Origin of the sequence: Archangium violaceum, from assembly GCF_016887565.1 — a bacterium.
GTDB classification, from domain to species: Bacteria; Myxococcota; Myxococcia; order Myxococcales; family Myxococcaceae; genus Archangium; species Archangium violaceum_B.
The window spans coordinates 9646292-9703962 of the sequence record NZ_CP069396.1; the positions used below are offsets into that span (position 1 = coordinate 9646292).

At 69.4% G+C, this 57671-nt stretch carries 44 protein-coding genes, 5 tRNA genes and 1 other RNA gene (2 of these 50 running past the window's edge); 31 read left to right on the forward strand and 19 right to left on the reverse strand.

From position 1 onward, the window contains the following. Together JRI60_RS38435 and JRI60_RS38440 are read left to right on the forward strand one after the other, a co-directional pair. On the forward strand, positions 1-82 hold the end of the coding sequence (locus JRI60_RS38435) for a DUF3089 domain-containing protein (RefSeq protein ID WP_204221003.1). The gene continues 1073 nt to the left of window position 1, outside the view; the window shows 82 of its 1155 coding nt (coding positions 1074-1155); the start codon falls outside the window, past its left edge; the stop codon is at positions 80-82. 19 nt (positions 83-101) lie between these two features. After that, on the forward strand, positions 102-1349 hold the full coding sequence (locus JRI60_RS38440; protein ID WP_204221004.1) for a cytochrome P450: 1248 nt from the start codon (positions 102-104) through the stop codon (positions 1347-1349). 4 nt (positions 1350-1353) lie between these two features. On the opposite strand, the gene JRI60_RS38445 is transcribed toward JRI60_RS38440, so the two are convergent. Further along, the gene (locus JRI60_RS38445) at positions 1354-1749 is read right to left on the reverse strand and encodes a type II toxin-antitoxin system PemK/MazF family toxin (RefSeq protein ID WP_430384340.1); all 396 of its coding nucleotides are present in this window, start codon (positions 1747-1749) and stop codon (positions 1354-1356) included. A gap of 128 nt (positions 1750-1877) precedes the next feature. Between JRI60_RS38445 and JRI60_RS38450 the strand changes: the two genes are divergently transcribed. Then, a complete protein-coding gene (locus tag JRI60_RS38450; protein WP_204221006.1) occupies positions 1878-2645 on the forward strand; it encodes a hypothetical protein in 768 nt (255 codons plus the stop codon). Here JRI60_RS38450 and JRI60_RS38455 read toward each other — a convergent pair. The 5 genes from JRI60_RS38455 to JRI60_RS38475 all read right to left on the reverse strand — a co-directional run bounded on the left by JRI60_RS38455 (position 2618) and on the right by JRI60_RS38475 (position 6303). After that, a complete protein-coding gene (locus JRI60_RS38455) occupies positions 2618-3172 on the reverse strand; it encodes an EVE domain-containing protein (protein ID WP_204221007.1) in 555 nt (184 codons plus the stop codon). The two genes, JRI60_RS38450 and JRI60_RS38455, sit on opposite strands and share 28 nt — an antisense overlap. A 46-nt stretch (positions 3173-3218) precedes the next feature. Further along, a complete protein-coding gene (locus tag JRI60_RS38460; RefSeq protein WP_204221008.1) occupies positions 3219-3554 on the reverse strand; it encodes a helix-turn-helix transcriptional regulator in 336 nt (111 codons plus the stop codon). Between the two features lie 109 nt (positions 3555-3663). Next, positions 3664-4044 carry a hypothetical protein gene (locus tag JRI60_RS38465; RefSeq protein WP_204221009.1) on the reverse strand — a complete coding sequence of 127 codons (381 nt, stop codon included), beginning with the start codon at positions 4042-4044 and terminating at the stop codon, positions 3664-3666. Between the two features lie 166 nt (positions 4045-4210). Then, positions 4211-5746 (reverse strand): sensor histidine kinase, encoded by a 1536-nt coding sequence (locus JRI60_RS38470; protein ID WP_204221010.1) that lies wholly within the window; start codon positions 5744-5746, stop codon positions 4211-4213. After that, positions 5743-6303 carry a hypothetical protein gene (locus JRI60_RS38475; protein ID WP_204221011.1) on the reverse strand — a complete coding sequence of 187 codons (561 nt, stop codon included), beginning with the start codon at positions 6301-6303 and terminating at the stop codon, positions 5743-5745. The genes JRI60_RS38470 and JRI60_RS38475 overlap by 4 nt, the downstream gene beginning before the upstream one ends. Before the next feature lie 824 nt (positions 6304-7127). Here JRI60_RS38475 and JRI60_RS38480 point away from each other — a divergent pair. Next, positions 7128-7331 carry a hypothetical protein gene (locus tag JRI60_RS38480; protein ID WP_204221012.1) on the forward strand — a complete coding sequence of 68 codons (204 nt, stop codon included), beginning with the start codon at positions 7128-7130 and terminating at the stop codon, positions 7329-7331. A 59-nt stretch (positions 7332-7390) separates the two neighbouring features. On the opposite strand, the gene JRI60_RS38485 is transcribed toward JRI60_RS38480, so the two are convergent. Beyond that, complete coding sequence (locus JRI60_RS38485) at positions 7391-11356, reverse strand: GH92 family glycosyl hydrolase (protein WP_204221013.1); 3966 nt, start codon at positions 11354-11356, stop codon at positions 7391-7393. Between the two features lie 165 nt (positions 11357-11521). Here JRI60_RS38485 and JRI60_RS38490 point away from each other — a divergent pair, with 165 nt between their 5' ends. From JRI60_RS38490 to JRI60_RS38510, 5 genes are all read left to right on the forward strand, one after another. Then, positions 11522-12544: an aldo/keto reductase gene (locus JRI60_RS38490; protein WP_204221014.1), complete on the forward strand. Its 1023-nt coding sequence runs from the start codon at positions 11522-11524 to the stop codon at positions 12542-12544. Between the two features lie 120 nt (positions 12545-12664). Continuing rightward, positions 12665-13441, forward strand: coding sequence for a RadC family protein (gene radC / locus JRI60_RS38495; protein WP_204221015.1), 777 nt, complete (start codon positions 12665-12667; stop codon positions 13439-13441). After that, positions 13438-13743 (forward strand): DUF3006 domain-containing protein, encoded by a 306-nt coding sequence (locus tag JRI60_RS38500; RefSeq protein ID WP_204221016.1) that lies wholly within the window; start codon positions 13438-13440, stop codon positions 13741-13743. Before radC ends, JRI60_RS38500 begins: the two co-directional genes overlap by 4 nt. Positions 13744-13748: 5 nt before the next feature. Further along, the gene (locus tag JRI60_RS38505) at positions 13749-15821 is read left to right on the forward strand and encodes a RecQ family ATP-dependent DNA helicase (protein ID WP_204221017.1); all 2073 of its coding nucleotides are present in this window, start codon (positions 13749-13751) and stop codon (positions 15819-15821) included. A 75-nt stretch (positions 15822-15896) separates the two neighbouring features. Further along, positions 15897-16715: a hypothetical protein gene (locus JRI60_RS38510; protein ID WP_204221018.1), complete on the forward strand. Its 819-nt coding sequence runs from the start codon at positions 15897-15899 to the stop codon at positions 16713-16715. A 22-nt stretch (positions 16716-16737) separates the two neighbouring features. Here the strand turns inward: JRI60_RS38510 and JRI60_RS38515 are convergent, their stop codons facing one another. Both JRI60_RS38515 and JRI60_RS54720 read right to left on the reverse strand, forming a co-directional pair. Further along, a complete protein-coding gene (locus tag JRI60_RS38515) occupies positions 16738-17061 on the reverse strand; it encodes a hypothetical protein (protein WP_204229268.1) in 324 nt (107 codons plus the stop codon). 52 nt (positions 17062-17113) lie between these two features. Beyond that, on the reverse strand, positions 17114-20563 hold the full coding sequence (locus JRI60_RS54720; RefSeq protein WP_204221019.1) for a tetratricopeptide repeat protein: 3450 nt from the start codon (positions 20561-20563) through the stop codon (positions 17114-17116). Between the two features lie 71 nt (positions 20564-20634). Here JRI60_RS54720 and JRI60_RS38525 point away from each other — a divergent pair, with 71 nt between their 5' ends. After that, the gene (locus tag JRI60_RS38525) at positions 20635-21054 is read left to right on the forward strand and encodes a hypothetical protein (RefSeq protein ID WP_239469968.1); all 420 of its coding nucleotides are present in this window, start codon (positions 20635-20637) and stop codon (positions 21052-21054) included. Between the two features lie 305 nt (positions 21055-21359). On the opposite strand, the gene JRI60_RS38530 is transcribed toward JRI60_RS38525, so the two are convergent. Both JRI60_RS38530 and JRI60_RS38535 read right to left on the reverse strand, forming a co-directional pair. Then, entirely contained in the window at positions 21360-22304 is a 945-nt protein-coding gene (locus JRI60_RS38530) for an SDR family oxidoreductase (protein ID WP_204221021.1), read from the reverse strand. Between the two features lie 17 nt (positions 22305-22321). After that, positions 22322-23176 (reverse strand): lysophospholipid acyltransferase family protein, encoded by an 855-nt coding sequence (locus JRI60_RS38535; RefSeq protein WP_204221022.1) that lies wholly within the window; start codon positions 23174-23176, stop codon positions 22322-22324. Positions 23177-23296: 120 nt separating this feature from the next. Between JRI60_RS38535 and JRI60_RS38540 the strand changes: the two genes are divergently transcribed. Then, the gene (locus JRI60_RS38540; protein WP_204221023.1) at positions 23297-24553 is read left to right on the forward strand and encodes a DUF2252 family protein; all 1257 of its coding nucleotides are present in this window, start codon (positions 23297-23299) and stop codon (positions 24551-24553) included. 6 nt (positions 24554-24559) lie between these two features. On the opposite strand, the gene JRI60_RS38545 is transcribed toward JRI60_RS38540, so the two are convergent. After that, positions 24560-25156: a DUF4136 domain-containing protein gene (locus JRI60_RS38545; RefSeq protein ID WP_204221024.1), complete on the reverse strand. Its 597-nt coding sequence runs from the start codon at positions 25154-25156 to the stop codon at positions 24560-24562. A gap of 202 nt (positions 25157-25358) precedes the next feature. Between JRI60_RS38545 and JRI60_RS38550 the strand changes: the two genes are divergently transcribed. Continuing rightward, entirely contained in the window at positions 25359-28523 is a 3165-nt protein-coding gene (locus tag JRI60_RS38550; RefSeq protein WP_204221025.1) for a serine/threonine-protein kinase, read from the forward strand. Positions 28524-28608: 85 nt separating this feature from the next. On the opposite strand, the gene JRI60_RS38555 is transcribed toward JRI60_RS38550, so the two are convergent. From JRI60_RS38555 to JRI60_RS38565, 3 genes are all read right to left on the reverse strand, one after another. After that, positions 28609-29553 (reverse strand): polysaccharide deacetylase family protein, encoded by a 945-nt coding sequence (locus JRI60_RS38555; RefSeq protein ID WP_204221026.1) that lies wholly within the window; start codon positions 29551-29553, stop codon positions 28609-28611. Positions 29554-29563: 10 nt separating this feature from the next. Further along, a complete protein-coding gene (locus JRI60_RS38560) occupies positions 29564-30280 on the reverse strand; it encodes a glycosyltransferase family 2 protein (RefSeq protein ID WP_204229269.1) in 717 nt (238 codons plus the stop codon). Positions 30281-30350: 70 nt separating this feature from the next. Continuing rightward, positions 30351-31664, reverse strand: coding sequence for a protoporphyrinogen/coproporphyrinogen oxidase (locus JRI60_RS38565; RefSeq protein ID WP_204221027.1), 1314 nt, complete (start codon positions 31662-31664; stop codon positions 30351-30353). A 216-nt stretch (positions 31665-31880) separates the two neighbouring features. Here JRI60_RS38565 and JRI60_RS38570 point away from each other — a divergent pair, with 216 nt between their 5' ends. From JRI60_RS38570 to ffs, 9 genes are all read left to right on the forward strand, one after another. After that, complete coding sequence (locus JRI60_RS38570; protein WP_204221028.1) at positions 31881-35966, forward strand: tetratricopeptide repeat protein; 4086 nt, start codon at positions 31881-31883, stop codon at positions 35964-35966. A 91-nt stretch (positions 35967-36057) separates the two neighbouring features. Next, entirely contained in the window at positions 36058-37338 is a 1281-nt protein-coding gene (serS, locus tag JRI60_RS38575) for a serine--tRNA ligase (protein WP_204221029.1), read from the forward strand. Positions 37339-37456: 118 nt separating this feature from the next. Then, a tRNA-Ser gene (locus JRI60_RS38580) sits at positions 37457-37543 on the forward strand. Positions 37544-37586: 43 nt separating this feature from the next. Beyond that, a tRNA-Ser gene (locus JRI60_RS38585) sits at positions 37587-37676 on the forward strand. 80 nt (positions 37677-37756) lie between these two features. Further along, positions 37757-37833 (forward strand) — tRNA-Arg (locus JRI60_RS38590). 24 nt (positions 37834-37857) lie between these two features. After that, the gene (gene tadA, locus JRI60_RS38595) at positions 37858-38325 is read left to right on the forward strand and encodes a tRNA adenosine(34) deaminase TadA (RefSeq protein ID WP_204221030.1); all 468 of its coding nucleotides are present in this window, start codon (positions 37858-37860) and stop codon (positions 38323-38325) included. A gap of 5 nt (positions 38326-38330) precedes the next feature. Further along, positions 38331-38417: transfer RNA gene (locus tag JRI60_RS38600), tRNA-Ser, on the forward strand. A gap of 13 nt (positions 38418-38430) precedes the next feature. Beyond that, positions 38431-38517 (forward strand) — tRNA-Ser (locus JRI60_RS38605). 23 nt (positions 38518-38540) lie between these two features. Continuing rightward, positions 38541-38633: signal recognition particle sRNA small type (ffs, locus tag JRI60_RS38610), an RNA gene on the forward strand. A 54-nt stretch (positions 38634-38687) separates the two neighbouring features. On the opposite strand, the gene JRI60_RS38615 is transcribed toward ffs, so the two are convergent. After that, positions 38688-40133, reverse strand: coding sequence for a mannosyltransferase (locus JRI60_RS38615; RefSeq protein WP_204221031.1), 1446 nt, complete (start codon positions 40131-40133; stop codon positions 38688-38690). A gap of 231 nt (positions 40134-40364) precedes the next feature. Here JRI60_RS38615 and dnaX point away from each other — a divergent pair, with 231 nt between their 5' ends. The 4 genes from dnaX (at position 40365) to recR (ending at position 43564) form a co-directional block, all read left to right on the forward strand. Beyond that, on the forward strand, positions 40365-41579 hold the full coding sequence (dnaX, locus tag JRI60_RS38620; RefSeq protein WP_204221032.1) for a DNA polymerase III subunit gamma/tau: 1215 nt from the start codon (positions 40365-40367) through the stop codon (positions 41577-41579). Positions 41580-41742: 163 nt separating this feature from the next. Next, positions 41743-42558 (forward strand): DNA polymerase III subunit gamma/tau, encoded by an 816-nt coding sequence (locus JRI60_RS38625; RefSeq protein WP_239469969.1) that lies wholly within the window; start codon positions 41743-41745, stop codon positions 42556-42558. 88 nt (positions 42559-42646) lie between these two features. Further along, positions 42647-42964, forward strand: coding sequence for a YbaB/EbfC family nucleoid-associated protein (locus tag JRI60_RS38630; protein WP_043399057.1), 318 nt, complete (start codon positions 42647-42649; stop codon positions 42962-42964). 6 nt (positions 42965-42970) lie between these two features. Beyond that, the gene (gene recR, locus JRI60_RS38635; protein ID WP_204221033.1) at positions 42971-43564 is read left to right on the forward strand and encodes a recombination mediator RecR; all 594 of its coding nucleotides are present in this window, start codon (positions 42971-42973) and stop codon (positions 43562-43564) included. 9 nt (positions 43565-43573) lie between these two features. Here recR and JRI60_RS38640 read toward each other — a convergent pair whose 3' ends face one another. From JRI60_RS38640 to JRI60_RS38650, 3 genes are read right to left on the reverse strand one after another with little or no spacing between them, the layout of a single operon-like run. Further along, the gene (locus tag JRI60_RS38640; RefSeq protein ID WP_204221034.1) at positions 43574-45361 is read right to left on the reverse strand and encodes a protein kinase domain-containing protein; all 1788 of its coding nucleotides are present in this window, start codon (positions 45359-45361) and stop codon (positions 43574-43576) included. Positions 45362-45370: 9 nt separating this feature from the next. Then, positions 45371-47338 (reverse strand): FecR family protein, encoded by a 1968-nt coding sequence (locus tag JRI60_RS38645; RefSeq protein WP_239470944.1) that lies wholly within the window; start codon positions 47336-47338, stop codon positions 45371-45373. Further along, positions 47335-48792, reverse strand: a complete 1458-nt coding sequence (locus JRI60_RS38650) for an MSCRAMM family protein (protein WP_239469971.1) — start codon at positions 48790-48792, stop codon at positions 47335-47337. Before JRI60_RS38650 ends, JRI60_RS38645 begins: the two co-directional genes overlap by 4 nt. Positions 48793-49166: 374 nt before the next feature. Between JRI60_RS38650 and mglB the strand changes: the two genes are divergently transcribed. The 6 genes in view from mglB to JRI60_RS38680 are tightly spaced (at most 45 nt apart) and all read left to right on the forward strand, a layout consistent with a single transcriptional unit that may run on beyond the window. Then, positions 49167-49646, forward strand: coding sequence for a gliding-motility regulator GTPase-activating protein MglB (gene mglB, locus JRI60_RS38655; protein WP_204221035.1), 480 nt, complete (start codon positions 49167-49169; stop codon positions 49644-49646). A gap of 11 nt (positions 49647-49657) precedes the next feature. Beyond that, the gene (gene mglA, locus JRI60_RS38660; RefSeq protein WP_204221036.1) at positions 49658-50245 is read left to right on the forward strand and encodes a gliding-motility regulator Ras-like GTPase MglA; all 588 of its coding nucleotides are present in this window, start codon (positions 49658-49660) and stop codon (positions 50243-50245) included. A gap of 45 nt (positions 50246-50290) precedes the next feature. After that, positions 50291-51070 (forward strand): dihydrolipoamide acetyltransferase, encoded by a 780-nt coding sequence (locus tag JRI60_RS38665; RefSeq protein ID WP_239469973.1) that lies wholly within the window; start codon positions 50291-50293, stop codon positions 51068-51070. Positions 51071-51080: 10 nt separating this feature from the next. Beyond that, a complete protein-coding gene (locus JRI60_RS38670) occupies positions 51081-53447 on the forward strand; it encodes a tetratricopeptide repeat protein (protein ID WP_204221037.1) in 2367 nt (788 codons plus the stop codon). Next, the gene (locus tag JRI60_RS38675) at positions 53448-56789 is read left to right on the forward strand and encodes a tetratricopeptide repeat protein (RefSeq protein WP_204221038.1); all 3342 of its coding nucleotides are present in this window, start codon (positions 53448-53450) and stop codon (positions 56787-56789) included. It abuts the gene before it with no gap. Next, positions 56786-57671 carry the 5' portion of a tetratricopeptide repeat protein gene (locus tag JRI60_RS38680; RefSeq protein WP_204221039.1) on the forward strand. Its footprint extends 542 nt past the window's final position, so only the first 886 of its 1428 coding nucleotides appear in the window; the start codon lies at positions 56786-56788; the stop codon falls past the right edge of the window. Before JRI60_RS38675 ends, JRI60_RS38680 begins: the two co-directional genes overlap by 4 nt.

The window sequence follows — 57671 nt, forward strand, 5'->3', positions numbered from 1 at the left end:
CCGCAATGCGTCCGAGCGCGTGGCGGCGTTCCCGCGCACGGGAGCCACCGCGAACACCCAACGTGACCTCGCCCGTGAATGATCGTCCACAAGGCCCCGACATGAATGACCTCTCCGCCCACTTCAACCCGATGGCCCCCGACCAGCTCGCCAATCCCTATCCGCTCTATGCGCGGCTGCGGCGAGAACGGCCCGTCTTCTACAGTCCCACGTTCGACCTGTGGGTCGTCACCCGTTACGCGGACATCTCCGAGGTCGAGAAGGACACCGCGCGCTTCTCCTCGGTGGGAGCGCTCGATGCCAGGGCCGAGCCACACCCCGAGGTGCGCGCCGTTCTCGCGCAGGCGTACCCTCGATTCCTCTCACTCGTCCAGAGCGACCTCCCGGACCACACCCGCGTCCGAGCCGTGTTCGGCAAGGCCTTGAGCGCCCAGCGCATCGCGGCGATGGAGTCCACCATCCGAGCAACGGCGGACGCGCTCATCGACGGCTTCCTCCGCGAGGGCAAGGCGGACCTCATCCAACAGTTCGCCTACGCGCTGCCGGGCTTCATCATCTGCGACCTGCTCGGCGTGCCGCGCTCCGACATGGAGCAGCTCAAGCGCTGGTCCGATGACAAGACGCTGTTGATGTCAGCGACCGCCCCCATCGAGCAGCAGGTCCAGAGCGCACACGGCTTCATCGCGATGGAGCGCTACTTCCAGGAGCAGCTCCACGAGCGGCGGCGCCACCCGCGCGAGGATCTGCTGACGCTCCTCGTGCCCCAGTCGTTGGGTGGCACCGCGCCCCTGAGCGAGCAGGAGGCGGTGTGCAACGCCATGGACCTGTTCGCCGCTGGCCACGAAACGACGACGGGACTCATCGGCAACGGCATGTGGTTGCTGTTCAATGCCCCGGAGCAATTGGAGGCCGTGCGGAAGGACCCCAGCCTCCTGCCCAACGCACTCGAGGAGGTGCTGCGAATGGAATCACCCATCCGCGGCTTCTTCCGGACGGTGATGGCCGACACCCCGTTGAGTGGAGTCACCCTCCCGAAGGGCTCGCGGGCGTTCATCCTGTACGCGTCCGGCAACCGCGACGAGACGCAGTTCACCGAGCCGGACCGCTTCGACATCCACCGCGCCGATGCGAAGAAGCACCTGGCGTTCGGCAAGGGCATCCACTTCTGCGTCGGCGCCCCGCTGGCGAAGCTGGAAGGGCGGATCGCCTTCGAGCAGTTGCTGCGGCGGTTGCCCGGCCTGCGGCTGCGGACGGACGAGGCCCCGGTGTTCCGGCCCTACTTCATGTTGCGCGGCTTCGAGCACCTGCCCATCGCCTGGGACGTGAGCCCGCCGGGAGGGGGCACCTAGATCGCTACCGGTCGAAGAACGACACCTGCTGGAATCGCAGGCCGGCCAGAATCTGCTCCACCCGCGCGTCGGACAGCGACCCGATCCGTTCACCCAGGCGGGTCTTGTCGACCGAGGAGATCTGCGACACGACCACGACGCTCTGCTTGGGAAGGTTCCCCTCGCCCACCTCGAGCAGGACATTCCCCGGCTCGTTCGCCCGGTGGAGGTTCGACGTCAAGGCGCACACGACCGTGGTCGTGATGCGCGAGTGGTTGAAGACGTCATCCTGAACCACCACGTGGGGATGGGAGTAGCTCGGGACAGGCCCTCGCGAGTCATCTGGCCCCATCCAGAACACGTCACCGCGGTTGATCTTCACTGAGCGTGTGCCCGTGGGTTCCCCTGCGTTCATCTTCATCCGCCTCATTACGCCACGGGGTCTGCGTGAATTCCACGAGCCAAGGACGTGGTGCCGGCCACCCTGGTGCGTGGGCGCGCCAGGATCGCGGGGGGCAGGAGTCACGAGCCGGCGTTATCCTCCTCCCCATGCCCCTGCTTCCCCGCATCCACCTCTTCGAGTTCCTCGACCAGCCGTGGCTACCCAAGCTGTTGCGCCGTGGCGAGGTCGACTACCTGCACGTCGTGCTCGACCGCCTGCGGTCCTACGACAGCGTGGCGCCGCAACTGGCGGAGCTGCTCCGAACGGCGGGCACGGACCGGGTCGTCGACCTCTGCTCCGGCACGGGGGGCCCGTGGCGCACCCTGCTCCCGGCGCTACAGGCGGTGCACGGCCGGGCCGAGGTGGTGCTCACCGACCTCCATCCCACCCCGGAGCAGGAGCTGCCTCCCGGCGCGCATTACCGCGACACCCCGGTCGACGCCACTCGCATCCCCGAGGAGCTGACGGGGGTGCGGACCCTCTTCGATGGGCTGCACCACTTCCCCCCGGAGCAGGCCCGTGCCCTCCTCGGGGACGCCGCCGCGCGCAAGGTCCCCATCGCCGCCTTCGAGCTCACCCAGCGCTCGCTGCCGTACATCCTCTCCCAGATCCTGCTCGTCGTGCCCCTCGTGTGGGGCTTCACCCCGCTCATCCGCCCGATGCGCTGGTGGCGCCTGGCCCTCACCTACCTGGTGCCCATCCTTCCCCTGCTCATCCTCTGGGATGGCGTGGTGTCGTCGCTGCGGACCTATGCTCCGGCGGACCTCGAAAAGCTGACAACGGGGCTCGGCTCCGACGGGTACCGCTGGAGCAGCGGGGTCCATCGCGCGAAGGGGATGGCCATCACCTACCTCATCGGGCAGCCGCGTGCGTGAGGTGTGGGGGCAGGCGCGAAGGCTTCGGCCGAGACGCCCATCGCCGCCGCGATGGTGCGCAGGTCCTCCAGGCTGACTTCGAAGTGCCCGCGGCGGGCCAGCATGCCCCAGTGGGGGTTGCTCCTGATGAAGTCGAGGCTCTGGCCAAGCGTCGCCAGGGGCACCTCGCGCGCGGTGCGCTCGAAGCGCACGTCCCGGCGGTAGGGCACGAAGCCGCCTCCCATGTCGAAGGGCACCGTGCGTGCTCCGTGGACGCGGCCCAGCGCGGTGAACGCCCGGAGCGGCTCGCCTCCGCGCATTTCCGTTCTCGGCGAGTAGTACACGAGCCAGTCCCCCACGCTCATCTTCTCCAGCTGCAGGCGCTTGCCGTGGCAGAGCTGGGCGAAGCCGCCCTCCACTCCGCGCAGGACGTGCGCCCTCGAGACGACCCCCACCCAGGCGCGCGTCATGTGCGCTGCTCCGTGTGACGCACGGAAGAGTGCCTCGGGGGGCGTGGAGACGACGGGCTCATGGACGTGGCGGCGCATGGGGGGCTCCTTCGAGGTCGGCGGCGTGCCGACGAAGGACACCGTCTCACAGGGTGCTGCCAGTTTCTGTCAGGAGCCGCTCACCCGGGCCGTGGCTCGGGGATGGCCTCGCGCGCGCGCCACGGCGCACGAGGGCAAGGTCCACACCGTCCGGTGGGCGCTCCCGCGCGGGGCCGGCCAGGAGCGACACGTCATCCACGAGGGAGTGCAAGTCCCTGGGCAGCACGGCGCGCAGCTTGGCGGCCACGTCCACGCAGGCCCGGCCGAGCCCGCCATCCCCGTGCTCGGTGACCAGCCGCAGGCCGAGCACCAGGGCTTCGAGCTCCTCGTCGCTGAACATCAGCGGAGGCAGGAGGAAGCCCGGGCGCAGCAGGTATCCCACCCCGGCCTCGCGCGGGACATGCGCCCCATGCTGCCAGAAAATGGCGGGAGCCGGACATCCCCCAGGAGCCCTGGCCCGCTGGGGGATAGGCGTTCGCCACAGATGGCGGTCAGTCGCTGACCGCCCGCACGAGCCGGATGCCGACCCAGACCAGCCCCGCGGCCCCGACCATCGAGCCCAAGGTGACCCCCGGGTGGTCAGCCAGGGACCCGAGCTGAAGCCCTGTCACGGCGCAGAGCACGAACAAGGGAATCCCCGGGAGGCCCAACAGCACGAGCCATCCCCACCCCAGCCGCTGGGAGTTGGCCTGCGATGTCACCACCAGTCCCACGATGATCAGCAGGTACGCGGGAGGCAGCAGCAGCCGCCCAATCAGTGGGGTCGGGTCACTCGCGTAAGCGTCCCAAGGAAGAAGACCGAGCGCGAGCAGAAGCGCCCACGGGAACGAACCTCCCCTGCGCGCGGACGAAGTGGCCGATGCGGTGTTCATGGGCGCATTGTCAACGCGCCCCCTGCACATGCAACGGCAATCTCTTCCACCGGCTGTTCTGGCGCTCACGGGCGCGGCGCAAGTCGCGGAGCAGCGGCACCTCGGGGCGGTAGAGCGCGAGGACACCAGCGACAGCCGAAGCTCGGGGCCGGTGGATACGGCGGGGTCATACCGACAAACCGGCTTTGGGAAGCCGCAGGTGGAAGGTCGTGCCCTGCCCCTCGGTGCTCTCCACCCAGAGAGATCCTCCATGGGCATGGACGATCTGCCGCGCAATCCACAGCCCCAGCCCGAGACCCCCGTAGTGTCTCTCCGGCACGGCCCGCTCGAACCGCTCGAAGATCCGGGACTGGGCCTCAGGGGAGATGCCGATGCCCTGATCTCTCACGTCCAGCATCGCCAGCTCCGCGTCGGCATCCACCTTCACCTCGATGGGTTTGCCCTCGCCGAACTTGATGGCGTTGGATAGGAGGTTGAGGAGGACCTGCTCCAATCGCGACGTGTCCCACCACCCCTCCACCGGCCCTCGCGTTTCCAGAACGAGCTTCGATCCCAACCGGGCCGCCCTGGCCTCCTCCCGCCTCACCACCTCCCGCGCGAGCTCCGCCAGGTCGACCCGCTCCAGGTTCAGCTCGGGCCCGCGGGTGGCGAGCTGGGAGACGTCCAGGAGCTCGTTGATGAGCGCTCCCAACCTCCTGGCCTGCTGCTCCGCGAGGCCCAGATGGGTGAGCTCCCGGCCATACCGGGTGCTGACGAGCTCCTGGTGACGCAAGCCGCGCAGGCCCTGTTGGAGGGAAAGCTGGAGCGAGGTCAGCGGGGTCTTCAGCTCATGGGAGGCCACTGAGAGGAAGACATCACGGGCCCGGATCGCCTCCTGGGCCTCCCGGTAGAGTCGGTTCCGTTCCTCCTCGGCCCGCTTGTGCTCGGTGATGTCCTGGAGCACGGAAATGAAACACTCGATCCGGCCGGCCGGATTGTGCATCGCGACCGAGGAGAGGTTGGCCCAGACCACGGCTCCATCCTTGCGGATGTAGCGCTTCTCCCACCTCCTGGAGGGCGTTCCGGGCTCCTCCAGCAGTTGCCGCTGGGCCAGACTGGCAGGCAGATCCTCGGGGTAGGTGATGCCAGCCCAGGTCAGCTCCCGGAGCTCTTCGGCGGTGTAGCCAAGGATGTCGCACAGCTTCGGGTTGACCAGCACGAACCGCCCTTCTCGCGACACCTGGGCGATGCCGACGCCGGCCTGCTCGAAGATGATCCGGAACCGCTCTTCACTCTCCCGCAGCGAGTCCTCCGCGCGTTGTCGTTCCGCGAGCAGTCGGGCGAAGGAGCGCGCCAGCCGGCCGATCTCATCCCCGCGCTCCAGGTCGATGCGAGCCTGCTTCCCAGCCAGGAGGGACTCGGCATATTGCTGAAGGTCGCTCAAGGGCCGGATGAGCAACCTGGCGAGCCCTCCGGCGCACAGCAACGCGAGGACGAGCTCGATGCTCAAGAGCAGGGACGGAAGGCTCATTTCCGTGGACTTCAGACCGCCGTGCCGGGCGATCTCCGTCGAGGACAGGGCAATCACCGGGAGCAGCCCGACGAGGGACAGCCCGAGGAGCAGCTTGAGCCGGATGGGCATGTTCTCGAACCGCCGCAACACACCCGACCAGGAGGAGCGAGCGCGATGCTTGAAGCCCGCGAGTGGGTGCTCCTCTCTCATGGCCAGCGGTCACGGACCAGGAGATCCGCCTCCTCCCATAGAGGCGTGAGCACCCGGAGTGTTGGCACTCCCAAGAGCAGAGCGGCGAGCGTGTTGGACATGGCCCAGGTGCCTGCCAGCCGAGGGAACTCCCGGAGGAAGTCCACCTCTCCGAAGGCCCCCAATGCCGCTACGCCCAACACGGCTCCAACAGTGCTCGGCACGACAGCCCCCCAGAGACCATAGAAGGCCAGCCCCCTCCACCCCGGGATGCGAGGTGACATGTGGAAGCGGTGAAAGGCCAGCGCGGGGATGAGCCCCTGGGCGATGTTGGCGGGGATGAAGCCGATGACGGTCGCCGTGCCGCCTCCGGCGAGCAGGTTGTTGAAGATGGGGAATATGGCACCCGCCAGCACCCCCCAGCCTCCGAACCAGATGCCGCCAGCGACCTGCACCACCATGCCTGGCCAGAATTGGCTGATGCCAGAGCCGATGGGCAGTGAGAACGTGCCCAGGGTTCCGAGAAGAGTGCCCGCCAGGATCAGCCCCAGCGTGATGGCGAGGAACCTCGTTTTCATCGCACCCGTAGTGATGGGGACCCCCCGCGAGGATTCCAATCGACCCCCGTGAAGGAGCCTTGCGGAGCGACCCGATGGGCAAGCGGTCCGCCGACGTGCCTGTCCCCCATACCCTTCCCCTGCGCAGGCGACCGGTCGCCTTGGGCTCCGAGAGAGAGTGCATCCCTCAGCCGTGCGTCACTCCCACAGCGCCTGCTGCGGTGGCCCCTTGGCAGGTGCCTGGTCGGCTCTACCCCCGCTTGGGGGAGCAGAAATGGCTGGAGTTTCGCGCCCGGAGCGAAGATGCCGTGGAATCTCGTGAGGTTTGCTCGTACAAGATGAAACGAACTGCGGGTGCGCGAGGAGCGAATCGCTGAGATGCACCTCGCGCTCCTCCGTCTCGGATGCTGCCTCATCCTCTACCGAGAGTTGGAGCGCCACTTGCGAGATGGGCCCTGAGCAGGCAGGGCATGTTACCTGCCCTCTCTGGTCCATTTTTGAAACGAGTTCTTATCTGCCGGCTTCAGCAGTACCGAGGAGCGCGAAGACATCCACGGCCAGAAGGTCTGGTACCTGGCCAACTACTTCTGGTCATTGGAATGCCGCCGCTTCGTCGTCGACCCGGTGGACGAGGCGGCCCGCCGCTGAGCCAATGGGGTTGTCGCGAGAAGCCGGTGGAAATCATCGCATTCTTGGAAAACGACTCTCCTCCTCTCATCAGGGCCGCTGCGCGCCCCTGGGCTCCGCCCGATTCGCAACGGACACGCTATTGAAATGCCGTTGCTGATGCATTGACGCTTCCTTCGGGAATGGAGAATCCTCTAGACCTCAACTGGAGGAACGCAATGCTGCGAGACATGTTGCTCAAGAGCCTGGGGTTCGTTGCGGTCATCGCGCTGGTGGGCTGTGGCGGCCCGGTGGACGAGGCCACGGAGTCCCACCTGACCAGCCAGGAGCAGGAGCTGTTGCCCATGTGCAAGGTGGATGAGCCCCAGCCCTGTCCGGATGGGTACTACTGTGACGGCAAGACGTGCCGTCCGAACCTCTGAGCTGAACCTACGGAGTGGAGGCGGCGGGACTCGAACCCGCCGCTTCGTCACGCTTCGAGCTACGGCCTGGCGAGGAGCTCGAACTCGGCGAGCGACGTGCCCGCCGCGCCAGTCAGCTCGAGACGGTAGTACGTGTAGGAGCCAGGGCTCGCGACCTTGAAGGCGCGCGTCTGCGTGCGCCAACGGAACGTCTGGGCGCTGCGCTGATCAAGGGTCGTGAAGGTCACTCCATCGTTCGAGCCGCTCAGCGTCCAGCCGGTCGGGTCTGCCTCGGTGGTGCTCGACGTCAGCGTGTAGAAGGTGACCTGCTGCGCGCCCGATGCGAAGTGGTACAGCACCTTGGGGTTCTCCCCGGTGAAGCTCACGCTCGTGGCCGAGGTGTCGTCGAAGAGCGCGCTCGTATTCGTGCCGTCACTCGACGTGGCCTCGCCGCCCTTCGCGGTATCGCGCAGTGGCCGCGGGACATCGCCATCGGTGGTGATCGAGGGCGGTGCGTCCCCGGCGCCGGTCCCCCACGCGGAGGGCGAAGGGCCCATGTCGAAGTCGAGCGTGGCGCCAGCGGTGAGCAGCGCATGCGGCAGCCAGGTCTTCGTATACGCCTGCCCATTGACCTTCAGCGCCTGCACGTAGACGTTCCTCGGGCTGTTGTTCGGCGCGTTGATCGTGATGTCCTTGCCGTTCTCGAGGTGGATGATCGCCCGCGTGAAGAGCGGTGAGCCGATGGCGTAGTTCTCGCTCCCCACCCCGAGCGGATAGAAGCCGAGCGCACTGAAGAGCTGCCACGCCGACATCGCGCCGTTGTCCTCATCGCCGATGTAGCCCTGGCCGATGTTGCTCCCGACCCAGAGGCGCGCGAGCGCGTCACGCACCTTCTCCTGCGTCTTCGCCGGCTGCCCGGCGTGGAGGTACATGTACGGGATGTGGAACGAGGGCTGGTTGCTCAGGCCAAGCTGGCCCATGCGCACATCTCGCGCCTCGCGCATCTCGTGGATCACTCCGCCGTAGGAGCCGCCGAGGCTCGCGGTCTCCGGCGTGGCGAAGAACTGGTCGAGCTTCATGCCGAGCTGCGCCCTGCCACCGTACAGGTTGGCCAGGCCGAGGCCATCGTACGGCGCGTCGAAGGTGGTGTTCCAGCCGTTGGTCTCGGTGTAGTCGTGGCCCCAGATGCGCGGGTCGTACTCGTCCGCCGGCGTCGCGAACACGCCCCCCTCCGTCTTGCCCTGGAAGAACTGGATCGACGGGTCGAACAGGTTCACGTAGTTCCGCGCGCGATCGAGGAAGTACTCCGCGTTCTCGACGTACTCCTGGTGACGCGGGTTGCTCGTGTCCGAGGCCAGCGCGCTCGCCATGTTCGCGATGCCGAAGTCGTTCAGATAGCCGGCCATCGCCCACGACAGGCCGTAGCCAGTCGAGGTCGGCGTATAGCCGAGGAAGATCGACGACTCGAGCCCCTTGCGCCCGACGCCACTGTTGGTCGGCAGGACCATCGCGTTGCGCAGGGCCGCGTCGTAGATCGCCTCCGCGTCGAAGTTCCGGACGCCCTTCACGTAGGCGTCGGCGAAGGCGACATCGGAGCTCGTGCCGGTCATGAGATCGGCATAGCCGGGCGAGGACCAGCGCGCGATCCAGCCGCCTTCCTTGTAGTGCTGCGCGAAGCCGTCGATCAGCTCGCCCGCGGTACCCGGCGTGAACAGTGCATAGGCCGGCCAGGTCGCCCGGTAGGTGTCCCAGAAGCCATTGTTCACGTAGATCTTGCCGCTCACGACCTTGGCGCCCGTCTGCGTGGGCGTGCTGTTGCCGACCGGCGCCGCCACCGGGCTCGCGTGCGCGTAGACGGGCGCGTCCGCCGTGCCGGTGTTCTCGAATCCCGAGTTCGGATAGAGGAACAGCCGATACAGGTTGGAATAGATCGTGGTGAGCTGATCCTCATTGGCGCCCTGGACCTCGATGATGCCGAGCTTCTTGTCCCAGAGCTTCCGCGCGCGCGCCTTCACGTCGTCGAAGCCGTCGGCGTCCGCGATCTCGAGCGCGAGGTTCTTCCTGGCCTGCTCGACGCTGATGAGAGAGGTGGCGATGCGCATGGTCACGGTGCGGTCGTCCGCCGGGACGGTGAAGCGGAAGTAGCCGGTCACGTTCGCGCCCCCACCGTCGGGGAGCATGCCGCTCGCGGCCACCGGCCTGTCGAACGTGGCGTAGATGAAGATCCGCGTGGCCCCCACCGAGAACCCGCTGCGCGCGTCGGAGTAGCCCGTCACCACACGCGCGGCGGCGTCGAGGGTGAGCCCACCGTTGTTGTTGATGTTGTCGAAGATGAGGCTCGCGTCGTCGCCGGGGAACGTGAAGCGGAAGACAGCGGCGTGATCGGTGGGCGTCAGCTCGGCCCGGATGCCGTTGTCGAACTTCACGCCGTAGTAGTAGGGCCGTGCGAGCTCGTTCTCGTGCTGGAACGAGAGGCCGCGCGCGGTGCGGCCTGCGTTCGGCGCGTCCTTGGCCGCCGAAGGCATGACCTGGAAGCTCTGACGGTCACCCATCCACGGGCTCGGCTGGTGGCTCAGGGAGAGCGCCTGGAGCACCGGGTGGTTGTTCGCGTCGTTGCGGCGGTGGTACTCGTAGATCCAGCTCGTCGAGCCCGCGTTCGTCACCGGGGTCCAGAAGTTGAAACCATGCGGGACCGCCGTCGCGGGGAAGTTGTTGCCGCGCGAATAGCCGCCACTCGAGTTGGTGCCGCGCAGGGTGGTCACGTAATCCGACAGGTGCTCGGGCGTCGTGTGAACGGGCCTGCCCGTGATCCGCACGTCGTCGATCCAGCCGCCGAAGACGGAAACCGGCCCCCGCGGTTGGTCGTAGCCGATCAGGATGCGCTTGATCCTCTTGCCGGCGGCGACGTCACCGATGCGTGCGACCTTGTAGTTCCACTCGCCGGGGTAGAGCGTACGCGACGCCCCCTGCCCCGCCGGGCTCAGCACCGCGTGGTGCTGGTCGACGGCGTTCAGCTCGCTCAGGTAGGTGCCGTCGTCGAAGGCGAGATCGAGCGCCGCGTAGGTGCTCGGGTAGGAGGAGTCGTTCGTCGCCTCGTCGACGAAGATCAGATACGACAGCTCCGTCGTCGGCGTGACCCGCACGTCGACGTCGAAGATCTTGTTGTAGGAGTAGCCACGGCCGTTCGCCGTGACCGCACCCGCGAAGCGGAATGCGTGCGTGCCGGTGAACCCAGCACCGAGTTTGGCGTTCCACGAGGCGCCAGGGCCGCTGCCCACGACGCTCTTCATGTCGGTCACCGGCGGAGGCGTGTCGTCACCATTGGAGAGCTGGAGCTCGGCGATCTGCAGGAGGCCTCCGCTGTGGTTGGCGGTGACGTTGAGCCGGTAATAGCGATAGGGGGTGGTGTTGGTGAACTCGTAGGTGTTGGTCTCGAAGCGGGCGGAGAACGACTCGTTGCTGCGCTGGTCGAGCACGGTCCAGCTCGTTCCGTTCTGCGAGCCTTCGAGGCGCCAGGCGGCGGGGTCGCGCTCGGGCGCGTCGTTGGCGGAGGAGATGGCGTAGCGCTTCACGGCAATGGGCTGCGCGAGCTTGCAGAACACCCAGCCGGTGCTCGTGAACACCAGCCACTTGGAGGTCAGCTCCCCGTCGATGAGTTTGGTCGCGATCTCGTCAGGAGCGTTCTCGCCGCTCGCGAACACCTCGGTCACCTGATCCATGATGTTGCCGCGGATCCGCGTGTCCGGCTGCCCGGTGACCCCGGAGGACTTCTTCTGCCCCTTCGTGTCGGTCTCGACCGTGGAGATCCAGGTGGGCTGGGGATCCGTGTCCTCGAACGACGAATGGAAATCCAGGGGAGTGTCGGGTGCTCCACCATCGGTGGAGGCGTCAGGAATATCGCCCGCGTCGATGCCGGCGTCCGTCTCGATGCCAGCGTCCGCTTCGATACCAGCGTCCGCCTCGGGGGAGGGAGAAGGGCCGCAACCGATAATCGAGACATCAACGGTGGCGAGCAGGAGTGTGAGATACAGAGTGCGAGCGGTCATTCGTAAGTAAACCCTTCGGGACCTTGGGGGGAGCCGTTCATCCTAGACGAAGCGCGCTTTCGGGCTCGCCGCGAAGTGCGACGGCCGCTCCGCTCATTTGACGAGCCGGGATGAGGGAAACGCATTACATCCCCGCCGCTTCTTCACGTGAGGTGGGACAAACGCATGAATTACCGGATGCTGGGCCGTACGGGCCTCTATGTCTCGGAGCTGTGTTTCGGAGCGATGACGTTCGGCGGCGAGGGCTTCTGGAAGGTGGTGGGCTCCCAGGGGCAGGAGGAGGCGGACAAGCTGGTGGGCCGCTGCCTGGAGGCGGGCATCAACTTCTTCGACACCGCGGACGTCTATTCCAACGGTGTCTCCGAGCAGCTGCTCGGCAAGGCGCTGGGAGCGCGGCGCAAGGACGTCGTGCTGGCCACCAAGGTGCGTGGACGCGCCGGCCCTGGCGTCAACGACGTGGGCCTGTCCCGCGGCCACATCATGGACTCGGTGCACGCGAGCCTGAAGCGGCTGGGCACCGACTACATCGACCTGTACCAGATCCACGGCTACGACGTGGCCACGCCCCTCGACGAGACCCTGCGCGCGCTCGATGACCTCGTGCGCCAGGGCAAGGTGCGCTACCTGGGCGCCTCCAACCTGGCGGCGTGGCAGCTCATGAAGGCGCTCGGCATCAGCGAGCACCGGGGCCTGTCTCGCTTCGAGTCGTTGCAGGCGTACTACAGCATCGCGGGCCGGGACCTGGAGCGCGAGCTGGTGCCGCTGATGAAGGACCAGCACGTGGGGCTGATGGTGTGGAGCCCCCTGGCCGGTGGCTTCCTAAGTGGCAAGTTCCGCCGCGACCAGCAGGGGCCCGAGGGCTCCCGGCGCGCCTCCTTCGACTTCCCACCCGTGGACCGCGAGCGCGCCTACAACGTCATCGACGTGATGGACGGCATCGCCCGGGAGCACCAGAGCTCCGTGGCGCGCGTGGCCCTGGCCTGGCTGCTTCACCAGCCCCACGTCACGACGATCATCATCGGCGCCAAGACGGCCGAGCAGCTCGAGGACAACCTGGAGGCCCCCAAGCTGAAGCTGTCGGCCGAGCAGCTCGCCGCGCTCGACAAGGCCTCCACCCTGCCCCCGGAGTACCCGGGCTGGATGGTGCAGCGCCAGAACGAGGACCGCATCCCCAAGCCGCAGCCCTGAGCACGCCGTCCCACCCGTGAGCCGATCCGCTCGGAGTGAGACGGTGAAGCACGGCCGTCCCGAGGGAAACACCGTCGGCACGCGTGTTGCTCTTGTCGCGCCGCGTGGACGGAGGGCGGGATGGAGAGGATGGCGGCGGTGGCGATGGTGGAGTGGGCGGAGTCCGCGGGCGATGGGTCGGTGAGGGAGGAGAAGGAGACGCTTCTGGAGGCGGAGAGCCCCCGGGAGCGCCTCTTCAGGTTGGGGGCGGCGGCCCTCACCGACCCGGAGCTTCTCTCCGTATTGCTGGGCTCGGGCTCGCGCACGCGGGCGCTGGCGGAAGCACTGCTCGCCACGAGCGGTGGGCTCAAGGCACTGGTGCAGAGGGATCCGCACGAGCTTTGCACACGCATGGGACCGGCGCGGACGGCGCAGCTGCTGGCGGCGCTGGAGCTGGGGCGTCGCGCCCAGCGCGTCACCGAGCGGCGGCCCCGCCTGCGCACCCCGAAGGAAATTCACGCCTACCTCGCGCCCAACCTGAGCGCGCTGCGGCGCGAGGTGTTCCACGTGCTGTGCTTCAACGCGCGCAACGTGCTGCTGCTCGATGCCCGCGTGGCCGAGGGCACCATCAACGCGTGCCCCGTGGACCCTCGCGAGGTCTTCGCCGCGGCCATCAGCTCGCGCGCCACCGCCATCGTGCTGGCCCACAACCACCCCTCGGGAGACCCGGAGCCCTCGGGGCAGGACCTGGGCCTCACCGCCCAGCTCATCGAGGCGGGCCGGGTGCTGGGCATCAAGGTGTTGGATCACGTGGTGGTGGGAGACGGGACGTACTGCTCGCTGCTCGAGCGGGGCGAGATGCCGCTGCTGGGCGCGGAGACGAGGGGACCATGGAGCATGGAAGGAGGACGTGGATGATGCTGGGAGCGGTGGGCGTGGTGGCGTGTGGCGGTGAAGCGGTGCAGGTGGAGCTGCTGGAGGACGAGGTGGCACAGGTGGTGCCCCTGGGCGGAGGCCCGGCGCGCACGGTGCCTCGCTCCACCCTCCCCTCGAATGTGCGGGAGGGAGACGTGGTGCGGGACGGCCGCCTGGATGCCGAGCTGGGAGCCCGGCTGGCCCGGGAGGTGGCCGAATGGCGGGCGCGCCTGGCCGTTCCAGTACCTATCGGGCTGGACCTCGACTCAGGAGCCTCTGGGTCGTTGACGACCGGGAAGGAGTAGTGAATATGCGGCGGATGCCGGTGGCCCTGCCCTACTTCGAGCAAGCCCAGGAGGGTCTGGTCCGCCATTTCGGCCTGAGCGAGTTCAGGCCCGGGCAGGCCCAGGTCATCAGCTCCGTGCTGAGCGGGCGCAACACCGTGGTGGTGATGCCCACCGGCGCGGGCAAGAGCCTGTGCTACCAGCTCCCCGCCATGCTGCTGCCCGGGGTGACGCTCGTCATCTCCCCCCTCATCGCGCTGATGAAGGATCAGGTGGAGCAGCTCACCGCGCGTGGCATCTCCGCCACGTTCATCAACTCGTCCCTGTCGGACATGGAGCGCGCGGACCGCATCCGCCGCATGCGCGCGGGCGACTTCAAGCTCGTCTACGTGGCGCCCGAGCGCTTCCGCAGCCCAAGCTTCCTGGACGCCCTCACCCAGGTGGGGGTGGAGCTGCTCGCGGTGGACGAGGCCCACTGCATCTCCCAGTGGGGCCATGACTTCCGGCCGGACTACGCGCAGCTCGGACAGGTGCGCAAGCGTCTGCGCCCCCCGCGCACCGTGGCCCTCACCGCCACCGCCACCCCCGAGGTGCGCGACGACATCATCCGCTCCCTGCTGATGAAGGATCCGCAGGTGTTCGCCGAGGGCTTCGACCGGCCCAACCTCTTCCTCGAGGTGTTCGACGTGGGCGGGGACGAGGAGAAGCGCCGGGCGTGCGCGGGGCTCTCGTCCCTGGGCGGCGGCAGCGGCATCATCTACTGCTCCACCCGCAAGTCGGCGGAGAACATGCACTCCTCGCTGCTCGAGCGGGGGGTGAACGCCATCCTCTACCACGCGGGCATGGAGGACGACGCGCGGCACCGCGCCCAGGACGAGTTCATGTCCGCCAAGGAGGCGGTGGCGGTGGCCACCAATGCCTTCGGCATGGGCATCGACAAGCCGGACATCCGCTTCGTCGCCCACGCCAACATCCCCAAGGCGGTGGAGGCCTATTACCAGGAGATCGGCCGCGCGGGCCGAGACCGGGGACCGGCCTTCGCCGCGCTCCTCTTCAACCACGCGGACGTCTACACGCAGGAGCGGCTCATCGAGAGCAACCACCCCTCCGAGGCCGTCATCTCGGACCTGTGGAACGTGCTGCGAAGCATGCCCGAGTACGACAAGGGCCAGTACGTGCTGGCCGCCCAGGTGGGCGCGAGTGAATTCGAAGTCTCCGCCGCGCTGCGCATCCTGGAGCGTGAGGGGAAGATCGAACGCGGCAGCCGCGGCGAGGGCGAGTACGGCATCACCCTGACGGAGAAGGCAGCCCAGGCGCAGCCGCATGCCCCGGATGCCCGGAGGCTGCTGGCCTCGCTGCTGGAGACGTTCCCCGTGGGGCGCTCGGCCACCACCGAGCTGCCCATCCTCGCGCGGCGCACCGGGCTCTCCAGTGATGAGCTGCAGCACGCACTGAAGCTGTTGGAGCGGGCCGGGGCGCTGCAGGTGCGCCGTCCCTTCTCCGGGCGCACCATCCGCGCGCTGCAACAGGTGCCCTTCCGCGAGCTGGGCGTGGACCTGAGCAAGGTGCGCGAGCAGGAGCGGCGCTCCATGCTGCTGCTCAAGCGGATGACGGACTACGCCTACACGAAGCGCTGCCGGCGCGCCTTCCTGCTCCAATACTTCGGACAGCAGGACGTGGAGGCCACCTGCGGCAACTGCGACACGTGCGCCGGGAGCCGGTTGAGGCGGCTGGAGGGGCTCGGCCGCTCCTCCACCTCCGTGTCCCGCGCCGCGCCCGCGCCAGCACCGGGGCAGCCCAGGGGCTTCAGCGAGCTGGCCGCCACCGAGCTGCGCCGCTGGCGCAAGGAGCTCGCCCGCGAGCTGGAGATGCCTCCCTTCCTCATCTTCAATGACGAGACGCTGCGCGGGCTCGCCGCGGCCCTGCCCATCGACCGCGAGTCCTTCCTGACGGTGAAGGGCACGGGGGAGAGCCGCTGGGAGCGCTTCGGCCCCAAGGTGGTGGAGATCTGCCTCATGGCCCGAGCCGCTGGCCATGAGCCCATCCCGGTGGCCCCGGTACCGCCCCGGGTGCGCAAGGCCCGGAGCGCCCGCCGCTGAGGACAGGGGCCCGGGACAGGGGGTCTTCCTCGCGTCAGGGGCGGCTCCCGTGCAGAATCGGACCCGGAGACGCCCATGACATCCCTTCCATCCCCGACCCTGGAGCCGCGTGTCCTCGCGCAGCGCTTCGAGCTCGCCCAGGCGGAGCAGACCGATCGAACGCCCCACCCCACTCGCGAGGGAGTCCCAGCACTCCACATCGCGGGCGGACGGGCCATCTTCTTCGGGCCGCGCTCACCTGACTCGGTGGCGATCGGCGTGGGGCTCGCGGCGCCCGTGAGCACGGAGGAGCTCGACCAGATCGAGGCCTTCCTCGGCCAGGGAGGAGGCGCCGTGCGCATCGAGCTCAACCCGTTCTGCGATCCCTCGCTCGCCGCCAGCCTGGCCACCCGGGGCTACCGGGTCGAGCAGTTCCAGCAGGTCTGGTGGAATCAGCTCTCGCCCGTGCCGCCCCAGCTCCCCCCGGGCGTCGAGGTGCGCCCCATCCTTCCGGACGAGGAGCGCACCTGGGCCCGGCTCTTCTTCTACTCCTACGTGGGCTGGCCCGCGTTCTCCGAGGCGGACCTGGCCCCGGGGCTGGCCATCGTCCGCACCGAGGGGAACACCTGCTTCTTCGCGCTGGTGAACGGGGAGCCCCAGGCCGTGGGCGTGTTCTCCCAGACGGGGGGCGTGGCCGTGCTGTCGGGCGATGGCATCCCCCGGCCGTTCCGCGGCAATGGGCTCCAGGTCCCGTTCGTCCAGGCCCGGCTGGCCTGGGCGGCTCAACACGGCTGCGAGCTGATGTGTGCCGCGACGGAGCCCCTGACGGCCTCGGCGCGCACCTGCGAGAAGGTGGGCTTGCGCTGCGCGTACCCCAAGCTCGTCATGGTGCGCGAGCCGGCCACCTGGGCCTGAGCGGGCGGGGCCTCGCCCGGGGTTAACGCCGGGAGGCCTGGCGCACGACGAGGCCGCGCAGCGTGCCCATGAACAGGCCCACCACCACCGCGAGCAGGAAGATGATGACGATGGTGGTGACGCCGAAGACGAGGCGCAGGCGGAACTCGGAGATCTGCCCGTTGAAGTAGGCGTCGCGCAGCGGCTGCATCAGCCCCACCAGCTCCAGCGCCCGGGCCGGCAGCGAGTCGAGCGACAACGAGAACTGCAGCAGGAAGGGGGAGCCCGGCCACAAGCGCCGCGCGCCCTCCACCACGATGCCCACCATCAGGTAGAGCACGGAGAGCAGGAAGGCATTGCCGCCCATGATGCGCATGAGCGGCAGGGGCGGCAGCTCGGGCGGGGGGGATTGCCTCACGCTACCTGCCCCCTGCCCGGCGCACGAGGGCCGGCAGGGCCTTCCTCACCCGGCCCGCCTCCGGAGAGGCCGGGGCCAGCTTCAGGAAGGTCTGGTACGCCTGCACCGCCCGCGTCACCTCCGCGGGGTTGCGCACGAGCGCGTCCGCCTGGGCCAGCCAGACCAGTCCGTCCACGGGCTCCAGCTCCACCGCGCGGGCGAGCGCCTTCATCGCCGCCGCCTCGTCCCGCTGTTTGAGCGCCACCTGCCCCAGCACCAGGTGGTTGCGTCCGGAGAAGGGCGCCAGCCGCACCGCCTCGTCCGCGGCCGCGCGCGCATCCTTCGTCGCTCCGGCGGTGAGCAGCACCCGCGCCATGGCCGCCTGGGCGAACGCCTTGTCCCAGACGGTGGGCGCCTTGTCCGCGATGGCCTGCAGCGCCTTCGCCGCGGCCCGCCCACCCGAGTCCTTCACCCAGTGCTCGCCCACCTGGCCGCACGGAGAGTCCGGCCCCTCGCGCCGCGCCGCCTCGAAGGCCTTCTCCGCGTTGGTCTCCAGTCCCTGGCGCAGGAAGGCCAGGGCGATGTCGCAGAAGGTCTCCGCCGATCTGGCGTCCAGCCGGTTGGCGTTCTCCAGCGCGCCGAAGCCGCCCTTGGTGTCCCCCAGGGCGAAGAGCACGTCCGAGCGCACGCGGTGCGCCTCGGGATCGTTGGCCACCAGCTTCACCGCGCGCCCGGACGCCGCCTCCGCGTCCTTCATCCGCCCGGCGTGGTACAGCGCCATCGCGAAGCCCTTGTGGGCCGTGGCCGCGCCCGGGTTGTCCAGCTGCCACTCCTCGAACTGCTTGAGGGCCTCGTTGGTGCGGCCCAGCGCCAGCAGCGCCCGGCCGAGCGCCTCGCGCGCCTCGCCGTGCGCGGCATTGCGCTCCACCGCCTGCGTCAGCGGCTTCATCGCCAGGTCCGGCAGCCCCCGGGAGATGAGGAGCCGGCCCAGCGCGCACGGGGCCTCGTAGTCCCGCGCGTCCTCGGCCACGGCCGCCTCGAACAGGGAGCTCGCCTTGTCCAGGGCCTTGTCCTGCAAGTACATCTGCCCCAGCGCCGTGCGCACCTCGGCCTTGGCCCGCTTCGTCGCCGCGAGCGTCTTCTCCAGCGCCTCGCGCGCCCGGTCCCGCTCGCCCTCGGCCGCGTCCGCCTGGGCCAGGTAGACGATGGCCTCGGGGGGATAGTGGTCCTCCACGCGCGTGCGGGCCACCTCCACCCGGACGCGCTTCCAGTCGCCCAGCCGCGCGTACGCCGCGGTGCGCACCAGCGCCACCTGGCGGCCCTCACCCTCCACCCGGGTGAGCACCTCGCGCTCGCGGTCACGGTCCAGCATGGCCCAACCCAGGCCCGCCATCGCGTCCTCGCTGTCGGGCTTCAGTTTGAGCGCCTCCTCGAAGGCGCGCTGGGCGGCGGACATGTCACCGGCCGCGCGGTTCGCCTCGCCGAGCGCGAGGAAGGTCTCGTAGGCCAGCGGGCCCTTCATCCCCTCGGCCAGCAGCGTCCGCGCGTCGCGGGCCTTGCCGAGCGCCGTCATCAACCGGCCCTGCACCAGCCGCTGGCGATCTCGCAGCGACACGGGCAGCGCCGGGTCCCTGGCCAGCTCCTGCGCGTCCGAGAAGGCCGAGTCCAGCTCCTGGCCGAGCTCCAGCCGTCCCTCGGCGACGCCGAGCCGCGCCACCGGGTGCTCCGGGGCCAGCTTCGCGGCGGTGGTGTACACCGCGAGGGCATTCACCGGATCCCCCGCGTCCCGGTAGTACGCGCCGAGCGACACCAGGGCGCGCACGTTGCGGGGCGACAGCTTCAGGGCGCGCGAGAAGCGCTCCAGGGCCTCCTTGGCCTTGCCCTGCTCCAGCAGGATGCCGGCGGCCAGCGCCTGGGCCTCCGAGGTCTCCACCTTCGCGCCCAGGAGGGCCCGGCGGGCGGAGTCGCGGCCCTGGGTGTCGGCCACCAGCACGTCCACCACCAGGGCGAGCCCCGGCTGCTCCGCGCGCACGCCCGGGTGGTTCAGCGCGTCGAGCGCCTGCGTGCGCTCCCCGGCGGCGCCACTGTCGGCGTAGCGCAAGGCGTGGGTGTAGGCCGTGAGGGCCCAGGCCCGGGTGTTGTCCTCATCCAGCCGCACCACGTGGGTGAGCAGCGAGAGCGCCTCCTGCCGGGAGGGCTCCATGTCCTTCTCGATGAGCCGGGCGACATGGTCCAACGACGCGGCGAGCGCCTCGCCGCCCTGCTTCGCCCGGATGACGAGGAACACGCCGAACAGCACCACCAGGGCGCCCACCGCCGCCATCGCCTTCAGCGTGCGGCCGGAGAAGATGGTGCCGGTGCCCTTGGGGAGGAGCTTCTCGCGCAGCTCCCGCTCGTAGGCCGCGGTGAGGGCCGCCACGTCCTGGACGGGCAGGCGGGCCACCGGGGCGGCGACCGGCACGGGTGCCACCCGGTTCTCCGCCGTCGCCTCGGGCAGTTCCTCGAGCAGCCCGCGCCGGTTCCCCGCGGCCGTGAGACGCTCGGTGAGGGCCTGCGGAGGAGGCGAGAGGACGGGCCCGCGCTTCTCCTCCAGGGGAGGAAGATCCGCGAGCAGGCTCCCTTCACCCGACGCGGTGGACTCCTCCGACGCGGCGTCCCCTCCACTCCCAGCCTCGGAGGAAGCCTCCACGGGCGTGGCCGGCGGCTCCTCGTCGAAGGGCAGCTCCACCTCGGCGGTCAGGATCGACGAGACATCCACGGACCCAGCCGCCTCCGGAGCGCTCACGCCCAGGGCCTCGTCCGGAATGGCCACGTCCGCCAGATCCAACACCGGCCCGGAGTTGTCCTCCGGGGCCGGGGTGGGCGCCGGCTCGGCGGGAGCCGTCACCACCTCGGAGGCCAGGGCTTCCAGGACGGGCTCCTGGGGAGCCTCCGCGGCCGCCGCGTCGGGGGACGCGTCCGACCCGGACGCCTCGGCCTGCTCGGAGCCCTCGGCCCTGGCGGCGGCCTCCTCCGCGGACTGGGGCTCCAGGGCGTTCAGGTCGCCGAAGGCCGGCGCGGGCCCGCCCGCGAGCGCGGCCTGGGCCTGCTCCATCCACCCGCGCACGCGGCCGTCATTGGGCTGCAGCGCCAGCGCCTTGCGCAGGATGGGCAGCGCCGAACGGTAGAGGCCCCGCTGCAGCAACACCTCGGCGATGAGGTTGTAGGCGTGCGGGTTCTCCTTGTCGATCGCGACGGCCTGATCGAACTGGGCCATCGCCTCGGCGGGACGCCCCATGAGGATGAGGGCCTTGCCCCACAGCACCCGCCCCGTCACCGAGTTGGGGTGATGGGAGATGCCCTGCTCGCACACGGCGATGGCCCGGGCGTGCTCGCCCTTGGCGACCAAGGCCTTGGCCAGCTCGACGAAAACAGAAGATGCAGGATCCTGGGCGAGGAGCTGCTCGTAGCGCTCCACCAACGATTTGGCCATGCGGCCCGGGACCATAGCACCGGGTCCCCTTCCGTTTCGCCCCCTCTGGAATGGGTGCTAGCGTCCTCCAGGTGATTCGCCTGCTTGCTTTACTCCTGGTGTTCGTCCTGGGTGGGGCGTGTGCCCACACGAAGAAGACGTCGGACCTTCAGACCCTGCGTCCCGTGGTGGAGGGATTCCACCAGCGGGTGCGCTGGAAGGACTACCGGTACGCCATCCGCTACATCGTCCCCGAGCGGCGCCAGGACTTCGAGAAGGCGCGCCGGGAGCAGCATGACGAGAGGGACCTGTCCATCACCGACTACGAGATCGAAGACGTCCAGCTCGTGGAGGAAGGGCAGCGGGCCATCGTCACCAGCCGCATGGAGTGGATGCGCCTGCCCTCGGTGACCCAGCAGAGCGACACCGTCACCTCGGAGTTCATCTACCGGGACGGCACGTGGCTGCTGGAGAAGCAACGCGGGGGCCCCTTCGACGGCGAGCTGCCCTAAAAAAAAACCGCCCACCGCCTCGGGGCCGGCCGAAGCGGTGGGCGTCGGAGGCTCCCCAATGGAACCTCCTAACCAGGTTCGCGGGGTGAGGGGCTGAAGTGGCCCGCCCTCACCGCGCTTCATGCCTGGCCTATAGAGCAATGCGAGTGCCAACCTCTCGACGGCCCGGTCTCCTCGTGAGATCAAGGGGTTGCACGCATCCCCCCTGTGAACCCCCGTGCCAGAAATGCCACGGCCCCTGACACGCATGTCAGGAGCCGCTTGGAACGACACCGCTGTCCGCCCATGACACGTGTGTCAGGGGGCTACTCGCCGACGACGGAGCGGATCGTGTCCCGCATGGAGTAGCGGGGAGACCAGGACACGTCCTTGCGCCAGCGCGAGCCGTCCACGTTGCAGAGGAACTGGATGTGATCCAGCTCGGGCGGCGGGAAGTTGGCCAGCCGGTACTTGAAGAGCAGGCCGAGGAGCGGCCGGGCCACGGGGTGCGGCACGGGGATGGGGCCGTGGCCGAGCTCCCGGTGAATGGAGGACAGGGGCACCTCGCCGGGGCCCACCACGTTGTAGACGCCCTTGGGCTCGGGACGCAGGGCGGCCTCCACCATGGCGCGCGCTACGTCCTCCACGTGGATGAGCTGCACCATGGGGTCGAACCCCGCCAGCACCCAGGGGTGGCGCAGCCGCAGGTAGTTGCTGGGGGCGTTCTTGATGGTGGGGCCCACGATGTGGACGGGCCGGAGGATGACCGTCTGGACGTCGGGGTGCTTCCAGAAGAAGCCATGCGCGAGCATGTCGACTTCGATGAGGTCACGCACCCCCGAGAAGCGGCTGGCCGCCATGAGCGGCGCGTCCTCGGTGAGGAAGTTGGAGTTGTCCGGGCTGGGGCCGTAGACGTTGGCCGAGGAGAGGACGACCACCTTGGGCACGCGGTAGCGGGCGCAGTACTCGAGCAGGCGCGTGGTGCCCACCACGTTGAAGGAGTGGTGCTCCTCCTCGCTCATGCGCGGGTCGTGCATGATGCCCATGTGGATGACCGCGCGGATGTCGTTCTTGCGGAAGACGTCCTCCGCCTTCTTCTTGCGCAGGTCCAACTGGTGCATCTCGACGTCCTTGGGCCGGCCCACGAAGGGGCGCCGGTCGATGCCGATGATGCGCTCGTGCTTGTGCAGCAACTTGGCCAGGGTCCGGCCCAGGTTGCCGCTGATGCCGGTGACGACGACGGCCGGTCTCTTGGAAGGATCCTGATTCATGGCGCGAGTGCCGGGCTCTACCAGAAGACGCCCTGGCGCTCCTTGAGTCCCTGGTTGAGCATGGCCTGGATGGCGGACTTCACGGTGCGAACCTTCTTGTCCAGCTCGGAGTCCTCGTCGTCCGCGCGGCCGGTGAAGCGCAGCGGGTCTCCGAAGTAGATGCGGTACTTGGTGGGCAGCGGCAGGGGCATCCCGGTGACGGTGAGGGGGAAGGAGGGAAAGCCGAGCAGTTTGGCCAGGGGCTTGACGTCCACGAGGGCCGGGGCCTGCTCCTCGGCGCCCACCACGGCGATGGGGACGATGGGGGTGTCCGTCTCCAGGGCCAGACGCATGAAGCCCAGGCCGAAGTCCTGGAGCTGGTAGCGCTGGGGCCAGAGCTTGCCCAGGCCGCGAACGCCCTCGGGGAAGACGAGGATGGCCTCATCGGACTCCAGCAGGCGCCGGCAGTTCTCCGGGGTGCCGACGATCTGCCCCACCCGGGCCATGAAGGTGGAGACGTACGGCAGCGTGGGCACCCACTTCTCCACCATGCTGCGGATGGCGCGCGGCGGGTCGGCCTCCAACAGCAGGGCCACGCCGATCATCGCCCCGTCCATGGGTAGCTGGCCGGAGTGGTTGGAGATGAAGAGCACGCGCCCCTTGGGCACCTTCTCGATGCCGTAGGTCTCCACGCGGTGGTAGTTGCGGTACAGCCAGAAGAAGGGGGCGAGCGCCGACAGGCTGTAGTCGAGGTTGAAGCCGAAAGGATCCACCCCGTACTCGTTGCCGGTGCGGGCGAGCGCCTCCAGGCGCGCCTTGCGCTCCGGGCCCATCATGCGCTCCGTCCACTCCCGGAGCTCCTGCTTCACCTTGTCGCCGAGCTGCTCGAGCATGGAGCGTGTGTCTACACCATCGCCCCCGCCTCCGGGAGGGGAACGCGGCCGGAGGGCCGCTCCGTTGCCATCCCGAAGACGCCTCCGGTGACATTCGAGCGTCCCGCACTCCATCCCGGCATGCGTGGCTCCTCCTCCCGGCCCACCGGCGAACCCCCGCCCCGCCCTCCGGAGCGGGCCGTGGCCTTCACCCACGACTACAACACGCGGCTGGAGCTCCCGGCGAGACGGTTGGAGGAGAAGGAGGTATTGATGAGGGAGAGCGCCTCCGCCTTCTTCCGGGCGATGCCGGCGCTCTTCCACGAGGACCTGCGCGGACCGTGGCGTGACGCCTCGCGGTTGTTGGACCACCCCGCGCCCTGGATTCCCGTGGTGGGAGACATGCACATCGGAAACCTCGGGACCGTCCGCGGCCCCGAGGGCAAGGCGGTGTGGGGACTCAACGACTTCGACCAGGCCGCCCCCGGCTCACCCGAGGTGGACCTCACGCGACTGGCCACCAGCGCCGTCCTCACCGCGCGCGAGGCCGGGTTGGGAGCCAGGCGCCAGGAGAAGGCCGTCGAGGCGCTCGGCCAGGCGTACTTCGGCGAGTTGGAGCGGCTCACCCGGGGAGGAAAGAACCCGGGCCCCTTTCTCGGCAAGAAGGAGGCGGAGGGCTCGGTGGAGGAGCTGATCGCCAGGGCCCGGGACGTCACGCCCGAACAGGGGCTGGAGAAGTACGTCCGCCTGGATGGGGAGAACGGGCCTCGCTTCCAGAGCAGTGACACGCTCCGGCCGGTATCGCCGGAGACGCGGGATGCCCTGGAGACCGCGCTCGGGCCCTATGAAGCGGGCCTGAGGGGAGTGGAGCGCGTCGCCCTGCCCCTGCGAGTGCTCGATTGGGCGCGGCGGCTCGATGCCGGGGGCAGCAGCTACGGTCTGGCTCGCTATTACGCGCTCGTCCGCGCGAAGGATGCGGACGAGCCTCCCATCCTCCTGGAGCTGAAGGAGCTGCTCGCGCCGAGCCTCGAGTGGCCTCCCGTGCCCGCGGAGGGAGCATCCGTGGTGAGGTACCAGGAGGAATTCGGCGCGGACTGCAATCCGCTCACCGGCGCCGTGGCGGTGGACGGCCGAGCGTTCCTCATGCGCGAGTTGGAGCCGGAGAAGGCCCGGCTCGACGAAAAGGCGCTGAACAGCGACAAGGAGCTCCTCTCGGCCTTCGCGCAGGCGGCGGTGGTGCTGGCACGGGCACATGCGAGCAGCCGGGCCCGGGCGGACGTGCTCGCGCATTGGGTGGGCGACGATGCGAAGGAAGCGACGAAGCGGCTCGTCTCCTTCGCGAGGGGTTACGCGGACCAGGTCCAGGCGGACTGGCGGGCCTTCCGAGAGGGGAAGTAGCTCCGGTCACTGCTTCCTGGGCTTCGGCGGGAAGCGCTCCAGCATCTCGTCGACGGCCCCGTTGATGAGCTTCTGGCTCTTCTCCGCGTTCATGTTGTCGGACAGCCGGGCCTGGGCCGAACCACGCCAGACGAGCTTGTTCGAGTCCGCGTCCACGACATCGAGGATGAGCGTGCCCTGCTGGTACTCGCGGATGACGGTCTCGGGGGCGAGTCCCGAGCCACCGTATGCGACCGGACCATAGAAGGGGTCGTACCAGGGGTCCCAGGCGTAGCCGTAGAACCTGTTGATGGTCTCCGCCTCGACCTTGTCCTGGATGGCGCCGTGCCAGCCCATCTGGAAGTCCGGGTTCTCGCCCGGCTCCACCTTCTTGTAGCCCCGAGACGCCAGCTCCTGGTCCACCGCCTGCTGGACGCGGGCCTGGATGATGGGGTTGTAGATGCGGGTGTCCGCGCCGTCCTTCATGGGCAGCCAGGCGTAGGTGCGGAAGGTCCGCAGCGCCTGCACGGCGTTGGGGTCGTAGTTCGTGCTCGTCTTGATGCCCGAGCAGGCGGCGAACCCCAGCACCAGCAGTGCTCCAACCAGACGCGATGACAAGGACATGTCCTTCTCCTCCTGCTCCAGGGACCTTTCACTCCTGGACGATAGGCATCCAGGAGGGTCCACACCCGAGCGACACTCGCCTGCCCCTCCGGTGGGTTCGGGCCCCCTGGGAGGGAGCCAGACGACCTGACGGCTACAAGGCTCCGCCCGTCCGGGGTATGACTGTCCGGCCGGCGACAGTGCATACTCAGGAGGCACACACATGAGCGACGTGGAGCCGCGAGGGAGAGGGGACGCGGACACCGGCTCCACGGAGGAGGCTCCTACCCTCATCCGGACCCAGGACCCGGTGCCGATGCCGACCGACCCGGACCTGGACGTCCTGGGGGAAGCCGCCACCCAGGTCCGCTCCCTCGCCCCGCCGCCGCCCGCCCGGGAGCCCGCGCCCCGCCCGTCCGGGCCCGTCTCCCTGGCACCCGGGCAGACCCTGGCCGGCCGCTACACGGTGCTCAACTCGCTCGGCCGCGGCGGCATGGGCGAGGTGGTGGCCGCCTACGACTCGCGTCTCGACCGGCGCGTGGCCCTCAAGCGGCTCCGCCGCGAGCTGGACTCCAGCCAGTCCCCCCAGGATCTCGAGGCCCGGCTGCTGCGCGAGGCCCAGGCCATGGCCCGCCTCTCCCATCCCCATGTGGTGGCCATCTACGACGTGGGCACATTGGAGGACGGCTCCATCTTCATCGCCATGGAGATGGTGGAGGGGCAGACGCTGCGGCGCTGGTGCGAGCAGGCCCCGCGCTCCTGGCGGGAAATCCTGGCGGTCTATCTGGCCGCGGGGCGGGGGCTGGCGGCCGCGCACGAGGCGGGCCTCGTGCACCGCGACTTCAAGCCGGACAACGTGCTGGTGGGCAACGACGGGCGGGTGCGGGTGACGGACTTCGGCCTGGCGCGAGCCGAGTCCTCCCCGGCGCCAGAAGCCCTCCCGAGCATCACGCCCCTCTCCCTGCCCCAGGGTGCGTTGGACAGCCCCCTCACCCTGCATGGCACGCTGCTGGGCACGCCACGCTACATGGCGCCCGAGCTGCTGCGAGCCGGCTCCGCCGATGCGCGCAGTGACCTGTTCGCCTTCTGCGTGGCCCTCTACGAGGCCCTCTACGGGCGGCACCCCTTCGCGGGCGCCACCCAGGCCGAGTCCATCCGCGCCCAGCGCGAGGGGCGGGTGAATCCCCCACCCTCCGACTCGGACGTCCCCGGATGGGTGGCGCGCATGCTCCTCCAGGGCCTGAGCGCGGACCCCGCGCAGCGCCCCGCGTCCATGAAGGAGCTGGTCGCGGCCCTGGAGATCGACCCGATGAGGCGGCGCCAGGCCCGGAGGCGCATGGCGGCGTTGATGGCCCTCGTCGCGGGACTGACGGGGCTGGCCGTCTGGGGCTGGATGATGCGCGAGGAGGAGGAGACGGGATGCGCACACGTGGAGCGCAGACTCGCCGGCACCTGGGACGAGACGGTGAAGGCCCGGGTGCAGCAGGCCTTCCTCGGCACCCGCCTGCCCTACGCGCGGGACACCTTCGCGCGAGTGTCCGTGCTGCTCGACGGATACGCGGGCACCTGGGTGAAGCTGCGCACGGAGGCCTGCGAGGCCGGCCAGGACGGGGCCACCTCACCGAGGGACCCGGCCGTGCTCCAGGTGTACTGCCTGGAGCGGCGGCGCGGTCAGCTCCGAGCCCTGACGGAGCTGTTCGCCCGCGGCTCGGATCCGGGGAAGCTGTCGAAGGCCGTGCAGGCGGCGCAATCGCTGCCGCCGCTGGAGGCCTGCGCGGATGTCCAGTCGTTGATGGCGACGGTGCCTCCGCCGGAGGACGCGGCCGCGCGCGCCCGGGCCCAAGCGCTGCAGGAGCAGGTGGATCGCCTGGAGACGCTGTGGCTGGTGGGCGAGTACCGCGAGGGGCTGTCGCTGGGCGAGCCCCTGCTGCGCCAGGTGGAGAAGCTCGGCCATCCCCCGCTCCAGGCGCAGGCCCTGTACCAGGTGGCCAACCTGAAGGACGCGATGGGCGACTACGCGGGGGCCGAGGAGATGGCGCGGAAGACGATCCCCCTGGCCGCGCGGAGCAAGGACCTGGTGCTGGTCGCCCAGACCTGGAGCCTGCTGTTCCGGGTGGTGGGGTGGAGGCAGGCGCACCACCAGGAGGCGCTGGACATGAAGCTGGCGCTGGAGTCGGCGGTGGAGTGCGCGGATGACGACCGCACCCGCGCGGACTCGCTCAACCAGTTGGGCAACGTGTTCCAGCAGATGGGCCGGTACGAGGAGGCGCGGGCGCAGTACGAGCGCTCACTCGCGCTCCGGTTGAAGGTGCTGGGGCCCGAGCATCTCCTGGTAGCGGTCTCGCTCAACAACCTGGGCACCGTGCTCGGGGAGCTGGGGAAGTACGAGGAGTCACGGGCATCGTACGAGCGTGCCCTGGCCATCCGGGAGAAGATCCTCGGACCCGACAACCCCCTGGTCGCGAACTCCTACAGCAACCTGGGCACCGCTTTCGACGCGATGATGAAGTACGAGGAGGCGCGCGTGCTGTACGAGCGCGCCCTGGCCATCCGGGAGAAGGTGCTGGGACCCGAGCACCCCGATGTCGCCACGCCCCTGAACAACCTGGCCATCGCACTCGACGCGATGGGCCGGTACGAGGAGGCCCAGGCGCTGCACGAGCGCGCCCTGGCCCTGCGCGAGAAGGTGCTGGGGCCCGAGCATCCCGACGTGGCCATCTCCCTTGGAGGCCTGGGCAACGTGCTGCGGGGAATGGGCCGGTACGAGGAAGCCAGGGCACTGCACGAGCGCGCCCTGGCCCTGCGCGAGAAGGCGCTGGGGCCCGAGCATCCCGACGTGGCCAGCTCGCTCAATGACCTCGGACTGGTGCTCCAGGCCATGGGCCGGTACGAGGAGGCGCGAGCACGGCATGAGCGCGCGCTGCTGCTCCAGGAGAAGGCCCTGGGGGCCAGTCACCCCGACATCGCCTTCTCGCTCAACGAGCTGGGCAGCACGCTCCGGAAGATGGGCCGGTACGAGGAAGCGCGGGCGAGACAGGAGCAGGTACGGATCCTCCGGGAGAAGGCGCTCGGCCCCAGTCACCTCCTGGTGGCGGATTCGCTCGGAAGCCTGGGCCGCACCCTCGTCCGCCTGGAGCGGTGGGACGAGGCCTCGCGCGCTCTGGAGCGTGCCCTGGCGCTCTGGGAGAAGGAGTCGAAGCCCCCTCGCCAGGGGTACACCGAGAGTCTCCTGGGAATGGGCGAGCTCCTCCTGGCCCGGGGCCGGACAGCCGACGCACTCCCACGGCTCCAGCGCGCCCTGGAGCTCGCCCCGGCTGATCTTCGCTCCGAGGTCCAATCCGCGCTGGAGCGCACGCACGAACGGACGGCCCAGGGGCCCGTGCCCTGATGCCATGGGTTCAACCCGGGGACGAATACCCTCACCCCGTCCCTCTCCCAGAGGGAGAGGGGTATTATTGGTGATGGATTGCTCTCTAGACGGTCGTGGAGAGGTGGGCGGCAGCGTCCCGCAGCGTCACCACGTCGTAGTCGGACTTCAGCCAGTCGAAGAGCGTCTTCAGTCTCTTCAGTTTGTGCCTGGCGGGCACCCGCAGGTCCCTCTGCTGGCGCACCAGCTCGGGCGGGATGCCGTCCTCCGCGTCCAGCACGTCCACCGCGTGCAGCTCGAAGTTGAAGAACGTGTCTCCCCCGAGCGCGCGGTACGCGGCTCGAATGGCCGGCAGCGGCAAGGTGATGGCGAAGGTGCCGATGAAGGGGAAGCGCACCCCGGGCGTCACCGCCATGGGCAACTCCAGCACGGCCCCCGAGCCCCGCGAATAGGGCTGTGTCGGGTCCGGTCGATACGGCGTGCGTGGCGCGAGCAGCACGCGCGGTGAGTCCAGCACCGCCCGCGAGGGCCGCCCCAGCAGCGCCAGCGCCCCCATCACCGCCGCCTTCGCCGTGTAGTACGGGGCCGCGGGAAACGCCGACGAGCCGTAGCGATAGCCCCGCTCCACCGTGGCCGCGTACAGGGCCGCGTTGAGCGTGTAGCCCGGCGCACGGAAGCCCACCGGCCTCGCGCCCGTGGCCGCCTCGAGCACCTCGTCCGCGCGCCGCAGGTCCTCGCGGATGCTCTCGGGTGCGCGCCGCGTCAGCGCGTAGTCGTGCGAGAAGCTGTGACTCGCCACCTCCACGCCCGCCTCATGTGCCGAGCGCAGTGCCGCCGCGGCCCCCGTGTCCGCCTCCACGTCCTCGCCAATGGCGAAGAACGTCCCAGGGACGCCCACCGACTCCAGCAGCTCCCTCAACCGGGGCACCGCCTTCGTGTAGACGAGCCCCCGCGCCCGCGCGTCCAACAGCGACTCGGGCAGTCCGTGGATGCGGCAGTAGTGCGGCAGCGAGTCCAGGTCGACGGAGATGGATGCCAGCCGCCGTGCCACCCTCGCCTCCTCAGGTGCCGCGAATGCGGATGACGTAGAACAGCTTGCCCACGTTCTTCAGCACGTTGGGCACGCGCTTGAAGAGGTGGATGGAGGGCTGGCGCTTCTCGTGGAGTTGGATGGGGATCTCCACCACCCGCAGCCCCTCGCGCCAGGCACGGATGACGAACTCGCTGGCGAACACGTCCATGTCCACCAGGCACTTGGCCACCACCGGTAGCAGCGCCTCGCGCCGGAAGGCCTTCAGCCCGTGCGTGTCCGTGCCCTGGAAACCCAGCGCCACCCGCAGCAATCCGTTGTGCACCCGCGTGGCCACGCGCCGCACCAGGGGCCTCTGGTCACTCGCGCCCTTGGCGGCCTTCGAGCCCACCACCATGTCCACCCCGCCCTTCTCCAGCAGCGGCAGCGCGGAGTCGTAGAAGCTCAGGTCGCACAGGTCGATCTCATCGCAGAAGACGAACGCGCCCCGCGCCTTCTCGATGCCGGCCTTCAACGCCGTGCCGTAGTTGGGCCGCTCCGAGTGGAACCAGCGCAGGCGCGGGCTCTTCGCGCACATCTCCTCGAGAATCCGGGGCGTGGCGTCACGTGAGCCGTTCTCCGCGAAGATGACCTCGTAGTCCCACCCCCGCGCGTCGAGCCCCTGGGTGAGCTCCGCCGCGGCGGACGCGATGATGGAGGCCTCGTTGTAGACGGGGATGACGATGGACAGGTACGGGGACGCGGCCATGGGCAACTGCGTCGCGTAGCACGCCCCCGGGGTCCCGTCGACGATCAAACACCCGCTCCACCCCCCTCCGTCAGCCGTTCAACCGGCGCGCGCAGGCCCTCCCGGCGAGGATGGCGTCCTCCATGGACGAGTACTCCCACTGTCCGTAGCGCCCCGCGGGGAGGATGCCCGCGTGCTCCAGGAACTCGAGGATCCGCGTCTTCGCCGGCCCGTACGCGTCATCATAGAGGACGTACGCGTGGGGAATCTCCCGCGCCCGGGTGAAGAGGATGTCCTCCGCCGAGTGCACCATCTGCGAGCCCACCAGGTCCTCCACCGCGTACCGCTCCGCCTGGGCCATGGAGAGCTCGCCGTGGTGGCTGTACTCCACGGAGAAGGTGGCGGTGTCCGGAGGCGCCAGCGGCGCGTACACCGCGGACGGCGCGCCGATGCGGTACGACTTGAACTCGGGCTCGGGCAGGTAGATCCAATGCCACGGCTGGCGGTTCTTGCCCCGGGCGGCCACGCACACGTACGTCACCGTGGTGGCGCGCAGGCGGCCGGCGGCGGCCAGCACCTCGTCGGGCACGCCCGAGCCTCCCTTCGCCACCAGCCGCACCAGCCCTGGCAACGAGATGGAGGAGATGAGCTGCGAGTAGCCGAGCGTGCGCCCGTCCGACAACGTGACGCGCCGGGCCTTCCAGTCGATGGCGGTGGGCTCCGTGTTGACACTCAGCTCCCCGCCCCGCAGACCGGCGAGCATGGCCCGGGCGAGGCTCTCGATGCCGCCCTCGCGCGGATAGAGGAAGGAGGCGTTGTAGCCCAGCGCATCACTCCCCACGCCCAGCGCCCCATCCACCACTTCCTTCAGCGTGGGCCGGGGGACGAAGCGCCCCACCCAGGCGGCGGACAGCTCGGACGGGTCCACCGTCCAGAGCTTCTTGTTGTAGGGGATCATGAAGTTCTTCGCGAACCCCTCCCCCATGTAGCGCAGGATGAACTCGGTGAAGTTGCGAGGCTCGCGCTCGCGCAGCTCCCGGCCCTTCTCCCCGTAGATGGCCTCCACGTAGCCGATGAGGTTCTCCGCCACCACCTCGGCCGGCAGCCCGTGCGTGTTCACCTGGTACGGAAAGCGCGTGAACACGCCCCGCGAGAAGATGGCCGCCTTGCGCTGGATGGTGACCAGCTGGCCCGGGAGCCAGCGAGTGTTCACCAGTTCCTTGATCTCCGGGTCTCTCAGGTGCAACCAGTGCCCGGTGGGGTCGAAGTAGCACCCATCGAGGACCTCGGTCTTGATGAGACCGCCGACACGCTCGGACTTCTCGATGAGACGCCAGGGGCGCTGGAGGAAGTGGGCGGCGGACAGACCCGCGAGGCCCGCGCCGAGGATGACGATGGGTTCCATGCCGTCCCCGGGTCTACCACCTTCGCCGCCACGTGGGGCAACGGAGGTGCGGCCACCGTCCACAGGCACGCGCTCCCCTGGCCGCCCGCCCTGCCGCCAGGGCGGTGTCCGATGCGGGTGTCTCGTTCTTTGCCGCCTGGAAAATCCCTCTGATAACCTTCGCCGGTCGCGGGAGTGCGGCCGCTCGCGTCCGATGGCCCCCGCTGAAGGAAACCCATGAAAGTCTCCTGCCCGTCTTGCCAGACGAACTACAACATCGATGACAAGCGGATCCCCCCGGGCGGCGCGAAGCTCAAGTGCGCACGGTGCCAGCAAACCTTCCCCATCAAGCCCGGCGAGGCGGTGAGCGCCCCCGCGCCCGCGGCCGTCCCGCTGCCGGGTCCCAGCGCGCCCGCCGCGGATCCGTACGCGGCCTACGATGACTTCCAGCGGCCCCCGGAGACCGAGACCACGCGAGTCGTCTCCATGCCCCTGCCCAGCGCGGCCTTCCGCGACGCGGCGCCTACCGTGGCCGTCCCGCTGCCGGGCCCCAGCGCGCCCTCCTCCGGCTACGCTCCGGACCTGGCGTACAACGTCAGCGCGACCACGGCGCCCTCGAGCGAGGCCATCCCCCTGCCGGGTGTGAGCGACCCGTACGCGGGCGGCATGCCGGCGGACTCCAACGGTGACGCGGGCGGCTTCGACTACGGCGCGGATCCGTACGCCTCCGCTCCCCAGGCGGACGCCATCGCCCTTCCTCCTCCGGCCTCCTCGGATCCGTACGCTTCCGCGGACCCGTACGCCTCCGCGGATCCCTATGCCTCGGCGGACCCGTACGCCTCCGCGGACCCGTACGCCAACGCGCCCCAGGGCTCGGACGCCATCGCCCTGCCGCCTCCGCCCTCCTCTGGCGAGCCGTACCCGTACGCCGACGTGCCCTCCGCTGACGGTTATGACGCGGCCGACCCATTCGCCGCGTCTCCGCGGAACACGTCCGAGGTGGACACCTTCGGACTGCCGCCCGAGCAGGCCGAGGATCCGTACGCCGCCGCCGTGCCCGTGGCCGAGGAGGACCCGTTCGCCCTGCCTCCTCCTCCCGCCGCGCCCGAGGAGGACCCGTTCGCCCTGCCCCCTCCTCCCTCCGCGTACGCCGCCGCGCCCGAGGAGGACCCGTTCGCCCTGCCTCCTCCGCAGGCCGACGTGACGAACCTCGACTTCTCGGAGGCGCCACCGGCCGCCCCCTCCACCGTGGACGTCGGCCTCGACTTCTCGGAGCCTCCGCCCGCGGCGCCGCCCAATCCCGCCTCCGACTTCGGGGACGTGGACTTCGGCGCGCCCATGGGGGCCACGCCCTCCATCCCCGACGCGCTCGAGTTCGATCCCTCCGCGCCCAACATCCCCGGGGGTGACGACCTGGAGGCCGATCTCTCCGCGCCGCTGCCGCCCCCGCCCGGTCCGGGCACGGCCGACGGCCTGGAGATGCTCAGCTTCATCGACGACGCCGCCAAGGACAGCGGGGCCAACAAGGCCGCCGCCAGGGGCAACGCGCGCCGCTTCCACGTGCGCCGCCGCTCGGGCAAGGTCTTCGGCCCCTTCGAGGAGGGCGTCATCGTCAAGATGCTCGAGGACGGCCAGCTCCTCGGCAACGAGGACGTCTCCACCGACTCCGAGTCCTGGACACCCATCGGCACGGTGGCCACCTTCGCCACCGCCATCCAGAAGCTGATGGAGGGGCCGGGCACTCCGCCCGCGCCCGCCGCGGCGCCCGCGATGCCCGCCGCCGAGCCGGGCTCGAAGGCCAACGTGTCCGCCGCCTCCGCCGCCAACATGGAGCGGGTGCAGCAGCTCTACGGTGGCCGCATGGCCTCCGTGTCCGTGGTGGACAGCACCTCACGCGCCGAGATCATCCTCGGGAAGCTCAAGAAGCGCCTGCCGCTGGTCATCGGCGCCGCCGCGGCGGTGACGGTGCTCGGCGTGGGCCTGGGCTTCGGCGCCACGCGCTACGGCGTCTTCGGGATGAAGAAGTTCTTCCCCGCCCAGGTGAAGCCCGGCTCCTCGGATCACGCGGACGTGCAGGCCGCGCAGAAGGCGCTGCTCCAGGACACCTACCAGAGCTACAAGCAGGCCTACTCCCTGAGCGCGAAGGTGCTGGCCGGCAGCGAGTACCCCGAGGTGCGTGCCCTCTGGTGCCAGTCCGTCTTCTACCTCCAGCGCCGCTACTCGGCCTCCGAGGCCGCCGAGCTGCTGCGCTGCCGCTCCGAGGAGGAGGCCGGGAGCCTCGAGCTGCTGGGCGAGAAGAACGTCGAGTACGTCAAGTACATCGCCGGCCGCGCCCTCACCTCGCGCGAGCCGGACAAGGCCATCCAGCACCTGCGCGACGCCCTGAGCCGCGACACGAACAAGGGTGACAACGAGCTGTCCTTCCTGCTCGCCGAGGCCTACGCCGCCAAGAAGGAGCGCGACACGGCCATCTCCACGCTCACCCAGGTGCTGGGCAGGACCCCCGACTCGGCCAAGGCCCACCACGCCCTGGGCAACCTCTACCAGGCCTCCAACAAGGCGGACGAGGCCGCCAAGGCCTACGAGGCCGCGCTCAAGGCGGACGCCTCCCACATCATCTCCTCGGTGGAGCTGGCCGCGGTGGAGCTGCTGCTGCGCAAGGACGCGCAGAAGGGCCTCGAGGCCGCCGAGCGCGCCCTGGACGAGAAGGCCCAGCCGCAGATGGGCCCGGCGGAGCTGGCCCGCGCCCGCACGCTCAAGGGCATCGCCCTCTTCCAGCTCTTCAAGCTCAAGGAGGCCGAGCAGGAGCTGCGCGCGTCGCTGGAGAAGGACCCCGACTCCTTCATGATCAAGGGCTACCTGGCGCGCGTGCTGCGTGCCCAGCGCCAGTTCACCGAGGTCCTCCCCTTCTACGAGGCGCTGCTCAAGGCCGAGCCGGAGAACATCGAGTACGCGGACGGGTACATCACCACCCTGGTGACGCTCGGCAAGATGCAGGACGCGCAGAAGGCGGTGGAGCAGACCAGCAAGCGCTTCCCGGGCAACGCCCGCATCGAGTACCTCTACGGCCGCATCGACGAGGCGCGCGACAGCAACACCTCCGCCGAGGAGCACTACAAGCGCGCCATCAAGGCCGACGCCGAGCTCGTGGACGCCTACGTGTACCTCGGGCGGCTCCACCTGCGCCTGCGCCGCAACCCCCAGGCGCGCGAGCAGTTCGAGCTGGCGGCCGCCAAGGCGCCCGAGCACGCCGGCGTGCGCACCGGTCTGGGTGAGCTGGCGCTCGCCGAGGGCAACCTCCCCCTGGCCCAGGAGGAGTTCGATCGCGCCGTCACGCTCGATCCCAACCTGGCCGACGCCCACCTGGGCCAGTCCCGCCTGGCGCTGCTCGCCGGAGACCTGGAGAAGGCCCGCAAGGAGGTCGACACCGCCCTGGAGCTGGACTCGCACACGCTCAAGGACGGCCGCCTGCAGCGCGGCACCGTGATGTGGCGCCAGGGCCAGCTGGACGAGGCCATCGCCGAGCTGGAGCAGGCCAAGAAGGAGGAGCCGCGCTCGGTGGCCATCCCCATGACCCTGGGGGCGGTGCAGTTCGCCAAGGGCAACCTCAAGGATGCCGAGGCCAACCTGCTCCTGGCCCTCAAGGGAGAGCCCTCCCACCCCGAGACCAACTACTACATGGCCCAGGTCAAGGCGAAGGCGGGCGAGTACACCCAGGCGCTCGAGAACATGAAGACCGCCGTGGATCGCGCCCCCGCCCCCAAGCGCGCCGAGTACCGCTTCGTCTACGGCACCCTCTTCCGGGACGCCAAGCAGCCGCTGGACGCCATCGACCAGTGGAAGCAGGCCGTGGAGCTCGACCCGAAGATGGCCAATGCCCACGAGGCCATCGGACAGGCCCACCTGGAGCGCAACGAGTTCGACCCGGCCATCGCCGCCTTCCAGGCGGCGCTCAAGGTGGACCCCAAGCTCACCCGGGTGTACGCCTCCATCGGCGACGCGCACTTCAACGCCACGCGCTGGCGGGAGGCCACGCGCGCCTACGAGCAGGCCCTCAAGGCGGACCCGAGCCTCACCAGCGTCTACTACAAGCTGGGCCGCGCCTGGAGCGAGCAGAACCAGTACTCCAAGGCCATCGAGTGGCTCTCGAAGGCCACCGCCGCCGCTCCGGACAACGGCGACGCCTGGCATGACCTGGGCTACGCCTACAAGGAGAAGGGCAAGAGGAAGGAGGCCGTCAAGGCCTTCCAGGAGTACCTGACGCGCAAGCCCGAGGCCGAGAACCGCAAGGAAATCGAGGACGAGATCAGCTTCCTCGAGTAGTCACTCGGCCCCACCCGGGCGTCCGTTTCCGGGCGCCCGGGTGCGACATGCCTTGCCCGGCCCGCGCGGGGTGACTAGAACCCGCCCCGCCATGCTGGATCTCAAGAACGTCGCGCAGAACTTCGATGCGGTGGTCGCCCGGTTGCAGTCCCGGGGCGGCAGCCTGGACCTCGGCCCCTTCAAGAACCTCGTGTCGGAGCGGCGAGACCTCTACGTGGCGATGGAGTCGCTCGCCGCGCGCCGCAACTCCGCCAACGAGGAGATGAAGCGCAAGGCCAAGGAGGACCCCGCCGCGCTCGACGCGCTGCGCGGGGAGATGCGCACCGTCTCCCAGTCCATCAAGGAGAAGGAGGCGCGCCTCAAGGAGGTGGAGGAGGAGCTCAGCCGCATCCTGCTCCTCATCCCCAACGTCCCCCACGAGTCGGTGCCCGTGGGCGCCAGCGCCGACGACAACGTCCAGGTGCGCACCTGGGGCGAGAAGCCCAACCTGCCCTTCACGCCCAAGCAGCACTTCGAGCTCGGCGAGAAGCTGGGGATGCTGGACTTCGAGCGGGCCGCCAAGGTGTCCGGCTCCCGGTTCGCCTTCTACAAGGGAGCGCTCGCCCGGCTGGAGCGGGCCCTGGTGACCTTCATGATCGACGTGCACACCTCCAAGGGGTACGTCGAGATGCTGCCCCCCTACCTCGTGCTGCGCGAGACGATGATGGGCACCGGCCAGCTGCCCAAGTTCGAGGAGGACGCCTTCAAGACGGTGGGTGAGCCCGAGCGCTTCCTCATCCCCACCTCCGAGGTGCCCGTCACCAACTACCACTCGGATGAGATCCTCGACGGTGACACCCTGCCGGTGAAGTACTGCGCCTTCAGCCCGTGCTTCCGCGCCGAGGCGGGCTCGGCGGGCCGGGACACCCGCGGCCTCATCCGCCAGCACCAGTTCCACAAGGTGGAGATGGTGAAGTTCGCCACGCCGGAGACGAGCCTGGACGAGCTGGAGAAGATGACGGACGACGCCTGCGACATCCTCCGGCGCCTGGGGCTGCACCACCGGGTGATGCTGCTGTGCACCGGGGACATGGGCTTCCAGTCCCGGAAGACATACGACATCGAGGTCTGGCTGCCCGGCCAGGGGGCGTTCCGGGAGATTTCCTCCTGCTCGGACTGCGGCGACTTCCAGGCGCGCCGGGCGAAGATCCGCTACCGGGCCCAGAAGGGGGACAAGCCCCAGCTCCTCCACACGCTCAATGGAAGTGGCCTGGCCGTGGGGCGGACGACCATCGCCATCCTGGAGAACTACCAGCGCGAGGACGGAAGCGTGGTCATCCCGGAGGTGTTGGTGCCGTACATGGGGGGCATCAAGGAACTGCGTCCCCTGTAGTCATCCTCCCGCTGTCAGATGTCAGATTCCGGGGCCCCACAACGTTGTTGCAATGGGCCCCGGATGATGTAGAAGGGCGGCCCACGCAGTTCGGTGGCCCGCGCGGCTCCAAGCAGCTGGAGGAGTGGCCGAGCGGCTGAAGGCAGCGGTCTTGAAAACCGCAGGTGGCGAAAGCCTCCCGTAGGTTCGAATCCTACCTCCTCCGTTTTTGTTCTTGCTGTACGCGGTTCTTTGACAGTACTGGCAGTGGAGAGATGGCCGAGAGGCTGAAGGCACAGGTTTGCTAAACCTGCATACTCGAAAGGGTATCGAGGGTTCGAATCCCTCTCTCTCCGCCACTCATCTTGGTTGTGGTAGCGCGAAAGTGGTTGTGGTACAGAGTTCGCGGTTGTGGTAGAGCGGTAGAAGGAAACGGCAAGCTCCCTTAGCTCAGCTGGATAGAGCGTCGGACTACGAATCCGAAGGCCGGAGGTTCGAATCCTCCAGGGAGCGCCAACCTTTCCCCTCTCCACCTTTCCCATGAGTCTGGACGAAGCTTTCATGCAGCAGGCCCTCGTGCTCGCGCGGGAAGCTGCTGGACTCGGGGAAGTTCCCGTCGGTGCCGTGGCCGTACACGATGGCAAGGTCATCGGAGTCGGCTTCAATCGTCGGGAGATCGACCGGAACCCCCTGGCTCACGCCGAAATCTTCGCGCTGGACGCAGCGGCCAAGGCGCTGGGAGCGTGGCGGCTCACGGGTGTCACCCTGTACGTGACGCTGGAGCCGTGCGCGATGTGCGCCGGAGCCCTGGTCCAGTCCCGTGTGACGCGTCTGGTGTTCGGAACCTCGGATCCGAAAGCAGGCGCCGTCGGGTCGCTCTACAACCTGGCCGAGGAGCCCCGGCACAACCACCGGCTCCAGGTCATGAGTGGAGTGTTGGCGGACGAGTGCCGCCTCGTTTTGAAGGAATTCTTCGAGCGCCTGCGCGAGAAGAAACGCGAAAAGTGAATATTGGAGAGCTGGCCGAGTGGTCGAAGGCACCTGACTCGAAATCAGGCATACCGGGAACGGTATCGTAGGTTCGAATCCTACGCTCTCCGCAGAGTGTCTCATGGAGAGGTGGCCGAGCGGTTGAAGGCGCACGCCTGGAACGCGTGTATATCTGAAAGGGTATCGTGGGTTCGAATCCCACCCTCTCCGTACGTGTTGTAGATTTTGAAGAGCTTGTGGTCGGGACAACGTGGGGACGTGAACCCCGCCAGGTCCGGAAGGAAGCAACGGTAGCGCACCTCCGCGTGTGTCCCGGCCGTTCTTGTGAAGGAGCCGGGTCTTCTGAAAGGAAGACCCGGCTCCTTCTTTTTTTTGCCCGCTCAGTCGCGAGCGAGCACCGTCTCCCGGCCCACCTGCTCCACCACCCGGAAGCCGGCCGCCTGGAGCTCGGCCACGGCCCGGCCCTCGAAGGTGACGGCGCGGTTGATGCGCCTGTCCCTCATGGCCCCCTGGAAGTTCGCATCCGAGGGGTGGTCGCAGGTGCCCCAGGGGATGTTCTTGCCGATGTAGAAGAAGCCCCCGGAGCCCCACAGGCCCTCGTTGACGATGAGCAGTCCGCGGGCGCCGTCGTCCCGGGTCGCCGAGACGATGGCGCGGAACTGGTCTCCGCGCAGGTCCATCGGCGGGTAGAAGTGCGCGGGCACCAGCGAGGCGAGCAGGGCCACCGCTCCCAGTCCCCACCGCGCGCGGGCCTCCGCCTGCCGCAGGACGAAAGCCGCCAGGGATGGGGCGGCGGCCAACACGACGAGCACCAGCCCCGGGTAGAGGAAGCGCTCCTCCTTGTGGGCGGTGGCGATGATGGCGACGAGGTACACCGCCGCGCAGAAGAGCGGGAGCGACATGGCGAGCCGCTGGCGGAGCGCGAGCAGCCCCAGGGGAGCCACGGCCCACACCCAGACGGGCAGTCCCGTGAGGAAGGGGTGCAGGTAGAAACCCGGAGGTGAGGCGCCGAACTGCCTCGCCGCCTGCCCGGAGAGGACGTTGAAGTCCACGTAGGCGAAGAAGGAGTGGAAGGGCTTGCCCCAGGTCGCCCAGTCGAGCGCGCCCAGGCCCAGCGCGACGCCCAGTCCCGCGAGGCAGGTGAAGGCGAGCACCCGCCAGCGCCGCGCCATAACCAGCCAGACGAGCGCCGTCAGCACCATCACCGCCGAGCCGTAGCGCGCCACCACGGCGAGCCCCAGTGCCAGCCCGCCCACCAGGCCCGCTCGCACCGGACGCTCCTCACGGTCGAGCGCCTCCATGGCCACCACCAGGAAGGCGGTGGAGAGGGACTCGCCCAGCGTCCGGCCCGCGAAGACGAGCACCGGCCCGTAGAGTCCCACCGCCAGGAGAGAGAAGAGGCCTCCCACGTGGCCGGCCCGGCGCTCGGCGAAGCGGTACACGGCCCACGCCATCCACCCGTGCAGGGCAGCCTGGGGCACGGCGAGCAGCGCCCGGTACGCCACGGGGTGTGTGAGTCCCAACACGTCCGCCAGCCGCAGCAGCCACGCGGCCAGTCCGGGCGCGGCCCAGTTGCGCAGGCCCACCCTCCATTCCCAGGCCAGCACTCCGTACCCGTGCGCGCGGTACCAGGCCGGCTCGAGCAGCTGGTACACCTCGTCCGGGTGGATGCGCCCGAGCTGTGCCACCGCGATGACCGCGGGCAGCGCCCCCACCGCGCCCAGCAGCAGCACGAGCGGCCACCTCTGGCGCACCTCGGCGGAAGGCGCATCCGGGGTGGGGACGACGGAGGGCGGAGGAGCGGTGACGGGCGCGGGAGCGGTCATCGGAGTGGGCTCGCGACTCTCCCCGCCCTCCACTGGAAGCGCAAGCCATGGGGCGTTCGTCCGCCCGCCCTGGGCTCGGCCGGTGTGCACCACGAGCGCATCGGACGCGGAGTGAAGCACCCGACTCCGTGCGTCCCATTCCTGGACGCCCGGAGATGACCCGAAAAGTAGAGCGACGGTGCATGGAAATCGTGCGCCCGGGTGTTCTCCGTGTTTAGATTGCCGCCCCCCATGAGCTACCTCGTCCTCGCCCGTAAATGGCGCCCGCAGACCTTCGACGACATGACTGGCCAGGAGCACGTGGTCAAGACGGTCGCCAACGCCATCAAGATGAACCGGGTGGCGCACGCCTACCTGTTCTGCGGCCCGCGAGGCGTGGGCAAGACGACCGCCGCCCGCCTGCTCGCCAAGGCGCTCAACTGCGAGAAGGGCCCCACCCCCGAGCCCTGCGGCAAGTGCCAGGCCTGCACGGAGATCGCCGCCGGTACCTCCGTGGACGTGGCGGAGATCGACGGTGCCTCCAACAACGGCGTGGAGAACGTCCGGGAGATCCGCGAGAACGCCAAGTACCTGCCGCAGCGCGACAGGCACAAGATCTACATCATCGACGAGGTCCACATGCTCTCGGGAGCCGCGTTCAACGCGCTCCTGAAGACGCTGGAGGAGCCGCCCGGGCACGTGAAGTTCATCTTCGCGACCACCGAGGCGCACAAGCTCCCGGACACCATCCTCTCGCGCTGCCAGCGCCACAACTTCCGGCGCATCTCCGCCAAGGTGATGCTCGATCGGCTCAAGTACATCTGCGAGCAGGAGAAGGTGGCCATCTCGGAGCGGGCGCTCTCCATGGTGGTGCGCCAGTCCGAGGGCGGCATGCGCGATGCGCTCAGCCTGCTCGATCAGATCTTCTCCGCCTGTGGCCCCGAGCCCAAGGACGAGGATGTCGCCGACGCGCTGGGCGCCATCGACCGCACGGTGGTGCAGGACTTCGCCGAGGCCCTGGTGCGCAAGGACGCGAAGCGCGTGCTGGAGCGCGTGGAGGAGGTCTTCAACCGCGGCACCGATCTCAAGCGGCTGACCGAGGAGCTCGCGCTGCAGTTGCGTCACCTCTTCGTGGCCAAGACGCTGGGCGAGGCCCCTCCCGAGCTCGCCGAGTCCGAGCGCACCGCGCTCACCACGTTGGCCAAGGACGCGGACCCGGCGCAGATCTCCCGGCTCTTCGACATCGTCCACGGCTGCGTGTGGGAGGTGTCGCGCGCGCCACAGCCCCGGCTCGCGCTGGAGATGGCGCTGCTCAAGGCCATCCAGCTCTCGCCCGTCGGCTCCATCCCGGAGCTCATCGCCCGGGTGGACCGCCTCGCCTCGGGGCTCGGGCCCGATGACGCTCGCAAAGCGGCTGCCGGAGCGCCCGGAGGTCGCTCCGGTCCCGCCAACTTTCGCGCCCACTGAGCGTCCGCCAGAGCCGCCCCGCCCCGCCCCCACGACTCGCGCGCCCGAGCCCGCCGTGCCCCCCACGGCGGCCGCGGCCCCGTCGCGCCCGTGGGAAGCCTCTCGCGTCCCGTCTCCCGGTGGCCCCCAGCCCACGCCCGTCCGCGCCCAGGCTCCCGCCAGCATGGAGCCACCGCGGCCTGTCTCCGCCCAGGCCCCTCGCCCGTTGGACGCGGCCCGGGCCCCCACACCCGTGCCCTCGCAGCCCGTGGTGCGCGTGACGAACGTGCGTCCGCCGCCGTCGGCGCCCGCCCCGCGGCAGGAGGAGGACGAGCGGCTCTTCGCCGAGGAGGGCCCGGCCGATGGTTGTGCCTCGGGCGAGTGCCTGCCCGACGCGCCGCCCGTCCCTCTCGCCGAGCCGGAACCGGAGGTCGAGTCCGTCCGGCCCTTCGACGTCCACCACGCCTCGGGCACCGCGGCCCCCATGGCCGCCTCGGGTCGCGACAACCCCCGGCGTCCCCTCCAGGACCGGTGGCGCGCGGCGGTGGACACCGTGCGCAACGCCTCCGGCCGGCACGCCAAGTCACTCGCGTGCGGCCGCCTGCTGTGGATTCGAGAGGGCGAGGTGGCGATCGGCTACACGCCCAAGGACGGCTTCCACAAGACCACGGTCGCCGGCAACGGACGCGCCACGGTCGAGAAGGCCCTGTCCGAGCACTTCGGCCGCCCCACGAAGCTCGTGGTGCAGGACGTCTCCGAGGCCGACAAGGTCGCTGGCCCCGATGCGGGCACGGGCGCGGGCCTCATCAGCATCGCCGAGCAGGACGCCCAGGAGCGCACCGCCTACGAGAAGAGCACCGAGGGCCGTGTCCGCGGTCACCCCGCCCTCCGGGCCGCGCTCAAGTTCCTGGGGGGAGAGATCGAACACATCCAGGTGTACGACCAGCCCGTGCGCCCGGTCTCCGCACCGACGAGCGACACTCCCGACGACAGCGCCTGACAACGGACGCGTACGACGCTAGGGTGCGCCCTTCGACTTCATGCCGAGCGGTCCCCGATGCCCGCTCGCACGCCATACGAGGAAGCTCATGCCCGGCATCGACCTGAACTATTTCATCCGTCAGGCCAACAAGCTCACGGAGAAGATCGAGCAGCGCAAGAAGGAGCTGGCCGAAGAGACCGTCGAGGCCAAGGCCGGTGACGGCCGCGTCACCGTGGTCGCCAACTGCGTCCAGGAGATCAAGAGCATCAAGATCGACAAGTCGCTCGTGGACCCCAACGACCTGGGCATGCTCGAGGACCTCGTCACCGCCGGCGTCAACGCCGCCCTGGCGAGCAGCCGTGAGAAGATGCAGCGCGAGCTCGGCAAGATCTCCGGCGGCGTGAAGATCCCCGGCATTACTTGATACCGGATGACTCCCGACCCTCTCAACCGCCTGGTCGCCCAGCTCGCGAAGCTTCCCGGTATCGGGGAGAAGACCGCGCAGCGGCTGGCGTTCCACATCCTCCGCGCTCCGGGTGAGTACGCCCAGGAGCTGTCGCATGCCATCCGCGAGGTGAAGGAGAAGGTGCACCTGTGTGCCCGGTGCTTCTCCCTCACCGACTCGGAGCTGTGCGGCTTCTGCCGGGACAACAAGCGCGACGAGCGCGTCCTGTGCGTGGTGGAGACGTTCGCGGACCTGATGGCACTGGAGCGCACCCGCGAGTTCAAGGGCCGCTACCACGTGCTGCACGGTGTGCTCTCGCCATTGGACGGCGTGGGCCCCGAGCAGCTGCGCATCAAGGAGCTCCTGACGCGGCTCGGAGACGGGCACGTCGAGGAGATCATCCTCGCCACCAACCCGGACGTGGAGGGCGAGGCCACCGCGCTCTACCTCACCCGGATGCTCAAGCCGATGGGCATCCGTGTGAGCCGCATCGCCCAGGGTCTGCCCATGGGTGGAGATCTCGAGTACGCCGACCAGGCCACGCTGGCCAAGGCGCTCAGCGCCCGGCGCGAGCTGTGAGGCCCCCGGCTACCGCGTGACGCGGTAGCCGACGGGCAGCACCACCGTCACTTCCTTGTCCCGGTGCGCCGGGAAGCGCAGGCGCTCCATCTGCGTCTCCAGGCACCTGCCCACGGGCTGTGTCGCCAGCGCCCCCTGGGTGGTCGCGTTCGCCTTGCCCGACGAGTAGATGGTGAAGCGCACCTGCACATCGCCCTCGGTGGCGGGCAGGTCGCGTTTGTACTTCTCGAAGCACGTCATGAGGCGCGCCCGGTTGCGCGACACCACGCGTTGGATGTCCGCGACCTCCAGCGACACGCGCGTCTTCGGCGAGCGCGTGGACGTCTTCCCCTTCACCTGGGGTGAGGGCTCGACCTCGTCCGAGGGCTGTGTCCCAACGGCCTCTGGCTGGGGGACCGCCTGGGAGGGAGGCTGGAGCTGGGCGGCCGGGACCGCGGCGGCCCCTGGCGCGGGAGCCGGTGTCGTGGGGCTCGGCGGAGGCTCGGGAGTCGTCGAGGGCGGCGGAGCGGACTGGAGCACCGAGGCCGGAGGCGGCTGCGCCACCGGGGCGGACGGAGCATTGCCGACATTGCGCCCCACCACGAAGGCCACACCCGCCAGCAGCAGACCGCCCGCCACGGCCGCGATGAGCAGTCCCCGCCGGCGCGGAGCCTCCACCGTGCGAATGCCAGTCCCGGACGGAGTGGGAACGACGCTCGGCCGCGCCTCCGTGTACGCGTTGGGCGACTCCATGGGGCGCACGAACGAGCTCTCCGCGGGTGCCACCGCCGGTATGGGGTGCCCGGCCTGCCCCAGCGTCGCGAGCGTGGGGATGCGCGTCTTCTCCGTGTAGCGCTGCTCGCCGAAGCTGCCGCGCAGGTACGCGGCGAGGTGGGCACTGGTCGGCGCCTGGGACTCCAGCGACAGGAGTCCCTCCAGGTCGTCCGCGAGCTCCGCGGCGGTGGCGTAGCGCTGCGCGCGGTCATACGCCATCGCCTTGAGCACCACCGCCTCCAGCGCCGGAGACAGGTCGGGCCGCAGCGCGCTGGGCGGCTGGAAGTCACCCGACAGCAGGGCGTTGAGCACCGCCAGATCATTGTCCCGGGCGAAGGGCCGCACGTGGGTGAGCGACTCGTAGAGACAGACGCCCAGGGAGAAGACGTCCGCGCGGCGATCCACCTCCTCGCCCCGGGCCTGCTCCGGCGCCATGTAGACGTACTTGCCCTTCACCACGCCGGTGCGCGTGTGCGCCAGGCGCGACTCGGCCTTGGCGATGCCGAAGTCCAGCACCTTCACCTGGCCCTCGTACGTCACGTACAGGTTGGAGGGCGAGATGTCGCGGTGGACGATGTTCAGCGGCCGGCCCGACTCGTCGGTGAAGTCGTGCGCGTAGTGCAGGCCGCGCGCCGCGTCCGCGAGCACGCGCAGCACCAGCGGCACCGGCACGTACTCGCCCCGGAAGCTCGCCGTGCGCACCGTGGTGGAGAAGTCCTCCCCCGGCAGGTACTCCATGCAGATGAAGTAGCAACCCTCGGTGAAGCCCAGCTCGTGGATCTGCACCACGTTGGGGTGCACCAGCTTCGCCGCCAGCCGGGCCTCGTCGCGGAACATCTCCACGAAGTCCGGCAGGCCCGACAGGTGCGCCAGCATCCGCTTGATGACGACATTGCGCTCGAAGCCGTCCGCCCCGAGCCGCTTGGCGAGGAAGATCTCCGCCATGCCGCCCTCGGCCAGCTTGCGCACCAGCACGTACTGGCCATAGGGCCGGAGCGCTTCGGCGTTCCCTGCAGGTTCCGTCCGGGCGCGAGGGGTCGTCATCTCAGGGCCTCACTTCAGCGTGCGCACCGTATATACGTCCGGTGCACCAGGGCGAGACATCTTGAATACGACGACGGGAGGCTGTCCCGCCGACGCCACCCAGGTATCGAACCGGTGTTTCGAGTCGAGTGCCAGGGGCTTGCCGTTCACGGAGAGGCGTGCATCCACGGGGGCCACCCCGATCACGCGGACACGAGCTCCCGCGCGCTGCCCCTCTCGGGGCGCGCTGACGACGAGCGTTGGCACGGAATTGTCGAAGACAAGTTCCAGCTTGTTCATCCTCCCGCCACGCAACGGTTGCCCCTTGGGCCCCAGCGGGGTGATGGACCAGAGGAAGCTGCCCTCCTTCAGGAGACCCGCCTCGAGCGGCACGTGCGACGAGGCGGCGGAGCGCTCCGCCACGGGCTGCCCGAGGGCGCCGCTCCGGTACACCGCGACCTTGTAGGAGGCCGCGCCCGTCTCCGCCTGGCAGGTGAAGGTGATGGCCGGGGGCTTGTCCTGGAAGAAGATGGTCGTCTTCTCCGGCCCCTCGGGTACCCGGTTGCGCAGCCGATCCAGCTGGCCCTTGGGCGAGCGCTCCGGCCCGAAGGACGCATGGCCATGGGTCAGCTCCGAGCCGTCCGGCCGCCGCACCCTCCAGTACAGCGAGCCCTTCGCGGGGGCCTTCACGTTGACGAAGCCGCGGCGGGCCACACCCGACAGCACCGGCCGCTTGAAGTCGGAATCCGAGGCCACCTCCACCCGCACCTCGCCCTCCTCGTCCCACGTGAGGGCCACCTCGGACAGGCGCCGGTGGAACACCTGCTGGCCCTCGAGCGAGGCCAGCGCGACCGGCGCCCGCGCCAGCGACTCGACGCGCGCGGCGGCCTCTCCCGCCACGGTGGCGCGCTCGCCCGCGCGCAGGGGCGCCCGGGCCTCGCCGCGCACCAGCGTCACGTCACCCGCTCGCGAGTCCACGGTGAAGCCGTCCCCGGTGCGCCGCACGTCGAGCCGGGCGGCCCCGTTGCTCTCCAGCAGGAGCCCCGGAAACACCACGCGGCTGACATGGCCCGGAGCCAGCGTCAGTCCCAGCTCGCCCCCGAGCAGATCCAACCGCGCCTCGTCCGTCATCCCGGAGCGGGCCACGCCCTCCACCACCAGCTCGCCGCCCTGCCCCAGCGCGAGCGTGGACTCCGAGCCCTCCAGGTTCAGCAGCGCCGTGCCCTGGCGCGCGCGCACGCTGTCGCCGGCCCCGAGCGCCTCGCCCTTCCGGTCCACCGCGCGCCACCGGGCACTGCCCTTCTGGCGCCACTCCGCGCGGCCCGTCCCGGCGTGCACCGTCACCTGCACGGGCGCCAGCTCCAGCACCCGCGTCGTCACGCCCTCGGCCTTCACCGAGACTTCCTGCCCCTGAGTAGCCCGCACCGTCTGCCCGTTCTTCGCCACCACCTCCACGGAGCCCAGGCGGACTTCCACGTGGCTCTCGTCCTGGCCCACGTCCAACCGCACCTCGCTCTCCTCCGCGCCCAGGCGGGTGAGACCGAAGGGCGTGAGCAGGGTGAGATGGACCCGCGGACCCGCCTTCCCTCCCGCCGCGACCGCCGGTACCCGCGACAGCACGATGCCGCGCGACACCATCACCACCACGCCGGTCGAGTCCTCGTCGAGGATGAAGCGCGCCTGAGCGCCCACCTCCACCGTGCGCCCGTCGGCGAAAAGCACCCTGGCGCTCGCGTCGGCGCCCGTTTCCAACGCGTCACCGCGCAGCAGCGGTCCCTGGGTCGCGGGCGACTGCTTCCCTCCGCGCTCGAGCCACACCTCGCCTGACATCGACGCGAGCCGCGCGAGTTCCGCCACGCCCGCGTCCTCCGCCGCCGTCGCGGGGGCTGGCGTCACCGGCGTGGGAGCGGGAGCGGGAGGCAACGGCTCCTCCTCCCCGCACGCGGTGGCGAGCAGCAGACACAGCGCGGACGCGAGGAGAAAGCGGAAGGAACTCACCGGGTCTTGGGGAAGAGATCGACGTTGAAGATGGCCTGCTCGCCGTCGCCCACGGTGACGACCTTCGTCTGGGACAGGTGGCCGGGAGCCGAGAAGACGAGACGATACCTACCTTGCTTGAGCTGGACCTGGAAAGTCCCCCTGGCGTCCGTGCGGCGGCGGAGCTTCGCCTCCGGAACGTAGAGCCAGGCCTGGAGTGGCTTTCCTCCACGGACGCTGCGCACCTGACCGGACAAGGTAGCGAGCGCTCCCTGGCGCGCATGGGTGAGTGACACGGACAGTCGCGACACGAGGCCGGCGGCGATGACCACGGCCTCCTGCCCGGTGCGGAAGTCCGGGGCCGACACCTTCACCTCCACGGGACCCGGGGCGAGCCCCTTCAGGAGGGCCAGCCCCATGTCGTTGGTGGTGACCTCGGTACCGCCCACGGTGACGAGCGCGCCCGGCAGGGGCGTCCCATTGCGCCCATCCACCACGAGCACCTCCAGGGAGCCCACGCGCGGCTCCTGAATCGCCCGCAGCACCAACTCCGAGCGCCCACCGGCCGTCACCGAGGTGCGCGCCTCCACGGGCAGATAGCCCTCCACGTCGACGCGAACGAGCACCTCGCCCGGCGGCAGCTCCACTCCCGTCAACCGCCCGTCCGCGCCGAGCACGCGCGGGGCCTGCTCCACGCCCCCCACCGTCAGCACCACGCTGGCCCCGGGCAGCGCCTTCCCCGAGTCCTCCTCCACCACCGCGAGGACGAGCTCCCCCAGTTCCGGCCGCGAGTCCCCACCGCCATGGGTGAGCTCGAACGCCAGTCCCGCGCGGCTGAGGACCTGCCATGACTCCAACCCGTCCGCCGTCGTCAGCCCGTCGCGCACGTACTGGTAGTCCAGCACCAGCGCCCCACCCCACTCGCCCCGCCGCAGCACCGGCACGATCAGCGCGCCACCGGCCGCGAAGCCCGTCGACGAAGCACCGAGGGCCACGGGCACCTCGCCACGCACCTCCGCGCGCAGGCGCCAGGGCAGCGGCACGAGGACGCGGGCTCCCACCAGCGCGGCATGGCGCGCCGAGGCCACGAGCCGCGCCCCTCCCTCGACACTGGAGAAGGTGGGCAGCTGCGCGAAGCCGTAGCCGGCGCTCACCTCGGCGCGCACCGGCCCCAGGGCGACACGCGCCGCCGGCCCCACCGAGGCCCGCAGCAACCCTCCCCCGGTGACGAGTTGCGTCTCCTTCGAGAGGCTGAGGCCCTCGCGCTGCACGCTGGCCCACGCCCCCCACCAGCCCCCGCCGAACACCGCGGCCCACAGCGCCACGTCATTGGGCGTCATGCCCCCATAGGACACCGCCGGCCCGGCCTCCTGGGCCCCCTCCCGGAAGGTCAACCCGTACCGAAGTCGGACCGTGGCGTGCTCCGCGGACGCTCCCTCGGCCCTGACGGTGATCGGCCCCCCGAGGGTGAGCACAAGTAGGAGAATGGAAAAAAAGGGGCGCGGAAGGAACGACACGGCCAGAGTATAGTGAAGACTCGACAGGTCCCCTCGAAACAGGAAGCGCCCGATTTTCCCCGACACACCTCCATGCACGACGCTCTCTCCGGCACGGCCCGGGCACCCCTACCCCAGGCGCTGGGCAGGCGGCCTCTGTGGGCATGTGCCTGCATGCCAGCCCCGGGAGCACGGGCTTCCACGGAAAGAGGTGGCTTCTTGCCGGGTTGAAAGGGCTTTGCTAAAGCTCCCCCGGTCGGGAGCGCCGCACCTAACCTCCGAAATTCATTCCGGAAACCTTCGGGGGCCGCGGGAGTCAAGGTCGAGCGAGACGCTTAGGAGCGTAAACGCCCATGGGCACGCAATTGGTGATGTATGAAGAGGAGTTCACCAAGATCAACGCAGTTTGCGACCGGCTGACCAAGGACGCGAACGCGAAGGTGGTGTTCCTCGTCGACAAGAACGGGCAGCTCATCTCCTCCGCGGGTCAGACGCAGAACATCGATACCACCTCGCTGGCGTCTCTGACGGCCGGTAACGTGGCGGCGATGGGCGGTCTGGCGAAGTTGATCGGAGAGAACGAGTTCCCCCATCAGTTCCACGAGGGGGCGAAGGACTCGCTCTACATGACCATCGTCGGGAGCCGGGTGGTGCTCGTTGTCATCTTCGACAACCGGACCAGCCTCGGCCTGGTGCGCCTGCGCATCAAGAAGGCCAGTGACGAGCTGACCAAGATCTTCGAAACTCTGGTGAAGAAGACTGACGGTCCCGGGGTCGGCTCGCCGTTCGCCGAGATTTCCGACGACGATATCGACAACCTCTTCAGCGAGTAACCCGGGAAGCCATGTCCTTCATCAACTACTCGTCTCGCGAAATCAACTGCAAGATCGTCTACTACGGTCCCGGGTTGTGCGGGAAGACGACGAACCTGCAGTACATCTACAACAAGACCGCCGCGGAGACGAAGGGCAAGCTCATCTCGCTCTCGACCGAGACGGACCGCACGCTCTTCTTCGACTTCCTCCCGCTGTCGCTGGGTGAGATCCGCGGCTTCAAGACGCGCTTCCACCTGTACACGGTGCCGGGACAGGTCTTCTACGACGCCAGCCGCAAGCTCATCCTCAAGGGGGTGGACGGCGTGGTGTTCGTGGCCGACAGCCAGGTCGAGCGCATGGAGGCCAACATGGAGTCGTTGGAGAACCTCCGCGTCAACCTCGCCGAGCAGGGCTACGATCTGAACAAGATCCCCTACGTCATCCAGTACAACAAGCGGGACCTGCCCAACGCGGTGACCGTCGAGGAGATGCGCAAGACGCTCAACCAGCGCAACATCCCCGAGTACCAGGCGGTGGCCCCCACGGGCGTGGGCGTGTTCGACACGCTCAAGGCCGTGGCCAAGCTGGTGCTGACGGAGCTGAAAAAGGGCGGCTAGAGACGTCTGGCGGTCTCACGGCCGCCAGCAGACGAGGTCGCTCCGGTGCGCTCCCCCTCCTCCATCTCCGTGCTGGCGCTCGCCAGCACGTTTCTGTGGGCCCCTGCGTTCGCGCAGACGGGCCCCGCGCCCGTTGGGGCTCCCGCTCCGGCGACATCCACGGCGGCGCCAGCCCCCTCGGCTCCGGAGAGCAACCCCGGGCAGACGGCGGACGAGGCCTTCACCACGCGGGTGAGGACGCTCGAGGAGCAGGTCGTCGACCTGAAGGAGAAGATCTTCCGCTCCAAGGCCCGCCTGCAGCTGCTGCAGGAGACGGTGCTGGGAGGAGATCTCACCACCGGCTCGAGCGCGGTGCTCTTCCACCGCAACGAGATGGGTGACTCGTTCGTGCTGGAGTCGGTGGCGTACGCGCTGGACGGCGCGCCCATCTTCACCCGCGCGGACGAGAACGGGAGCCTGTCCGGGCAGGAGGAGCTGGAGATCTTCAAGGGCCGCATCGTGCCCGGCCAGCATCAGGTCGCCGTGCGGCTCGTCTACCGGGGCCATGGCTTCGGGGTGTTCAGCTACCTGGAGGGCTACCGCTTCAAGGTGCAGTCCAGCTACACCTTCAACGCGGAGCCGGGGAAGGTGACCACCGTGCGCGTGGTGGGCTTCGAGCAGGGAGGGCTGACCACGGATCTGAAGGATCGGCCCGCGGTGCGCTACGACGTCGAGTCGGAGCGCGACACGAGCTCGCAGACCGCCCCGGCCTCGGACGCCGCGCCCGCCGCTGGAGCCCCACCACCGCCTCCGACCGCCACGGCCCCCGCCGAGACGAAGAAGTAGAGGGTCGGCCTTGAGCACGTCGCGCCTCCCAGCCCTCCTGCTCGCGGCGGCCACCTTCGCCGCCCCGGGGCCCTCGCGCGCCAAGGAGGCCGCGCCCGCCCCTGGCCCGTCCCCCCTCGAGCTGTCCACGCGGCTGGAGCAGGTCTCCGGACGGATCGGTGCGGCCGAGGAGGAGCTGCGCTTCGTCGAGGCGCAGTACACCGAGCGCCCCGAGCCGAGCGAGGACGAGGTGCTGCTGCGGCGCTTCTCCAACGGGGAGATCCAGTACCTGCTGAACGACTGGGACACCACGTCGGTGCTCTTCTACGACCTGGTGGGCGACCCGAAGTTCCGCGCCCATGCGCGCTACCCGGACGCGCTCTTCTACCTGGCGGACTCGCTCTACCAGCAGAAGAACTACATCGCCGCGCGCATCTACCTGCGCGAGCTGCTCTCGCTCAAGGACACCCGCCGCTACCGGGACGCGCTCACGCGCTACCTGGAGATCGCCGGCAGGCTCAATCAGTTCACGGGGCTCGACGTGCACATCCAGAAGGCGCGGAGCCTGTCGGGTGGGCAGATGCCGCCGGAGCTGGAGTACGTCTACGCCAAGTGGCTCTTCAAGCGGACGGACCTGCCGGACAAGGAGCGGCGCGAGCGGACGCGCGCGGTCTTCCAGTCGCTGGCCAACACCCCTGGCGGACGCTTCCAGAAGCAGAGCGCGTACTTCCTCGGCGTGCTGTCCGTGCAGGAAGGCGACTACGCGGGCGCCGTGGAGCGGTTCCGCCCCCTGGCCGCCAGTACCTCCGAGGAGCCGGAGCTCGCCGGGCTCGAGGACCTGGTCAACCTCTCCCTGGGACGGCTCCTCTACGAGCTGGGCCGGCATGACGAGGCGCTCGACCATTACGGGCGGATCTCCCGCCAGAGCGAGTCCTTCGTCGAGTCGCTCTACGAGATCGCCTGGGTGCACGTGAAGAAGGGGGACTTCGAGCAGGCGAAGAACGCCATCGACATCCTCCTGCTGGTGGAGCCGGACGGGGCGCTGGCGCCCGACGCCCGGCTCCTGCAAGGCAACCTGCAGCTCAAGACGCAGCGCTACGAGGAGGCCACCTCCGCGTACGAGGGCGTCATCAGCACCTACAAGCCGGTGCGCGACCAGATGGACGCGCTGCTGAAGGTGAACCAGGACCCCATCGCGTACTTCGACAACCTGCTGGCGCACAACGAGCGCACGCTGGACGTCACCATGCTGCTGCCACCGCTGGCGCTGAAGTCCGCCACCACCCAGAAGGAAGTGGCGGACGCGGTGCGGATGGTGAAGGACGTCGATGCCAGCCGCCAGGGCGTGGAAGACTCACGCACCATCGCCCTGCACATCCTCCAGGCCCTGGACGAGCGCGGCCTCCAGGTGTTCCCCGTGCTGCAGGAGGGCTACATCCGGGCGGACGCGGTGGACAGCGCGCTCGCGAGGGCGGAGCAGCTCCTGGTGCAGGTGGAGAGTGACGTGCTGCAGAGCCGGCTCACGCCCGAGGCGCGCACCGCGCTGGAGAGCGTGCGCCAGGAGCGCGAGGTCCTGCGCGCGCGCTTCGCCAGCATCCCCGCCAGCCAGGAGGAGATCGAATCCCGACGCGAGCGGCTGCAGGCGCACGTGGACGAGCTGGACCGCGAGGCCTTCCGGCTGGGACACGAGCTGCAGAGCATGACGGCCATCTCCACCGCGATGCGCAAGTGGGTGCAGGACACGCGTGAGGAGCGCCGCACCACGCCCGAGGACGAGAAGCAGTTCCTCGAGCAGCTCCGCGCGGAGGAGGAGAAGGTGGCGGTGCTCCAGGACGAGGTGCGGAAGCTGCGCTCGCTGTTGGCCGACGAGCGCACCTCCGCCAATGCCTTCGTCTCGGGCGAGGGCGTCATCCGCGCGAAGTACCGCGAGACGCTCGAGCGGGAGCACGCGTTGTTGATGACGGCCGAGGGACGGCTGTCCGGGGACGACGCGGCGCTGGTGCAACGAACCCACGAGGTGCGCCAGCGCTCCGAGGCCCTGCGCCTCCGGGTGGAGAAGGCCCGGCAGGTGCTGCGCGCCCAGGTGGAGCGGCGTGGCAAGGTCATCCGGGACAAGGTGCTGGCCGAGCAGCAATTGCTGCGGGGCTACGACCAGGAGGTGGCCAGCGTGTCCGGCGACGCGCGCAACCTGGTGGGCCGCATCGCCTACGAGAGCTTCCAGAAGGTGCGCCAACAGTTCTATGAGCTCGTCCTGAAGGCGGACGTGGGACTGGTGGACGTGGCCTTCACGCGCAAGCAGGACAAGACGACGCAGATGCAGAAGCTGTCCGCGCAGCAGGGCGAGGAGCTGCGCGCCCTGGAGAAGGAATTCGAGGGAGTCCTCGAGGACGCCAAATAGATGCGCCGCCCCCTGCTGCTCACCCTGCTGACGCTGGCCACCGCGCGGGCCGCCGCCCAGGACGCGGCACGTCCGGAGCCCGCCGCCGAGGCGGCCCCGGCTCCAGCGCCGGAGCAGCCGCGGGCACGCTCGCGCTTCGAGGGCCTGGGCCGCACGCCCGAGCAGGAGAAGCTGCTGGAGGAGCTGAGCGAGGCCGTCCAGCGCTACGAGGAGGAGTCGCGCGAGTTCCGGCAGGAGGTGCAGCAGCTCATCGAGCGCAAGTACCAGCAGAAGCGCGACCAACTGTCGAAGTCGTACGAGAAGGCCATTTCCGAAGTGGAGGCGCGGCAGCGCCAGGATCGGCTGGAGGCCATCGCGCGCTTCGAGGAGTTCCTCCGGCGCTACCCCAACGAGCCGCGCTACACGCCGGACGTGATGTTCCGCCTGGCGGAGCTGTACTTCGAGCGCTCCAGCGATACGCACATGCTGGCCCAGCGCCAGCAAACGGAACAGCTGAACAACCTCCCCGAGGGCGCCGAGCCTCCGCCCGAGCCCCAACCGGACTTCAACCCGTCCATCGAGCTCTACAAGCAGCTCATCGCCCGCTTCCCGGACTACCGGCTCAACGACGGCGCCTGGTACCTGCTCGGCTACTGCCTGGAGCAGCAGAACGCCTTCGAGGACAGCCGCGCCGCCTACCAGCAGCTCATCGCCCGCTACCCCACCAGCCGCTTCACCACCGAGGCCTGGGTACGCATCGGCGAGTACTACTTCGACGCCTACAACGAGCCGGATGCGCTCGCCAAGGCGGCAGCGGCCTACGAGCAGGCCATCAAGAACACCTCGCACCCGCTCTACGACAAGGCCCTCTACAAGCTGGGGTGGACGTACTACCGCATGGACCTCTTCGACGAGGCGGTCACCCGCTTCGTCACGCTGATGGACTTCTACGAGGCCCAGCGCGCCGCCAAGGGCGACGAGGCGGGCGGTGGAGACCTGCGCAAGGAGGCGCTCCAGTACACCGCCATCTCCTTCGCCGACGAGACGTGGGGCGGCCTCGACAAGGCCCAGGCGTTCTTCGCGAGGATCGGCCCCCGGCCCTATGAGGCCGAGGTGTACCGCCGCCTGGGCGACGTCTACTTCGACCAGACCAACCACGACGCGGCCATCACCGCCTACCGGCTCGTGTTGCAGAAGGACCCGCTCGCGCCGGACGCGCCGCAGCTTCAGCAGAAGATCGTCCAGGCCTACCAGCGCGACCGCAAGCTGACGGAAGCCACCGCCGAGTCCCAGAAGCTCTCCGAGCTCTACTCGCCCGGCTCCGAGTGGTACCAGAAGTACCAGAACGAGCCGGATGTGCTGGCCGCCGCGGACGAGCTCGCCGAGAAGAGCCTCACCGCCAGCGCCTTCTACCACCACGAGCAGGCACGGGTGTTCAAGAAGGAGGGCAAGCTCGACGAGGCCACGGCGAGCTTCAAGACGGCCGCCATCGCCTACGGCAAGTACCTGCAGCGCTTCCCGCGCAGCAAGAACGCCTACGAGATGGAGTACTACTACGCCGACTGCCTCTACTTCTCGCTCCAGTTCGGCGAGGCGGCGAAGCACTACGAGGCCGTGCGTGACTCGACCCTGGGCAAGAAGTACTTCGCCGACTCGACCCAGAGCGCGGTGTTCTCCTGGCAGAAGCAGCTCGATGCGGACATCAAGGCCGGCAAGCAGCCTCCACGCCCCCCTCTGCTCTCCAAGGATCGCCCCGAGGGCCAGAAGGTGCAGCCCTCGCCGCTCTCCGACCTGGAAGAGAAGCTGGTGGCCGCTTCGGACGTGTACGTGGCGAAGCTGCCGAAGGACGAGCGCGCCCCCAAGGTCGCCTACACGGCGGCGGAGCTGTACTACGCCCACGACGACTTCCCCGAGGCACGCCGGCGCTTCGAGGCCATCATCCAGTCATACCCCCAGCACGAGGTGGCCCGCTTCTCCACCAACCTCGTCGTGGAGACATTCCTCATCGACAAGGACTGGAGGGGCCTTGAGGAAGTCAGTGGCAAGCTCGCCGACAACAAGGGCGTCATCGACCCCAACAGCCACATCCACAAGGAACTGGTCGGCCACAAGCTCTCCGGCCGCTTCAAGCTCGCCGACCAGTTGCTCGCCGAGGGCAAGTACGAGGAGGCCGCCGCCAAGTACCTCCAGCTCGTGAACGAGGCCCCCCAACACGAGTTCGCCGACAAGGCCCTCAACAACGCCGCCGTGGCCTATGAGAAGACGCGCCGCTTCGACTCGGCCCTCAAGCTGTACGAGCGCGTCTTCCGCGAGTACCCCTCCTCGTCCCTGGCCGCCGGAGCGCTCTTCCGCGTGGCGGTGAACGCGGAGAGCTCGTACGACTTCGACAAGGCGGTGAACAGCTACCAGAAGCTGGTGAAGGACTACCCCGCCTCGAAGGACCGCGAGGCCGCGCTCTTCAACGCCGCGCGCCTGCTCGAGGGCCAGCAGCGCTACACCGAGGCCGCCGCCGCATTCCAGCGCTACGCCGACCTCTTCCCCAACGCCGAGGACGCCCCGCGCAACCAGTTCCAGGCCGCCGTCGTCCTGGAGAAGCAGGAGGACTGGAAGGGCGAAATCCGCACGCTGGAGGCCTTCGTCCGCAAGTTCGCCTCGCGGCCCGCGCAGGTGGAGCTCGTGGTGGACGCGAAGCGCCGCATGGGCAACGCGTGGATGAAGCTGAAGAACGAAAAGGAGGCCCTGCGCGCCTACGAGTCCGCCGCCTCCGAGTTCGACCGCCGCAAGCTCCAACCGGATGCCCAGCCGCTCGCCGCGGACGCAGCCGCCTACAGCCGCTTCCAGCTCGCCGAGGCCGAGTTCCGCAAGTTCGACAAGCTCAAGATCGGTGGCAAGGGCAAAGCGCTCGAGCGCAGCTTCACGGACAAACGCGCCGGGGTGAAGTCCGTCAACGAGGCCTACGCCCGCGTCTTCCCCTACAAGCGCCTGGAGTGGACGCTCGCCGCGCTGTACCGCCGCGGCTACGCCCTGGAGCGCTTCGCCAACACCATCATCGAGACCCCCATCCCTCCGGACGTGAAGCGGCTCGGTGAGGAGGCGGTGGTGGCCTACCAGGACATGCTCTCGCAGCAGACGGCGGCGCTCGAGGACGGGGCCGTCGAGAGCTACACGGCCACCCTCCAGGAGGCGCGAAAGAACCGCCTCGCCAACGAGTGGACCAAGAAGACGCTCGAGGCGCTCAACCGCTTCCGGCCCAACGAGTACCCGGTGCTCAAGGAGGCGAAGAACGCCATCGCCTCGGAGCCGCTCTATCCCGAGGGCTTGTTGGACGGTCCAGGCGCCTCCACCAAGGGAGGTGCGAAATGAGCATGCGCCGACTGCTCGCTCCATGCCTTCTGTTGCTCGCCTCCGCTTGCGCCACCACGCCCGATGCGGGTCCGGACACCAGGTCCCCCGCCACCGCTTCCGCCGTCTCCACTCCGGACACGAGTCCCCCAGCCGGTGAGTCCAATAAGCAGACCGCTCCGGCTCCCGAGAAGGACACAGCCCAGAAGGCAACCCCACCTCCCGCGGATCTGCTGTCCGTGGCCCAGCGTGGCGAGCTGACCACCGCCGAGTCCGCGATGAGGACGAATGCGGACCAGCAGCCGAAGGACGCCACCGCCTGGACGAACCTCGGCATCGTCCAGGAGCGTCTGGGCAAGAACGACGAGGCCGAGCGCGCCTACCGTCAGGCCCTGGCACTGAAACCGGAGCAACAGGCCGCCTGGGACAACCTCACCCGCCTCCAGTGCCGTACCGGCCGCGCCGCCCAGGCCGAGGCGCGGCTCCGTGAGCAGCTCCAGGCGAAGCCCGACGCCATCGCCCCGCACATCGCGCTCGTGCAGGCGCTGTTGTGCCAGAAGAAGCTCGACGCGGCCGTCACCGAGGCCAAGCGTGTCCTCAAGGCCGACGAGCGCAACGTGCGCGCCATGCAACTGCTCGCCCAGGTGTACTACCGCGAGCGCAAGTACGAGCTGGCCAGGATGGTGCTCGACAACGCCCGGGAGATCGCCCCGGACGACCCCGCCACGCACAACGCCCTGGGGCTGGTGCTGCTCGGGCTCAAGGCGAAACCCGCCGCCCTGGAGTCCTTCAAGAAGGCCGCGGAGCTGAAGCCAGACTTCGCCGAGGCGCGCAACAACCTCGGCGCCCTGCTCAACGAGGCCGAGGACTACGCCGCCGCCAGCCAGGAGCTCGAGGCCGCCG

Excerpts from the sequence above, each read along its gene's own strand:
- JRI60_RS38565 (WP_204221027.1), bottom strand. The coding sequence starts at position 31,664 with ATGGAACCCATCGTCATCCTCGGCGCGGGCCTCGCGGGTCTGTCCGCC.
- JRI60_RS38515 (WP_204229268.1), bottom strand. The coding sequence starts at position 17,061 with ATGGGCGGCAATGCCTTCCTGCTCTCCGTGCTCTACCTGATGGTGGGC.
- JRI60_RS38545 (WP_204221024.1), bottom strand. The coding sequence starts at position 25,156 with ATGTCCTTGTCATCGCGTCTGGTTGGAGCACTGCTGGTGCTGGGGTTC.
- JRI60_RS38560 (WP_204229269.1), bottom strand. The coding sequence starts at position 30,280 with ATGGCCGCGTCCCCGTACCTGTCCATCGTCATCCCCGTCTACAACGAG.
- JRI60_RS38510 (WP_204221018.1), top strand. The coding sequence starts at position 15,897 with ATGACATCCCTTCCATCCCCGACCCTGGAGCCGCGTGTCCTCGCGCAG.
- JRI60_RS38615 (WP_204221031.1), bottom strand. The coding sequence starts at position 40,133 with ATGACCGCTCCCGCGCCCGTCACCGCTCCTCCGCCCTCCGTCGTCCCC.
- JRI60_RS38530 (WP_204221021.1), bottom strand. The coding sequence starts at position 22,304 with ATGAATCAGGATCCTTCCAAGAGACCGGCCGTCGTCGTCACCGGCATC.
- JRI60_RS38630 (WP_043399057.1), top strand. The coding sequence starts at position 42,647 with ATGCCCGGCATCGACCTGAACTATTTCATCCGTCAGGCCAACAAGCTC.
- JRI60_RS38475 (WP_204221011.1), bottom strand. The coding sequence starts at position 6,303 with ATGAAAACGAGGTTCCTCGCCATCACGCTGGGGCTGATCCTGGCGGGC.
- JRI60_RS38470 (WP_204221010.1), bottom strand. The coding sequence starts at position 5,746 with ATGAGAGAGGAGCACCCACTCGCGGGCTTCAAGCATCGCGCTCGCTCC.
- JRI60_RS38480 (WP_204221012.1), top strand. The coding sequence starts at position 7,128 with ATGCTGCGAGACATGTTGCTCAAGAGCCTGGGGTTCGTTGCGGTCATC.
- JRI60_RS38485 (WP_204221013.1), bottom strand. The coding sequence starts at position 11,356 with ATGACCGCTCGCACTCTGTATCTCACACTCCTGCTCGCCACCGTTGAT.
- mglB (WP_204221035.1), top strand. The coding sequence starts at position 49,167 with ATGGGCACGCAATTGGTGATGTATGAAGAGGAGTTCACCAAGATCAAC.
- JRI60_RS38450 (WP_204221006.1), top strand. The coding sequence starts at position 1,878 with ATGCCCCTGCTTCCCCGCATCCACCTCTTCGAGTTCCTCGACCAGCCG.
- serS (WP_204221029.1), top strand. The coding sequence starts at position 36,058 with ATGCTGGATCTCAAGAACGTCGCGCAGAACTTCGATGCGGTGGTCGCC.
- JRI60_RS38500 (WP_204221016.1), top strand. The coding sequence starts at position 13,438 with ATGATGCTGGGAGCGGTGGGCGTGGTGGCGTGTGGCGGTGAAGCGGTG.
- tadA (WP_204221030.1), top strand. The coding sequence starts at position 37,858 with ATGAGTCTGGACGAAGCTTTCATGCAGCAGGCCCTCGTGCTCGCGCGG.
- radC (WP_204221015.1), top strand. The coding sequence starts at position 12,665 with ATGGAGAGGATGGCGGCGGTGGCGATGGTGGAGTGGGCGGAGTCCGCG.
- JRI60_RS38505 (WP_204221017.1), top strand. The coding sequence starts at position 13,749 with ATGCGGCGGATGCCGGTGGCCCTGCCCTACTTCGAGCAAGCCCAGGAG.
- mglA (WP_204221036.1), top strand. The coding sequence starts at position 49,658 with ATGTCCTTCATCAACTACTCGTCTCGCGAAATCAACTGCAAGATCGTC.
- JRI60_RS38550 (WP_204221025.1), top strand. The coding sequence starts at position 25,359 with ATGAGCGACGTGGAGCCGCGAGGGAGAGGGGACGCGGACACCGGCTCC.
- JRI60_RS38455 (WP_204221007.1), bottom strand. The coding sequence starts at position 3,172 with ATGCGCCGCCACGTCCATGAGCCCGTCGTCTCCACGCCCCCCGAGGCA.
- JRI60_RS38675 (WP_204221038.1), top strand. The coding sequence starts at position 53,448 with ATGCGCCGCCCCCTGCTGCTCACCCTGCTGACGCTGGCCACCGCGCGG.
- JRI60_RS38445 (WP_430384340.1), bottom strand. The coding sequence starts at position 1,749 with ATGAAGATGAACGCAGGGGAACCCACGGGCACACGCTCAGTGAAGATC.
- JRI60_RS38490 (WP_204221014.1), top strand. The coding sequence starts at position 11,522 with ATGAATTACCGGATGCTGGGCCGTACGGGCCTCTATGTCTCGGAGCTG.
- JRI60_RS38535 (WP_204221022.1), bottom strand. The coding sequence starts at position 23,176 with ATGCTCGAGCAGCTCGGCGACAAGGTGAAGCAGGAGCTCCGGGAGTGG.
- JRI60_RS38640 (WP_204221034.1), bottom strand. The coding sequence starts at position 45,361 with ATGACGACCCCTCGCGCCCGGACGGAACCTGCAGGGAACGCCGAAGCG.
- JRI60_RS38570 (WP_204221028.1), top strand. The coding sequence starts at position 31,881 with ATGAAAGTCTCCTGCCCGTCTTGCCAGACGAACTACAACATCGATGAC.
- JRI60_RS38625 (WP_239469969.1), top strand. The coding sequence starts at position 41,743 with ATGGAGCCACCGCGGCCTGTCTCCGCCCAGGCCCCTCGCCCGTTGGAC.
- dnaX (WP_204221032.1), top strand. The coding sequence starts at position 40,365 with ATGAGCTACCTCGTCCTCGCCCGTAAATGGCGCCCGCAGACCTTCGAC.
- JRI60_RS38440 (WP_204221004.1), top strand. The coding sequence starts at position 102 with ATGAATGACCTCTCCGCCCACTTCAACCCGATGGCCCCCGACCAGCTC.
- JRI60_RS38465 (WP_204221009.1), bottom strand. The coding sequence starts at position 4,044 with ATGAACACCGCATCGGCCACTTCGTCCGCGCGCAGGGGAGGTTCGTTC.
- JRI60_RS54720 (WP_204221019.1), bottom strand. The coding sequence starts at position 20,563 with ATGGCCAAATCGTTGGTGGAGCGCTACGAGCAGCTCCTCGCCCAGGAT.
- JRI60_RS38540 (WP_204221023.1), top strand. The coding sequence starts at position 23,297 with ATGCGTGGCTCCTCCTCCCGGCCCACCGGCGAACCCCCGCCCCGCCCT.
- recR (WP_204221033.1), top strand. The coding sequence starts at position 42,971 with ATGACTCCCGACCCTCTCAACCGCCTGGTCGCCCAGCTCGCGAAGCTT.